The organism is Micromonospora sp. Mcm103, assembly GCF_024519755.1.
GTDB lineage: Bacteria > Actinomycetota > Actinomycetes > Mycobacteriales > Micromonosporaceae > Micromonospora > Micromonospora aurantiaca.
In genome coordinates this window covers 315552-370640 of record NZ_JALJRJ010000003.1, presented here as the reverse complement: position 1 = coordinate 370640, position 55089 = coordinate 315552, and the positions used below count along the sequence as shown (strand labels likewise).

At 73.2% G+C, this 55089-nt stretch carries 60 protein-coding genes and 1 tRNA gene (2 of these 61 running past the window's edge); 35 read left to right on the top strand and 26 right to left on the bottom strand.

What is annotated here, in order from left to right:
- On the top strand, nt 1-600 hold the 3' portion of the coding sequence (locus OC439_RS06695) for an SDR family NAD(P)-dependent oxidoreductase (protein WP_262012671.1). It extends 153 nt beyond the left edge of the window; 600 of the gene's 753 nt are visible here — the last part of the coding sequence; its start codon lies beyond the left edge, outside the window; its stop codon occupies nt 598-600.
- A gap of 28 nt (nt 601-628) precedes the next feature.
- Here OC439_RS06695 and OC439_RS06690 read toward each other — a convergent pair whose 3' ends face one another.
- Nucleotides 629-1420 (bottom strand): enoyl-CoA hydratase/isomerase family protein, encoded by a 792-nt coding sequence (locus tag OC439_RS06690; RefSeq protein WP_194798738.1) that lies wholly within the window; start codon nt 1418-1420, stop codon nt 629-631.
- 3 nt (nt 1421-1423) lie between these two features.
- Nucleotides 1424-2242, bottom strand: coding sequence for a PaaX family transcriptional regulator C-terminal domain-containing protein (locus OC439_RS06685; protein WP_135243178.1), 819 nt, complete (start codon nt 2240-2242; stop codon nt 1424-1426).
- Between the two features lie 190 nt (nt 2243-2432).
- On the opposite strand from OC439_RS06685, the gene OC439_RS06680 reads away from it, so the two are divergent.
- Nucleotides 2433-2600, top strand: coding sequence for a DUF3117 domain-containing protein (locus tag OC439_RS06680; RefSeq protein ID WP_013283866.1), 168 nt, complete (start codon nt 2433-2435; stop codon nt 2598-2600).
- Between the two features lie 145 nt (nt 2601-2745).
- Nucleotides 2746-4254, top strand: coding sequence for a leucyl aminopeptidase family protein (locus OC439_RS06675; protein ID WP_262012670.1), 1509 nt, complete (start codon nt 2746-2748; stop codon nt 4252-4254).
- A 65-nt stretch (nt 4255-4319) separates the two neighbouring features.
- On the opposite strand, the gene OC439_RS06670 is transcribed toward OC439_RS06675, so the two are convergent.
- Nucleotides 4320-4970, bottom strand: coding sequence for an O-methyltransferase (locus OC439_RS06670; RefSeq protein WP_082171245.1), 651 nt, complete (start codon nt 4968-4970; stop codon nt 4320-4322).
- A 212-nt stretch (nt 4971-5182) separates the two neighbouring features.
- On the opposite strand from OC439_RS06670, the gene OC439_RS06665 reads away from it, so the two are divergent.
- The gene (locus OC439_RS06665) at nt 5183-6487 is read left to right on the top strand and encodes a S1C family serine protease (protein WP_262012669.1); all 1305 of its coding nucleotides are present in this window, start codon (nt 5183-5185) and stop codon (nt 6485-6487) included.
- Between the two features lie 72 nt (nt 6488-6559).
- Nucleotides 6560-6976 (top strand): preprotein translocase subunit TatB, encoded by a 417-nt coding sequence (locus OC439_RS06660; RefSeq protein WP_135243181.1) that lies wholly within the window; start codon nt 6560-6562, stop codon nt 6974-6976.
- A 177-nt stretch (nt 6977-7153) separates the two neighbouring features.
- Here OC439_RS06660 and OC439_RS06655 read toward each other — a convergent pair whose 3' ends face one another.
- The 3 genes from OC439_RS06655 to OC439_RS06645 form a co-directional block, all read right to left on the bottom strand.
- A complete protein-coding gene (locus tag OC439_RS06655) occupies nt 7154-8302 on the bottom strand; it encodes an Mrp/NBP35 family ATP-binding protein (protein ID WP_013473894.1) in 1149 nt (382 codons plus the stop codon).
- Nucleotides 8303-8375: 73 nt separating this feature from the next.
- Nucleotides 8376-8984 carry a DUF1003 domain-containing protein gene (locus tag OC439_RS06650; RefSeq protein ID WP_262012668.1) on the bottom strand — a complete coding sequence of 203 codons (609 nt, stop codon included), beginning with the start codon at nt 8982-8984 and terminating at the stop codon, nt 8376-8378.
- Nucleotides 8977-10263, bottom strand: coding sequence for a magnesium transporter MgtE N-terminal domain-containing protein (locus tag OC439_RS06645; RefSeq protein ID WP_262012667.1), 1287 nt, complete (start codon nt 10261-10263; stop codon nt 8977-8979). The genes OC439_RS06650 and OC439_RS06645 overlap by 8 nt, the downstream gene beginning before the upstream one ends.
- A 33-nt stretch (nt 10264-10296) precedes the next feature.
- Between OC439_RS06645 and OC439_RS06640 the strand changes: the two genes are divergently transcribed.
- Together OC439_RS06640 and OC439_RS06635 are read left to right on the top strand one after the other, a co-directional pair.
- The gene (locus OC439_RS06640; protein WP_145823274.1) at nt 10297-11166 is read left to right on the top strand and encodes a PhzF family phenazine biosynthesis protein; all 870 of its coding nucleotides are present in this window, start codon (nt 10297-10299) and stop codon (nt 11164-11166) included.
- A 10-nt stretch (nt 11167-11176) separates the two neighbouring features.
- Nucleotides 11177-11710, top strand: a complete 534-nt coding sequence (locus OC439_RS06635; RefSeq protein WP_262012666.1) for a hypothetical protein — start codon at nt 11177-11179, stop codon at nt 11708-11710.
- Between the two features lie 21 nt (nt 11711-11731).
- Here the strand turns inward: OC439_RS06635 and OC439_RS06630 are convergent, their stop codons facing one another.
- Entirely contained in the window at nt 11732-12427 is a 696-nt protein-coding gene (locus tag OC439_RS06630) for an HAD family hydrolase (protein WP_262012665.1), read from the bottom strand.
- A 108-nt stretch (nt 12428-12535) separates the two neighbouring features.
- Here OC439_RS06630 and OC439_RS06625 point away from each other — a divergent pair, with 108 nt between their 5' ends.
- Nucleotides 12536-13528 carry a DMT family transporter gene (locus tag OC439_RS06625; protein WP_262012664.1) on the top strand — a complete coding sequence of 331 codons (993 nt, stop codon included), beginning with the start codon at nt 12536-12538 and terminating at the stop codon, nt 13526-13528.
- Between the two features lie 66 nt (nt 13529-13594).
- Nucleotides 13595-15727 (top strand): APC family permease, encoded by a 2133-nt coding sequence (locus tag OC439_RS06620; protein ID WP_262012663.1) that lies wholly within the window; start codon nt 13595-13597, stop codon nt 15725-15727.
- A 2-nt stretch (nt 15728-15729) separates the two neighbouring features.
- Here the strand turns inward: OC439_RS06620 and OC439_RS06615 are convergent, their stop codons facing one another.
- Nucleotides 15730-16017: a hypothetical protein gene (locus tag OC439_RS06615; protein WP_262012662.1), complete on the bottom strand. Its 288-nt coding sequence runs from the start codon at nt 16015-16017 to the stop codon at nt 15730-15732.
- A gap of 17 nt (nt 16018-16034) precedes the next feature.
- Nucleotides 16035-16859: an SDR family NAD(P)-dependent oxidoreductase gene (locus OC439_RS06610; protein WP_262012661.1), complete on the bottom strand. Its 825-nt coding sequence runs from the start codon at nt 16857-16859 to the stop codon at nt 16035-16037.
- Nucleotides 16860-16983: 124 nt separating this feature from the next.
- Here OC439_RS06610 and OC439_RS06605 point away from each other — a divergent pair, with 124 nt between their 5' ends.
- A complete protein-coding gene (locus OC439_RS06605; protein WP_135243191.1) occupies nt 16984-17940 on the top strand; it encodes an HpcH/HpaI aldolase/citrate lyase family protein in 957 nt (318 codons plus the stop codon).
- 43 nt (nt 17941-17983) lie between these two features.
- Here OC439_RS06605 and OC439_RS06600 read toward each other — a convergent pair whose 3' ends face one another.
- Complete coding sequence (locus tag OC439_RS06600) at nt 17984-18505, bottom strand: DUF4190 domain-containing protein (protein ID WP_262012660.1); 522 nt, start codon at nt 18503-18505, stop codon at nt 17984-17986.
- Nucleotides 18506-18621: 116 nt separating this feature from the next.
- Between OC439_RS06600 and OC439_RS06595 the strand changes: the two genes are divergently transcribed.
- Nucleotides 18622-19512: an SDR family NAD(P)-dependent oxidoreductase gene (locus OC439_RS06595; protein WP_184977396.1), complete on the top strand. Its 891-nt coding sequence runs from the start codon at nt 18622-18624 to the stop codon at nt 19510-19512.
- Between the two features lie 4 nt (nt 19513-19516).
- Here OC439_RS06595 and OC439_RS06590 read toward each other — a convergent pair whose 3' ends face one another.
- Complete coding sequence (locus OC439_RS06590; RefSeq protein ID WP_262012659.1) at nt 19517-19918, bottom strand: DUF4190 domain-containing protein; 402 nt, start codon at nt 19916-19918, stop codon at nt 19517-19519.
- Between the two features lie 173 nt (nt 19919-20091).
- Here OC439_RS06590 and OC439_RS06585 point away from each other — a divergent pair, with 173 nt between their 5' ends.
- Nucleotides 20092-21288, top strand: coding sequence for an acyl-CoA dehydrogenase family protein (locus OC439_RS06585; protein WP_030501098.1), 1197 nt, complete (start codon nt 20092-20094; stop codon nt 21286-21288).
- A 3-nt stretch (nt 21289-21291) separates the two neighbouring features.
- Here the strand turns inward: OC439_RS06585 and OC439_RS06580 are convergent, their stop codons facing one another.
- From OC439_RS06580 to trxA, 4 genes are all read right to left on the bottom strand, one after another.
- Nucleotides 21292-22038, bottom strand: a complete 747-nt coding sequence (locus OC439_RS06580; RefSeq protein WP_262012658.1) for a hypothetical protein — start codon at nt 22036-22038, stop codon at nt 21292-21294.
- Between the two features lie 31 nt (nt 22039-22069).
- Complete coding sequence (locus tag OC439_RS06575; protein WP_262012657.1) at nt 22070-22492, bottom strand: CoA-binding protein; 423 nt, start codon at nt 22490-22492, stop codon at nt 22070-22072.
- 37 nt (nt 22493-22529) lie between these two features.
- Nucleotides 22530-24575: an intein-containing Rv2578c family radical SAM protein gene (locus tag OC439_RS06570; protein WP_262012656.1), complete on the bottom strand. Its 2046-nt coding sequence runs from the start codon at nt 24573-24575 to the stop codon at nt 22530-22532.
- Between the two features lie 107 nt (nt 24576-24682).
- Nucleotides 24683-25045: a thioredoxin gene (gene trxA / locus OC439_RS06565; protein ID WP_135243197.1), complete on the bottom strand. Its 363-nt coding sequence runs from the start codon at nt 25043-25045 to the stop codon at nt 24683-24685.
- Between the two features lie 547 nt (nt 25046-25592).
- On the opposite strand from trxA, the gene OC439_RS06560 reads away from it, so the two are divergent.
- From OC439_RS06560 to OC439_RS06515, 10 genes are all read left to right on the top strand, one after another.
- The gene (locus tag OC439_RS06560) at nt 25593-26108 is read left to right on the top strand and encodes a MaoC family dehydratase (RefSeq protein ID WP_013283894.1); all 516 of its coding nucleotides are present in this window, start codon (nt 25593-25595) and stop codon (nt 26106-26108) included.
- 95 nt (nt 26109-26203) lie between these two features.
- On the top strand, nt 26204-26695 hold the full coding sequence (locus OC439_RS06555) for a hypothetical protein (RefSeq protein WP_262012655.1): 492 nt from the start codon (nt 26204-26206) through the stop codon (nt 26693-26695).
- A 34-nt stretch (nt 26696-26729) separates the two neighbouring features.
- Nucleotides 26730-27353 carry a TrmH family RNA methyltransferase gene (locus OC439_RS06550; RefSeq protein ID WP_194798715.1) on the top strand — a complete coding sequence of 208 codons (624 nt, stop codon included), beginning with the start codon at nt 26730-26732 and terminating at the stop codon, nt 27351-27353.
- Nucleotides 27354-27444: 91 nt separating this feature from the next.
- Nucleotides 27445-28143: a DUF6758 family protein gene (locus OC439_RS06545; RefSeq protein ID WP_315985913.1), complete on the top strand. Its 699-nt coding sequence runs from the start codon at nt 27445-27447 to the stop codon at nt 28141-28143.
- Nucleotides 28144-28426: 283 nt separating this feature from the next.
- Nucleotides 28427-29278: a PH domain-containing protein gene (locus tag OC439_RS06540; RefSeq protein ID WP_262012654.1), complete on the top strand. Its 852-nt coding sequence runs from the start codon at nt 28427-28429 to the stop codon at nt 29276-29278.
- A gap of 93 nt (nt 29279-29371) precedes the next feature.
- Nucleotides 29372-30085 carry a SigE family RNA polymerase sigma factor gene (locus OC439_RS06535; RefSeq protein ID WP_357207792.1) on the top strand — a complete coding sequence of 238 codons (714 nt, stop codon included), beginning with the start codon at nt 29372-29374 and terminating at the stop codon, nt 30083-30085.
- A gap of 56 nt (nt 30086-30141) precedes the next feature.
- Nucleotides 30142-31359, top strand: a complete 1218-nt coding sequence (locus tag OC439_RS06530) for a hypothetical protein (protein WP_262012652.1) — start codon at nt 30142-30144, stop codon at nt 31357-31359.
- 10 nt (nt 31360-31369) lie between these two features.
- Complete coding sequence (locus OC439_RS06525) at nt 31370-32236, top strand: PHP domain-containing protein (RefSeq protein WP_194798711.1); 867 nt, start codon at nt 31370-31372, stop codon at nt 32234-32236.
- 31 nt (nt 32237-32267) lie between these two features.
- The gene (locus tag OC439_RS06520; protein WP_013283903.1) at nt 32268-32882 is read left to right on the top strand and encodes a MarC family protein; all 615 of its coding nucleotides are present in this window, start codon (nt 32268-32270) and stop codon (nt 32880-32882) included.
- 124 nt (nt 32883-33006) lie between these two features.
- Entirely contained in the window at nt 33007-33840 is an 834-nt protein-coding gene (locus OC439_RS06515) for a RecB family exonuclease (RefSeq protein ID WP_262012763.1), read from the top strand.
- A 13-nt stretch (nt 33841-33853) separates the two neighbouring features.
- Here OC439_RS06515 and OC439_RS06510 read toward each other — a convergent pair whose 3' ends face one another.
- A complete protein-coding gene (locus OC439_RS06510; protein WP_135243205.1) occupies nt 33854-34705 on the bottom strand; it encodes an oxygenase MpaB family protein in 852 nt (283 codons plus the stop codon).
- A gap of 66 nt (nt 34706-34771) precedes the next feature.
- Nucleotides 34772-35200, bottom strand: coding sequence for a Fur family transcriptional regulator (locus OC439_RS06505; RefSeq protein ID WP_194798708.1), 429 nt, complete (start codon nt 35198-35200; stop codon nt 34772-34774).
- Between the two features lie 161 nt (nt 35201-35361).
- Here OC439_RS06505 and OC439_RS06500 point away from each other — a divergent pair, with 161 nt between their 5' ends.
- Nucleotides 35362-35844 carry a DUF2231 domain-containing protein gene (locus OC439_RS06500; protein WP_262012651.1) on the top strand — a complete coding sequence of 161 codons (483 nt, stop codon included), beginning with the start codon at nt 35362-35364 and terminating at the stop codon, nt 35842-35844.
- A gap of 10 nt (nt 35845-35854) precedes the next feature.
- On the opposite strand, the gene OC439_RS06495 is transcribed toward OC439_RS06500, so the two are convergent.
- Nucleotides 35855-36433, bottom strand: coding sequence for a hypothetical protein (locus OC439_RS06495; protein WP_262012650.1), 579 nt, complete (start codon nt 36431-36433; stop codon nt 35855-35857).
- Between the two features lie 186 nt (nt 36434-36619).
- Between OC439_RS06495 and OC439_RS06490 the strand changes: the two genes are divergently transcribed.
- A complete protein-coding gene (locus OC439_RS06490) occupies nt 36620-36796 on the top strand; it encodes a hypothetical protein (RefSeq protein WP_194798979.1) in 177 nt (58 codons plus the stop codon).
- A gap of 33 nt (nt 36797-36829) precedes the next feature.
- Here OC439_RS06490 and OC439_RS06485 read toward each other — a convergent pair whose 3' ends face one another.
- Complete coding sequence (locus OC439_RS06485; RefSeq protein ID WP_262012649.1) at nt 36830-37306, bottom strand: flagellar biosynthesis protein FlgA; 477 nt, start codon at nt 37304-37306, stop codon at nt 36830-36832.
- A gap of 356 nt (nt 37307-37662) precedes the next feature.
- Between OC439_RS06485 and OC439_RS06480 the strand changes: the two genes are divergently transcribed.
- The gene (locus OC439_RS06480; protein ID WP_262012762.1) at nt 37663-37881 is read left to right on the top strand and encodes a hypothetical protein; all 219 of its coding nucleotides are present in this window, start codon (nt 37663-37665) and stop codon (nt 37879-37881) included.
- 218 nt (nt 37882-38099) lie between these two features.
- Here the strand turns inward: OC439_RS06480 and OC439_RS06470 are convergent, their stop codons facing one another.
- Nucleotides 38100-38747, bottom strand: coding sequence for a 5-formyltetrahydrofolate cyclo-ligase (locus OC439_RS06470; protein WP_410054891.1), 648 nt, complete (start codon nt 38745-38747; stop codon nt 38100-38102).
- A gap of 82 nt (nt 38748-38829) precedes the next feature.
- Between OC439_RS06470 and OC439_RS06465 the strand changes: the two genes are divergently transcribed.
- The 7 genes from OC439_RS06465 to OC439_RS06435 all read left to right on the top strand — a co-directional run bounded on the left by OC439_RS06465 (nt 38830) and on the right by OC439_RS06435 (nt 45930).
- Nucleotides 38830-41019 (top strand): sensor domain-containing diguanylate cyclase, encoded by a 2190-nt coding sequence (locus OC439_RS06465; protein ID WP_262012647.1) that lies wholly within the window; start codon nt 38830-38832, stop codon nt 41017-41019.
- Nucleotides 41020-41028: 9 nt separating this feature from the next.
- Nucleotides 41029-42018, top strand: a complete 990-nt coding sequence (locus OC439_RS06460) for a UTP--glucose-1-phosphate uridylyltransferase (RefSeq protein WP_262012646.1) — start codon at nt 41029-41031, stop codon at nt 42016-42018.
- Nucleotides 42015-43328, top strand: coding sequence for a gephyrin-like molybdotransferase Glp (gene glp, locus OC439_RS06455; RefSeq protein ID WP_135243213.1), 1314 nt, complete (start codon nt 42015-42017; stop codon nt 43326-43328). Before OC439_RS06460 ends, glp begins: the two co-directional genes overlap by 4 nt.
- A gap of 52 nt (nt 43329-43380) precedes the next feature.
- Nucleotides 43381-44022 carry a GNAT family N-acetyltransferase gene (locus OC439_RS06450; RefSeq protein ID WP_262012645.1) on the top strand — a complete coding sequence of 214 codons (642 nt, stop codon included), beginning with the start codon at nt 43381-43383 and terminating at the stop codon, nt 44020-44022.
- 169 nt (nt 44023-44191) lie between these two features.
- A complete protein-coding gene (locus OC439_RS06445) occupies nt 44192-44974 on the top strand; it encodes a hypothetical protein (RefSeq protein WP_262012644.1) in 783 nt (260 codons plus the stop codon).
- 176 nt (nt 44975-45150) lie between these two features.
- Nucleotides 45151-45224 (top strand) — tRNA-Ala (locus tag OC439_RS06440).
- 118 nt (nt 45225-45342) lie between these two features.
- The gene (locus tag OC439_RS06435; protein WP_262012643.1) at nt 45343-45930 is read left to right on the top strand and encodes a nucleoside monophosphate kinase; all 588 of its coding nucleotides are present in this window, start codon (nt 45343-45345) and stop codon (nt 45928-45930) included.
- Nucleotides 45931-46086: 156 nt separating this feature from the next.
- Here OC439_RS06435 and OC439_RS06430 read toward each other — a convergent pair whose 3' ends face one another.
- The 6 genes from OC439_RS06430 to OC439_RS06405 all read right to left on the bottom strand — a co-directional run bounded on the left by OC439_RS06430 (nt 46087) and on the right by OC439_RS06405 (nt 50808).
- Nucleotides 46087-46782: a proteasome protein gene (locus OC439_RS06430; protein ID WP_262012642.1), complete on the bottom strand. Its 696-nt coding sequence runs from the start codon at nt 46780-46782 to the stop codon at nt 46087-46089.
- A 158-nt stretch (nt 46783-46940) separates the two neighbouring features.
- Nucleotides 46941-47723 carry a methyltransferase domain-containing protein gene (locus OC439_RS06425; RefSeq protein WP_262012641.1) on the bottom strand — a complete coding sequence of 261 codons (783 nt, stop codon included), beginning with the start codon at nt 47721-47723 and terminating at the stop codon, nt 46941-46943.
- Nucleotides 47724-47807: 84 nt separating this feature from the next.
- Nucleotides 47808-48191, bottom strand: a complete 384-nt coding sequence (locus tag OC439_RS06420; RefSeq protein ID WP_262012640.1) for a hypothetical protein — start codon at nt 48189-48191, stop codon at nt 47808-47810.
- Between the two features lie 33 nt (nt 48192-48224).
- Nucleotides 48225-49658, bottom strand: a complete 1434-nt coding sequence (gene rox, locus OC439_RS06415) for a rifampin monooxygenase (RefSeq protein ID WP_262012639.1) — start codon at nt 49656-49658, stop codon at nt 48225-48227.
- A gap of 20 nt (nt 49659-49678) precedes the next feature.
- Nucleotides 49679-49864, bottom strand: a complete 186-nt coding sequence (locus tag OC439_RS06410; RefSeq protein WP_262012638.1) for a hypothetical protein — start codon at nt 49862-49864, stop codon at nt 49679-49681.
- Nucleotides 49865-49869: 5 nt separating this feature from the next.
- Nucleotides 49870-50808, bottom strand: a complete 939-nt coding sequence (locus tag OC439_RS06405) for a helix-turn-helix domain-containing protein (RefSeq protein WP_262012637.1) — start codon at nt 50806-50808, stop codon at nt 49870-49872.
- Between the two features lie 94 nt (nt 50809-50902).
- On the opposite strand from OC439_RS06405, the gene OC439_RS06400 reads away from it, so the two are divergent.
- From OC439_RS06400 to OC439_RS06390, 3 genes are all read left to right on the top strand, one after another.
- Nucleotides 50903-51913, top strand: a complete 1011-nt coding sequence (locus OC439_RS06400; protein ID WP_262012636.1) for a saccharopine dehydrogenase family protein — start codon at nt 50903-50905, stop codon at nt 51911-51913.
- A gap of 125 nt (nt 51914-52038) precedes the next feature.
- Nucleotides 52039-54159: a cellulase family glycosylhydrolase gene (locus OC439_RS06395; RefSeq protein WP_262012635.1), complete on the top strand. Its 2121-nt coding sequence runs from the start codon at nt 52039-52041 to the stop codon at nt 54157-54159.
- A 110-nt stretch (nt 54160-54269) separates the two neighbouring features.
- On the top strand, nt 54270-55089 hold the 5' portion of the coding sequence (locus OC439_RS06390; RefSeq protein ID WP_262012634.1) for an alpha/beta fold hydrolase. The gene runs 44 nt beyond the window's last position; the window shows 820 of its 864 coding nt (coding positions 1-820); the start codon lies at nt 54270-54272; the stop codon falls past the right edge of the window.

The following is a 55089-nucleotide window of genomic DNA, read 5'->3' as shown; positions in this document are numbered from 1 at the left end:
GCGCTCGCGGTGACCATGGACACCGGCGACGCCGCCTCGGTCGAGCGCGGCATCGCCGAGGCGGTCGGCCGGTACGGCCGGCTCGACGTCGTCTTCAACAACGCCGGCATCGACGGGCAGCAGCAGGCGCTGCACGAGATGGACCTGGCGAACTGGGAGAAGGTCCGCCGGATCAACGGCGACGGGGTGTTCTACGTGCTGCGGTACGCCATCGACGCGATGCTGCGTACCGGCGGCGGCGCGATCGTCAACACCTCGTCGACTGCCGGGCTGACCGCGCAGGACAACATCTCGCCGTACACGTTCACCAAGGCCGGCATCGTCGGGCTGACCCGTTCCGCGGCGGTCGAGTACGCCGCCCGGGGGATCCGCGTGAACGCGGTCGCCCCGACCGTGGTGATGACCCCGCTCGTGGAGCACTTCATCGAGAACGCGCCGGACCCGGAGCAGATGCGCCGGCAGATGGAGTCGTTCAACCCGAAGCCCGGCATCCCCACCGCTGACGACGTGGCGGGCGTGGTCCTGTTCCTCGCCTCCGACGACGCGGCCTGGGTCACCGGGCACACCATCCCGATCGACGGCGGCTACGTGGCCCGCTGAGCGGGTGCACGACGCGTTCCCGGTGCGGTCAGCGCCCCTCGAAGACCGGCTTCTGCTTGGCGACGAACGCCGCCGTGGCGGCCCGGTGGTCGGCGGTGGCGCCGCAGATCGCCTGCGCCTGCGCCTCGGCGGCCAGCGCGTCGGCGAGCGTGCCCGCGTCGGCGATGGAGAGCTGACGCTTGATCGCCCCGTACGCCACGGTCGGCCCGGCGGCGAGCCGGGCGGCCAGCTCCTGCGCGGTCGGGAGCACCTGCTCGTCGTCGTCCACCAGCCTGGTCAGCAGGCCCAGCCGGCAGGCGTCGTCGGCGCCCACCGGCTCGGCGAGCATCAGCAGCTCGACGGCCTTGGCGTGACCGACCAGCCGGGGCAGCGTCCAGGAGGCGCCGGTGTCGGCCGCGAGGCCCACGCCGGCGAACGCCATCAGGAACCGGGTCTTCGGGCCGCCGATACGGAAGTCGGCCAGGAACGCCAGCGAGGCGCCGGCCCCGGCGGCCATCCCGCGTACCGCGGCGACGACCGGCTTGGGCAGGTTGGCCAGCCGGGCGGCGATCGGGTTGTAGTGCGCCCGGACCGTGGCCAGCGGGTCGGCGTCCGAGGTCTCCAGCGTCCGCACGTGCTCGCGGAGGTCCTGCCCGGCGCTGAACGAGCCGCCCGCGCCGGCGAGCACGACCGCCCGGCAGGACCTGTCGGTCTCCAGTTCGGCCAGCGTGTCCCGGAGCGCCTCCTTGAGCGCCACGTCGAGCGAGTTCATCGCCGTGGGGCGGTTCAGCGTCAGGGTGACGACGGCGTCGGTGCGGTCGACGAGCAGCGGCTCGGTCACGTTCTAACGACCCTTCTGTCGGGCGAGGCGGTTGCCGGCGTCGAGGCACTGCTCGACGTACCGGTCGGCGGCCGGCCGGAGCCGGGCCGCGTGCCGGTCGAAGAAACTGGCCGCGCTGGTGCCCGGCCAGCGCTCGGGCAGCAGTGCCGGGGGCAGTTGCGGATCCCGGAACAGGAACGTACGCCACGCGTGCACGAGCCGGAAACGGGCCGCGTACGCGTCCTCGTCGCTGCTGCGCACCGTGACGCCGGAGAGCAGCGGCTTCTGCTCGGCCACGAAGCGTTCGTACGCCCGCCCGATCTCGGTCAGGTCCCACGCGCGGCGGACCACGCCCATGGCGCCGGGTGTGCCGGCCGCGTGGGCGGCGGTGAACCGCTCGTAGCGCACGCCCGCCTCGTCGAGCAGCAGGTCGACGTCCTCACCCGGGCGGGTGGCCACCCAGGTGCAGTCGTCGAGCGTGCCGTAGCCGAGGAAGGCGAGGTTCGCGGCGAGCCGCTGCCGGTCCCGGCGGGAGGAGGGTGCGGTGAGCACCAGGAGATCGAACCGCCCGTCCCAGCTGTGCCGCCCGGTCCGGTAGATCCGGGACGCCGCCTCGTCGAGTCGACGAGCCGCCTTCGGGGTGATCGAATATCCCGGTCCGGACGCGAGCCGGAGTGGTTCCAGCCAGCCCTGGCGGACCATCCGGGAGACCGCGGTGCGTACCGCCGGTGGGGCGATCCCGAGCGGGGCGAGCAGCTTGACCAGGGCGGCGACCGGTGCGCGGCCACCCCGGGCCCGGAGGTGGTCGCCGTACAGGTCGAAGAGTGCCGACCGTGCCTGCATGACCGCACATTGTGACAGGCCTATCCAAGATAAGCTAGATGCTGTTACATCAATGCTGCTTCGGTTTGGGTCCGGCGGTGTTCATCAGGGAAAATCGTTGGTCGAGCCTTCCGCGATGGTTGCGGATGGCGATGGCGAAGTGGCTGTGGGGCAACTCACCGACCCTGGTGTAGGTCTGAGGGGAGACAACATGGCGGCGATGAAGCCGCGGACGGGCGACGGTCCGCTGGAAGTCACCAAGGAGGGCCGGGGCATCGTCATGCGAGTCCCGCTGGAGGGTGGTGGCCGGCTCGTCGTCGAGATGACTCCCGACGAGGCCACCGCGCTCGGTGACGCGCTGAAGGCGGCCGCGGGCTGATTCGAGGAGTGTCCCGCACGGCGTCCGCCGTGCGGGCGGTTCGTCCTACCCTGAGCCACCGGCGTGCCCGGTGGCTCAGGGTCTTTCCTCGGCAGGCGCGTGGTGAAATGTGCCTGTTCAACCCATTTCGGAGGTACGGTCCAGCGTGCTGGTCATTCGTCTGGTGAGCGGGCCCGCGGGGCCCGACGCTCTCGTCCTGCCCGTCCGTCCCGGAGGGCCGGACTCCCCGGACTCGCCGGGCTCCCTGACCTCGCCGGACTCCACCGCCTCGCCGGAACCCGGACTGGTCCCGACCGCCGTGCCGATCGGCGACGACGTCCGGGCCGAGGCCGCCGCCGTACTCCCCGCCACCCGGCTCACCGGCGCGGCCGGTGAGGTACGCGAGCACCTGCGCCCCGGTGGCTCCCCGGCACGGCTGTGGCTGCTCGGCGTCGGCGACGGCGACGAGCGCGACTGGCGTACCGCGGGTGCGGCGCTGGCCCGCGCGGCGAAGGATGAGACGCAGATCACCATCGCGCTTCCCGCCGACGCGACGGCGGCGTTGCGTGGCCTCGCCGAGGGGCTGCTGCTCGGCTCGTACCGCTTCCGCCTCACCGAGGCCGGCAAGCGGCCCGCCCTGGCCGAGGTGTCGGTGCTCGTCGACGACCCGGACGCGCTCGCCGGCACGCTCGACGCCGCCCGGGCGACCGCCGAGACGACCCGGCTCGCCCGGGACCTGACGAACATGCCCTCGTCCACCAAGAACCCGGAGTGGTTCGCCGCCCAGGTGGCCGAGGTCGCGTCCGGGCGTCCCGGCCTGCACCTGCGGGTACGCGGCCCGGAGGAGCTGGCGGCCGAGGGCTTCGGCGGTCTGCTGGCCGTCGGCGGCGGCTCCGCGAGCGGCCCGCGCCTGGTGGAGCTGGACTGGCGGCCCGACGGCGCGCGGACCCATGTGGTGCTCGTCGGCAAGGGCATCACGTTCGACACCGGCGGCATCTCGATCAAGCCGGTGCCGGCCATGAAGCTCATGCGCAAGGACATGGCCGGTGCCGCCGCGGTGATCGCCGCGACGCTCGGCGCCGCCGACCTGGGCCTGCCGGTCCGGGTCACCACGCTCGCCCCCCTCGCCGAGAACTCGGTCAGCGGCTCGGCGTTCCGCCCCGGTGACGTGATCCGGCACTACGGCGGGCTGACCAGCGAGAGCACCAACTCCGACGCCGAGGGCCGGCTGGTGCTCGCCGACGCGCTGGCGTACGCGGTCCGCGAGCTGAAGCCCGACCTGCTGATCGACCTGGCGACGCTGACCGGCGCGAACGCCGTGGCCCTGGGCAAGCGGCACGCCGCGCTCTACAGCGAGAACGACGCGCTCGCGACCGGCCTGCTCGACGCGATCACCGCGGCCGGCGAGCGGGCCTGGCGGATGCCGCTCGCCGACGACTACGTGGAATACCTGGCCAGCGAGATCGCGGACCTGCACAGCTCCCCGGCGCAGGGCGCCGGCTCGGTGGTCGCCGCGCTGTTCCTGCGGGAGTTCACCGGCGACCTGCGGGACCGGTGGGCGCACCTGGACATGTCCGCGCCGTCGTGGTCCGACGACACGCACGGCGAACTGGTCAAGGGCGCCACCGGCTGGGGTGTGCGCGGGCTGCTGCGCTGGCTGGCGACGCTGGGCTGAGTCAGGCGTGCAGGGCACGCTGGGCTGAGTCAGGCGTGCAGGGCACGCTGGGCTGATCAGCCTCGTCAGGCCTTCACGGCGGCGAGCAGGCCGTGGCCGACCGGCAGCAGCGCGGGCACCCAGTGCTCCGACTCGCGGATCGCCTTGATGGTCTCCCGCACGGTGACCGTCTCGGCGTCCCGCGCGGCCGGGTCACCGATCCGGCCGGCCGCCAGCGCGCCGTTGAGCGCGAGCACCCCGCCGGGGCGCAGCAGCCGCAGCGCCGCGTCCACGTACGCGGCGAAGCCGGTCGCCACCGCGTCCACGAAGACCAGGTCGTAGGCGCCGTCCGCGAGCCGCGGCAGCACGTCGAGGGCCCGGCCGGTGATGATCCGGGTACGCCCCGACGGAAAGCCCGCCTCCTGGAACAGCCGCCGGGCGATGCGCTGGTATTCGACCTCGACGTCGATCGTGGTGAGCACACCGTCGGGGCGCATGCCGCGCAGCAGCCACACGCCACTCACCCCGGTGCCGGTGCCGATCTCCACCACCGCCCGGGCGTTGCCGGCGGCGGCGAGCAGCCGCAGCGCGGCACCCGACCCGGGCGTGACCGCCTCCACCCCCACCTCGTGGGCGAGGGCGCGGGCCGTGCGCAGCACGAGATCCTCGGTGACGAAAGACTCGGCGAAGTGGAGCGCCTGGGCCGTCGAACTGCCGTGACCGGCGACCGTGGCGATGGGACACCTCCGAGGGGCGGACTGGTGCGAGGGGCGGTATGCACTGTGAGCGTAGAGGCGGGCCGGTAGCGGCGCAGCCGCGAGTCCGCCGTGGAGTGCTCACGGAGGGCAACCCCTGACCCCGTTCGCGTCATCCGTGTAATCCTGGATGGGTCCCGCGCGTCACTGTCGTCCGGCTCCGCCGGCCGCCGGCGCGGGGCCAGCGGGACGAAGTGGGAGGCACCGACGTGACCGACGGCTGGGACTGGCGGCGGCCCGGCGGATCGCCGGTGCCGGGTGGGCCGGCGTCCGGACGACCGCCGCAGGACGCGTCGGGTCAGGCGGCGTCGCCGTGGTGGTCCGACGCGCTGGCCGACCCCTGGCGCGACCCGTACGCGCCCGCCGCCGTGGTGGTCCCGGCGGCGCCGGCACCGGGGGCGGGGGAGCCGGAACCGGTCACCGACCCGGACCTGCCGGCCCGGCCGGGGATGCGCCAGGTGGTGCTGATCTCCCTGGTCACGGCCCTGCTGGCCGGTTCGCTGGGCAGCGCCCTGACGTACGCCTTCCTGCGCGGCGGTGACGTGCCGACGATCGGCGCGCAGTCCGGGCAGGCCCCGGCGCTGGCCCAGCGCAAGCCCGAGTCGCTGGCCGGGGTGGCCGAGCGGGTCCTGCCCAGCGTGGTCACCATCCGGGTGGTCAGCCTCGGCGGCACCAGCGAGGGCTCCGGCTTCGTGGTGACCAGCGAGGGCCACATCGTCACCAACGACCACGTGGTCGCCGACGGCCCCGGCAAGGCCACCGTCGTGTTCAACGACGGCAGCACCGCCGCCGGCACCGTGGTCGGGCAGGATCCGGAGTCGGACCTCGCCGTGATCAAGGTCTCGCGCAGCGGGCTGACCCCGGTGCAGTTCGGCGACTCCGACGCGCTCGCCGTCGGTGACCCGGTGCTCGCCATCGGGTCGCCGTTGTCGCTCGCCAACACCGTCACCGCGGGCATCGTGAGCGCGCTGGACCGGACCATGCAGGCCGGCGAGCCGGGCGGGCCGACCCGCTACTACGCGGCGATCCAGACCGACGCCGCCGTCAACCACGGCAACTCGGGCGGCCCGCTGGTGGACGGCGCCGGGCGGGTGGTCGGCGTGAACTCGACGATCAAGTCGCTGGTGGCCGACGGGCAGGAGGCGGGCAACATCGGCCTCGCCTTCGCCATCCCGATCAACCAGGCGAAGCGGATCACCGAGGACATCATCGGCACCGGCAAGGCCCGTCGTACGGTGATCGGCGCCCAGGTGGGCGGCACCGGCGCCACCGGCGGCGGGGTACGCCTCAACGCGGTCGAGCCGGCCGGTCCGGCGGCGGCGGCCGGACTGCGTACCGGGGACGTGGTGCTCCGGCTGGACGGCCATCCGATGACCGATCCGACCGACCTGGTGGCCCTGGTGCGCAAGTACGCGCCCGGTTCCGTGGTGACAGTCGAGTACCGGCGCGGGTCGGCGCGGCAGAACGCGTCGGTGACGCTCGCCGCGGATGCGAAGTGAGGACCCGTCACCCCCTCCCCGATGGTCACCTGACGTGCGTAGTCTGGCCCTGACACGGACGAGGAGGCCGCGGTGTTCGAGAACCTGAACTGGTGGGAGATCGGCGTCCTGCTGCTCCTGGCGCTGTTGATCTTCGGTGATCGGCTGCCCAACGTGATCAGCGACGGCCTCCGCATGGTCCGCAACCTGCGCAACATGGCGCGCAACGCGACCGGTGACCTGAGCCGCGAGCTGGGTACGGACATCCAGCTGGAGGATCTGCACCCCAAGGCGTTCATCCGCAAGCACCTGCTCAGCGAGGACGACGAGCAGGCGATCCGCAAGCCGCTGCAGAGCATGTACGACAACCTGCGCTCGGACGTCACAGGCGTGCACGACGAGCTGAAGGACGTCGCCAAGGCCGCCGACCTGCGTACCCCGAGGGTGGCGACCAGCACCCCCACCCCCGCGCCGCCGGCCCCCCGCCCGTCCTACGACGACGCCACCTGACCGCGCGCCTCCCGCCGATCGTCCCGCTGATCGCACCGTCGATCATGAAGTTGACGGCGCGACACGCCGCCCCGGCGACCGTCAACCTCATGATCGACCCCGGGAACGGGGACGGGACCGCCCCCTCCCGCGTGCGGCGGGAAGGGGCGGTGGGGAGCGGTGGGAGCGGAGGTGGGGTCAGCGGCCGGCCGGCTTGAGGCCCAGGGGCTTGCCGAGCAGCGACTCGCGGCGTACGGCCAGGCGGTCGGCGACCTCGAACAGGGCCTTCGCGGCCGGGGCGTCCGGCTGCGCCAGCACGATCGGCTGACCGGCGTCGCCGCCCTCGCGGACCCGGGTGTCCAGCGGGATCTGCCCCAGCACCGGCACCTGCGCGCCGATCGTGCGGGTCAGCGACTCGGCCACCGCCGCGCCGCCACCGGCCCCGAAGACCTCCATCCGGGAACCGTCCGGCATCTCCAGCCAGGACATGTTCTCGATCACGCCGACCACCCGCTGGTGGGTCTGCAGCGAGATCGCGCCCGCCCGCTCGGCCACCTCGGCGGCGGCCGCCTGCGGCGTGGTGACGACGAGGATCTCCGCGTTCGGCAGCAACTGGGCCACCGAGATCGCGATGTCGCCGGTGCCCGGCGGCAGGTCGAGCAGCAGGACGTCCAGGTCACCCCAGTAGACGTCGGCGAGGAACTGCTGAAGCGCCCGGTGCAGCATCGGCCCGCGCCAGACCACTGCGGCGTTGCCGGGGGTGAACATGCCGATCGAGATGACCTTCACGCCGTGCGACTGCGGCGGCATGATCATGTCCTCGACGCGGGTCGGCGCGCCGTCGGCGCCGAGCATCCGCGGCACCGAGTGGCCGTAGATGTCCGCGTCCACCACGCCCACCGACAGGCCGCGCGAGGCCAGTGCGGCGGCCAGGTTGACGGTGACGCTGGACTTGCCGACACCGCCCTTGCCGCTGGCGACCGCGTAGACCCGGGTCCGCGAGCCCGGCTGGGCGAACGGGATCACCGGCTCGGCGGTGGCGCCGCCACCGCGCAGCTTCGACTGGAGCTCCTGGCGCTGCTCCGGGCTCATCACACCGAAGATGATCTCGACACCGCTCACGCCGGGTACCGCGCCCACGGCGGCGGTGATGTCACTGCGCAGCTTGTCCTTCAGCGGGCAGCCGGCCACGGTGAGCAGCAGCTCCACCCGGACCACGCCGTCCTCGCCACGCTCGGCGGACTGGACCATGCCGAGTTCGGTGATCGGCCGGCGGATCTCCGGGTCGTTGACGGTGGCCAGGGCGGCCTGGATCGCGTCGGAGACGGTGCTGACGGGTGCTGACATGCCCGCAATGCTACGTCGCGGGTCATCGGCCACCGCCGCTGGCGGGGGCGGGGTGAGCGATTCGATGACCGGGTCAGCCCTCGTAGCGGCGGTCCCGCGCGTAGTCGCCGTCCAGCTCGTCCCGGGGCTCGTCCAGCGGCTCGCCGCCGCCCGTCCGGCGGCCCTCCCGCTCCTGCTGCCGCCGCTCCAGCTTGCGCCGCCGCTCGGCCGCCTCGTCCAGCTCCTCACCCAGCCGGGTCAGCTCCGAGCGCAGGAAGTCCCGCGTCGCCACCTCACCCATCGCGATCCGCAGCGCGGCTATCTCCCGGGCCAGGTACTCCGTGTCGGCCTTCTGGAGGGTGGCCCGCCGCCGGTCCTCGTCCAGCGCGATCCGGTCCCGGTCCGCCTGCCGGTTCTGCGCGAGCAGGATCAGCGGCGCCGCGTACGACGCCTGCAGGGAGAGGATCAAGGTCAGGAACGTGAAGGTGTACGGGTCGAAGCGCAGATTCGCCGGCGCCAGCGTGTTCCACAGGAACCAGGCCACCAGGATCAGCGTCATGTAGACGAGGAAGTTCGCCGTACCCATGCCCCGGGCGATGCCCTCGGCCCAGCGGCCGAAGGTCTCCGCGTCGACCCGGCGCAGGCGCAGGTTCCGCGGGGTGCGCGGCTGGTCCAGCCGCTCGCCCCGTCGCTGATCACTCATCGTCGCCGTCCCGGGTGCCGTCGTCGGTGGCGGACGAGGGGAAGGCCGCGTCCCGGTCCCGCCAGTCCCGCGGCAGGGAGTGGTCGAGCACGTCGTCCACTGTCACCGCGCCGACCAGGCGGTTGTTCCGGTCCACCACCGGCATGCTCACCATGTCGTACGTCGCCATCCGGCGGGTGATCTCGGGCAGCGGCGTCGACGTCCGCAACGGGTCGATGTCGTTGACCACGATGCCGCCGAGCAGGTCGGCCGGAGGTTCCCGGAGCAACCGCTGGAAATGCACCATACCCAGGTAGCGGCCGGTGGGCGTGGTCAGTGGGGCACGGGTCACGAAGACCTGGGCGGCCACCGCGGGCGAGAGCTGCGGCTCCCGGATCCGGGCCAGCGCCTCGGCCACCGTGGCGTCCGGCGGCAGGATCACCGGCTCCGAGGTCATCACGCTGCCGGCGGTGCCGGAGGCGTAGCGCAGCAGTTGGCGTACCGGGTCGGCCTCGTCCGGCTCCATCAGGTCCAGCAGCACGTCCTGCTCCGGCGGGGGCAGCTCGTTCAGCAGGTCGGCCGCGTCGTCCGGCTCCATCTCCTCCAGCACGTCGGCGGCGCGCTGCCGGTCCAGCGCGGCCAGGATCTCCACCTGGTCGCGCTCGGGCAGCTCACTCAGCACGTCGGCGAGGCGTTCGTCGTCGAGCGCGGCGGCCACCTCGTTGCGCCGGGCGTCGGGCAGATCCTGGAGCGCGTTCGCCAGGTCCGCCGGACGCATGTCCTCCAGGACGGCGAGCAGGTTCGCCGTACCCCGGTTGTCGCCGACCGCGCCCAGCCCGCGGACCCGGTCCCAGTCGACCTGGTGGAGGTGGCCGCGGCGGGTGAGCCGGCCGGTGTGCTCGCGCACGGCGACGCGGCTCAGCGCCCACTCGCCGCCGCGGCTGGACTCCATCGCCACGTCCACCACCGAGCCGGCCTGCCCGCTGTCGAGCTGGACCCGGCGGTCCAGGAGTTCCTGGAGCACCAGCAGCTCGTTCGGGCGCTTCTCGAACCGGCGCAGGTTGAGCGTGCCGCTGCCGAGCACCACCGCGTCCGTGTCGATGGAGGTGATCCGGTTGATGGACAGGAAGATGCGCCGCCGCATCGGCATCTCGGCGACCAGACCGACCACCTCCGGCGGCCGCTGGGTCGCCCGCATCCGGGCCACCGCGTCGCGGACGCGGCCGACCTGGTCGCCGTTCGGGTCGAAAACGGCGACTCCGGCGAGTCGAGCGAGGTAGACCCGGTTCGGCGTGCTCACGGCCACCAGCCTAAGGGCCTAGTCTCTAACAACATGTCGACCTTGGGCTACGAGATCGTGGACGTCTTCACCGACCGCCCGTTCGCCGGCAACCCGCTGGCCGTGGTGTTCGGCGCGGAAGGGCTGGCCACCGAGCAGATGCAGGCGCTCGCGCTGGAGTTCAACCTGTCCGAGACGGTCTTCGTGCTGCCGCCGACGCAGGTGGGCGCCACCTACCGGGCCCGGATCTTCACCCCGGCCGACGAGCTGCCCTTCGCCGGGCACCCGAGCGTCGGTGCCGCGGTGACCGCGAGCCGGCGCGGCGTCTTCGGCGCGGGCCGGATCACCCAGGAGTGCGGCGCCGGCGTCCTGCCGATCGAGGTGACCGCCACCGGCGCGACGCTCACCGGCGGCACGCCCACGCTCGGCCCGGAACTCGACCCGGAGCCGCTGCTGGAGATGGTCGGCCTCACCGGCCCCGACCACGTCGGCCCGCCACCGCGGGTCGCCGGGTGCGGCCTCGAATTCCCCTACCTTCCGGTACGCCCGGACGCGGTGGCCCGGGCACGGTTGAACACGACGGCGGCGCAGCGGTACGGAGTGGAGCACGTCAGCCTCTTCTCCTGGGAGCCCGGTTCGCAAACCGCGCACGCCCGGGTCTTCGTGCCGGGGCTCGGCGTACCGGAGGACCCGGCGACCGGCTCGGCCGCCCTGGGACTGGGCGTGTGGCTGGTCGCCAGCGGCCTGCTGCCCGGCGAGGGCCGCGCGGAGTACACCGTCCGGCAGGGCATCGAGATCAACCGCCCGTCGACGCTCGCCTGCACGGTGACCGCGTCCGGCGGGCTGGCGGTGGGCGCGACCGTCTCCGGCCAGGTCATGCCGGTGGCCCGAGGCGAGATCACCGTCCCCCCGTTCATCGGCTGACCCGCGGGGGATGGGGCAGGATGGCGGGGTGAGTGACGAGGTGGACGAGCGGGTGACGCCGCCGCTCGTGGACGAGGCGGTGAAGAAGGCCGCGGTCTGCTGGGTGAGCACCGCCGGCGGCCCGGCGTACGCGCTGTGGTGCCTGCCGGTGGAGGGCACCCTGCTCGTGGTCACCGGTCCCGGCGAGCAGACCGCGCCCGGGCTGGCCGACAGCGACACGGCCGACGTGACGCTGCGCGGCGACCACGGCGGGCGGATCGTCACCTGGCCGGCGCGGGTGACCCGGCTGCGACCCGGCACCGAGGAGTGGGACACCGTCGCGCCGCTGGTCGCGGCGAAGCGGCTCAACGCCTCCGGCTCCGCCGCCGAGCTGGTGGAGCGGTGGGCGGCGCAGGGGTGCGCGCTCAACCGGCTCGCGCCCGCCGGCACCCCGGTGACCGGCGCCGACCTGCCGGACGGCTCGCTGAGTGAGCAGCCCCGACCGGCCCCTGTGGTGCGGGCCGTCCGCAAGCCGTTCCGCCTGCACCGCGTCCGCCGCCGCTGACGCCGCGTCCGATGGGCCGGGTCAGGCGACGGGGACCGGGGCGAGCAGGTCGAGCACGTCCGTCAGTGAGGTCAGCGACGGCCCGTCGAAGCCGTGGTCGGCGCTCAGGACCACGTGGTCGGCGAGATCCGGCGCGGCCAGCCGGACCGCGCTCAGCCCCGCCCGCTCCGCGCCGGTCAGCTCCTCGCTGTCGCCGTCCCCGACGTAGAGGCAGTCGGCCGGGGACTGGCCGAGCCGGTAACACGCGGCCAGGTAGAGCGCCGGGTCCGGTTTGCAGCGTCCGAGGCGTACCGAGAAGACCTGCGCGTCGAGCAGCGGCGCGACGGCGAGCTGCGGCAGGAACGCCGGCAGTTCGTGCGTGCAGTCGCTGACCAGCCCGGTGCGGACGCCCCGGTGGCGCAACGCGGCGAGCACCGGCACGGCCTCTGCGCGCAGCCGGGTGTCGGCGCGTACGGCCCGGTGCCGGGTGGCGACGGCGGCGCGCACGGTCTCGTCGGACGGGTGGACGCCGAGCCGGGCGCACACCCAGCGCATCGTCGACTCGGCGTTCCCGAAGGAGCCGCTGGCCCGTTCGTAGAAGCTGCTGTCCAGCACCTCCACCAGGGCCTCGGTGGAGCAGCCGAGCATGTCGGCGGTGGCGCGGTGGGCGGCTCCGCGCCGTACGCCGTGAGTCAGGGTGCCGAAGAAGTCGAACAGCACCGCCTGGAATCGGAGCATGAGGGAACGCCTCCGGACGTCGAGGGGGAGGATCACCGGGACGCGCATGATCGTAACGGAGTGCTGACGTTCCGTGTCGGTCGGGTGCCCGTGTGAGGATTACCGTTCGTGCCCACCGTTCCGCATCGCCCGCCGCTCGACGCGCTGACGGTCGGCGCGCTCGCCCTGGCCGTCGCCTCGGTCTCGTCCTCGGCGCCGCTCGTGGCGTTCGCCGCCGCGTCGGCGCTGGCGGTGGCGTTCTGGCGTACCGCGTTGTCGGCGGCGGTCCTCGGCCCGGTCGCGTTGATCCGAAAACGCGCCGAACTCCGCGCGCTGACCGTCGGGCCGGGCCGGCGCGAGGGGCTCTACTGCGTACTCTCCGGGGTCGCCCTTGCCGCCCACTTCGCCACCTGGATGCCGAGCGCGCAGCTCACCTCGGTGGCGGCCGCGACCGCGCTCGGCGCGACGCAGCCGGTGTGGCAGGGGTTGATCGCCCGCGGGCAGGGGCGGCGGCTGCCGAGGGCGGTGTGGGCCGGCATCGGGGTGGCGGTGCTCGGCGCGGTGCTCGCCACCGGCGCCGATTTCGGCGTCTCCGGCCGGGCGTTCGCCGGTGACCTGCTCGCCGTGGTCGGCGGCCTGTTCGCGGCCGTCTACACCGCGTTCGGCGAGCGGGCCCGGGCCAGCATCAGCACCACCACCTACACCACCGTCTGCTACGGCGTCTGCGCGGCGATCCTGCTCGTGGTGTGCCTGGTCGGAGGGGTACGCCTGCACGGCTTCGACGGCCCGACCTGGCTGGCGATCCTCGGCCTGGTGGCGGGCGCCCAACTGCTCGGCCACTCGATGTTCAACTACGCCCTGCACCGGGTCTCGGCGACCACTGTGAGCGTGCTGATCCTGCTGGAGGCGCCCGGCGCGGCGCTGATCGGCTGGGTGTGGCTGGGGCAGTTGCCCCGGCCGCTGGCGCTGCCGGGCCTGGCGCTCCTGCTGGCCGGCGTGGCGGTGGTGGTGCTCGGCGGGGCGCGGGCCGGTCGCCGTGCCGCGCCGGTCGCGGCCCCCGCCGACCCGACCCCGCTCGGCGACGCAGCGCCGGCGCGGCGACCCGGCATCCCGCTCGACTGAGCCGGTCGGGGCGAAGTCGCGCCGTTCCGGCCACCGGGCCGTCCGGTTTGCACGAAAGTGCTCAGAGTGGGGGCGGACCGGGACGACGCGGCGGAGACGGGCACCGTCGTCACGCCCTCGGCCGAGTTCCCGCCGCTCGGCGACGAGGAACGCGCGGCGCTCGGCCGGATCGGCGAGCGCTGGCGCGGCCCGCGCCGCGCCGACGACCTGCCGGTCGACCCGACGCTGGGACGGCACGACCACCACCCGGCGCCGACCCGGTTCGGGCGGCTGGCGCCGATCGACATGTTCACCGTGGCGCAGCCGGACGAGCTGGTCGCCACCGGTGCGGCCGACCTGCCCGGCGACCGGACCGGCCGGGCCGCCGCCCGGGCCCGCCGGGCGCTGCTCGGGCCGCCGCTGTCCAGCGCGTCGGTGCTGTACGAGCGGATGCGCAAACTCGTAGCGCTGCCGGTGCTCTCGTCGGACCTGCTCAGTTCCGTGGCGTACGGGCCGGAGGCGATGCTCGCGGTGCTGGTGCTGGCCGGGAGCGCCGCGCTCGGATTGGCCCTGCCGCTCGCCGCCGTACTGGTGCTGCTGATGATCGCCGTCGGCCTCTCCTACCGGCAGACCATCCCGGCCTACCCGCACGGTGCCGGCTCGTACATCGTCGCGGGGGACAACCTCGGGCGTACGCCGGGCCTCGCCGCCGCGGCCGGGCTGATGCTCGACTACGTGCTGACCGTGTCCGTGTCGGTGGCGGCCGGGGTGCACGCGGTCACCTCGGCGCTACCAGGGCTCGATCCGTGGGCGGTGCCGCTCGGGGTGCTGGTGATCGTCGTGCTGCTCGCCGGGAACCTGCGCGGCGTCCGCACCGCGGGGAACATCTTCGTGCTGCCCACGTACGCGTTCGTGGTGGTGCTTGTCGCGGTGCTGGCGATCGGGTACGCGAAGGCCGCCTCGCGGGGTTTCGCGCCGCTGCCGCCGCCCTCGGTGCCCGCCGCCGAGGGCCTGGGCCTGCTGCTGGTGCTGCGGGCCTTCTCCTCCGGCGCGGTGTCGATGACCGGCATCGAGGCGGTCTCCAACGCGGTGCCCGCGTTCCGCCCGACCGAGTGGCGCAACGCCCGCACCACGCTCGGCTGGATGGTCGCCATGCTGGTGACGCTGTTCGCGGGCCTGATCGGGCTGATCCACCTCGACGGACTGGTGCCCCGGGCGGACGAGACGCTGCTGTCCCAGCTCGGCCGGGTCACGTTCCCGAGCGGACCCGGGTACGCGATCCTCCAGGCCACCACCGCGCTGATCCTGCTGCTCGCCGCGAACACGGCGTTCAACGACTTCCCCCGGCTGCTGTTCTTCATGGCCCGGGACGGGCACGCGCCGCGCCGTTTCCTGCACATGGGCGACCGGCTGGCGTTCAGCAACGGGCTGGTGGCGCTGGCGCTGACCGCAGCGGTCGTGTTCGTCGCGTTCGGCGGGCACACCGAGCGGCTGATCCCGCTCTACGCGGTGGGCGTCTTCCTCGCCTTCACGCTGTCCCAGACCGGGATGGTGGTGCACTGGCGCCGCCGCCGGGGAGCGGGGTGGCGGCGCCGCCTCGCGCTCAACGCGGTCGGCGCGGCGCTGTCCGGGCTTGTGCTGCTGACCGCGGCGGTCGCCAAGTTCACCGAGGGCGCCTGGGTGGTGGTGCTCGCCGTGCCGCTGCTGGTGCTGCTGTTCCGCCGGATCCACAGGCACTACGACCGGCTGCACCGCGCGCTGGCGCTGCATCCGCCGCCGTCCGCGCCACCCGCCGAGTGCGACGAACTGCCCCAGCAGGTACGCCACCTGGTGATCGTGCCGGTGGCCCGGCTGAACCGGGCGTCGCTGCGCGCGCTGGCGTACGCGACGTCACTCGGGCGGCCGACGCTCGCCGTGCACCTCGCTCCCGAGGAGGCCGAGGCGGACCGGTTCCGGGAACAGTGGCGGGCCTGGGGAGACCACCTGCGGCTGGAGACGATCGTGTCGCCGTACCGGTCGGTGATCGGGCCGCTGGCGCACTACCTGGAGGCGCTGCACGCCGCGAACCCGGACCTGACGCTCACCGTGATCGTGCCGGAGGTGGTGCTGCGCCGGCGGCGGTACCGGCTGCTGCACAGCCGCGCCGAGCAGCGGCTACGGGCGGCGTTGCGCGCGCTGCCCGGCGTGGTGGTCACGAGCGTCCCGGTGCACGTGTCGTGACCTCAGACGTCGCGTACCTCAAGCACCCGGGTGGCGGGCGCGGCGTCGCCCAGCTCGGTGCGCAACGCGACGCGCTCCGGGTCGACAAGGAACGCGTCCAGCCCGGCGCGGGCGGCGAACCGGATGACGTGCACCTCGGTCTCCCCGTCGCCGGTACGCAGCCGCCGTTCCAACTCGCCGCCGTGCCGGCCGAGCAGCGCCAGCACCGCGTCCTCGTAGCGCCGCCCGGCGTCCACGTCGGCGCTCAGGTCGACGAGCGCGACCAGCAGGACCTCTTGCTCCGTGGTCATGTGTCCCCTCGGTGTCGTCAGGCGTCGAGCCCGACCGCCTTCGCGCTGGCCGTCCAGAGCCGGGCGGCCAGCGCCGGATCGGCCGCCTTGGGTCGGGGCCGGTGCGGCTTGCGGTCGGCGTAGTAGCCGCCGTCGGTCAGCCGGGACGGATCCTGGCAGGCCAGCCACACCAGCGTCTCCGCACCCTTCTCCGGGCTGCGGAACGGCAGCAGCCGCATGCCGAGCGCCACGATCCGGCTCTCGTTGCCGAAGCGGGTCCGCACCACGCCGGGGTGGAACGCGTGCGCCGGCACCTCCGGCCAGCGCCGCGCGGCCTCGGCGGTGAACAGGATGTTCGCCTGCTTGCTGGTGCCGTACGCGCGGAACGGCCGGTACGAGCGCAGCGCGGAATTGAGGTCGTCCGGGTCCAGCACGCCGCTGCGGTGCGCGTCCGAGGCGGTGACCACCATCCGCCCGATCCGGTCGGCCAGCAGATTGCTGAGCAGGAACGGAGCGAGGTGGTTGGCCTGCATGCTCAGCTCGAACCCGTCGACCGTGGTGATCGGCTCCAGCACGATCGCGCCCGCGTTGTTCGCGAGCACGTCGATCCGGTCGTACCGCTCGCGCAGCCGTTCGGCGAGACCGCGTACGTCGTCGAGCACCGCGAAGTCGGCGCGGAACAGCTCCGGCTGCTCGCCGCAGCACTCGCGGACCCGCTCGCCCGCGGCGCGCAGCCGGGCCGGGTCGCGGCCGACCAGCACCACCTGGTCACCGCGGCGCGCCAGCTCCTCGGCGGCGGCCAGGCCGATGCCGGAGCTGGCCCCGGTCAGCACCACGATCCGACGCTCAGTGAGATCTTCCACAGGTCCATTCACCCCGGTCACGGCACGAGGTTACCGTGGCGTCACCACGCCCTTTGGGATCGTTAAGTTCTCGAAATCCACCGCTGCGCCGGCACCCGCGCCGGACGCTGGAAGGAGCGCATCCATGACCGCTGTCGGTCGTCCCCGCCGATCCTGCCTGGCGGTGCCCGGCTCCAGCGTCAAAATGCTCGGCAAGGCCCAGGGCCTTCCCGCCGACCAGGTCTTCCTGGACCTGGAGGACGCGGTCGCCCCGCTCGCCAAGCCGGACGCGCGCAAGAACATCGTGGCCGCGCTGAACGAGGGCGACTGGACGGGCAAGACCCGCGTGGTCCGGGTGAACGACCTGACCACGCCGTGGACCTACCGGGACGTCATCGAGGTGGTCGAGGGCGCCGGGGCGAACCTGGACTGCATCATGCTGCCGAAGGTGCAGAACGCCGAGCAGGTGCACTGGCTGGACCTGCTGCTCACCCAGATCGAGAAGACGCTCGGCCTGGAGGTGGGCCGGATCGGCATCGAGGCGCAGATCGAGAACGCGGCCGGGCTGGTGAACGTGGACGCCATCGCCGGCGCCTCGCCCCGGGTCGAGACGATCATCTTCGGCCCGGCCGACTTCATGGCCTCGATCAACATGAAGTCGCTCGTGGTCGGCGCGCTGATCCCGGACTACCCGGGCGACCCGTACCACTACATCCTGATGCGCATCCTGATGGCCGCGCGGATGCACGACAAGCAGGCCATCGACGGCCCGTTCCTGCAGATCCGGGACGTGGACGCGTTCCGCGAGGTGGCGAAGCGCTCGGCGGCGCTGGGCTTCGACGGCAAGTGGGTGCTGCACCCCGGCCAGATCGACGCCGCGAACGAGGTCTACTCCCCGGCGCAGGCCGACTACGACCACGCCGAGCTGATCCTCGACGCGTACGACTACTACACCTCGGAGGCCGGCGGGAAGCTCGGCGCGGTGATGCTCGGCGACGAGATGATCGACGAGGCGTCCCGCAAGATGGCGCTGGTGATCGCCGCGAAGGGCCGCGCCGCCGGCATGTCCCGCACGTCCACGTTCACGCCGCCCGCGTCCTGACCGCGCGCCGGGCCGCCTCCCTGCCGGGGGCGGCCCGATCGCGTCAGTAGCTGCTGGTGCTGCTGGCGCCGACCGCGATCACGATCATCACGATGTAGAAGATGATGAAGGCGATCAGCAGGGCGGTCAGGATCCAGCCGACGATGATTGCGGCCTTCGCCATGCCCTCGCCCTGCTCACCGGTCTCCCGGATCTGCTTGCGGGCGACGTGGCCCATGATCGCGCCGATCGGCGCGGTGATGCACGAGGTGAAGCCGACGAGCGACAGCACCAGCGCCACGATGGCGAGCGTGTTCGTGCGGGACGCCGGCATCGCATAACCGGGATAGGCGCCGGGCGGGGGATAGGCACCCGGATAGCCGGGCATCGGCGCCGCGTACTGCTCGCCGCCGGGCGGGGCGTAGGGCGACTTCGCGCCCGCGTACGGGTCCGCGACCGGCGCGTACGGGTCGGCCTGCGCGTACGGGTCGGCCGGGCCCGGCTGACTCGGCACGCCCGGCGGGCTCGACTGCTGCCCGGCCGCCAAGGGATCCTGCCAGCCACCGGACGGTGGGGGATAGGTCATCTGATCATCTCCAGGTACGTGGTCGCGCTCAGGGTAGCCATCCCATGCGCGACACGGACGCCCCCTTTCCGGCCACCGCGTTGCCCGTGGGGTCGGCACCGGGCAGGATCCTCGGCATGGCACTTGACGCGCGTGGGGGTCGGTCGCGACGGGACATGAGCCGGCCGGGGTCGGTGCGGCGCCCGCGCGCCGGCGAGCCGGTCGGCGCCGCCGACTCCGAACGGCCGGCGCCGCTGCCGGAACCGGCCACCATGCGCCTGGACGGCCGGGTCGCGCTGGTGACCGGCGCGGGCAGCCCGGACGGCATCGGGTACGCGACCGCGCGCCGGCTGTCCGACCTGGGCGCCCGGGTGGCGATCGTGTCCACCACGAGGCGCATCCACGAACGCGCGGGCGAGCTGGGCGTCACCGGTTTCGTCGCGGACCTCACCGACGAGTCGGAGGTGGGCGCGCTCGCCGACGCGGTGGCCGAGCAGCTCGGCGACGTCGAGGTGCTGGTGAACAACGCGGGCCTGGCGAGCCGGGCCAGCCCGGAGGTGCTGCGGCCGGTGGCGCAGCTGACGTACGACGAGTGGCGCGGCGAGATCGACCGCAACCTGACCACCGCGTTCCTGTGCAGCCGCGCGTTCATCGGCGGCATGGCCGAGCGGGGCTGGGGCCGGATCGTCAACCTGGCCGCCACCGCCGGGCCGGTGAACGCGCTGCCCACCGAGGCGGCCTACGCGGCGGCCAAGGCCGGCGTGGTCGGGCTGACCCGGGCGCTGGCGATGGAGATGATCGCCGACGGGGTGACTGTGAACGCGGTCGCGCCGGGCATCATCCACACCGCGGCGTCCACCATGGCCGAGATCAAGCAGGGCCTCGGTACGCCGGTCGGTCGTCCCGGCACGCCGGACGAGGTGGCCGCGGCGATCGCGTTCCTCTGCTCGCCGGCCGCGTCGTACATCACCGGGCAGATGCTTGTGGTCGACGGTGGCAACAGCGTCCGGGAGGCGCAGTTCCGCTGAGGCGTCAGTAGGTGCTGTTGTCGGAGTTGGCCCAGATCGCCAGCCCGATCCAGCCGCAGCAGACCAGCAGGCCGATCGCGGTGAAGATGTAGCTGAGAACCAGGCCCCAGGTGGCGAGCTGGTCGCCGTCCTCGCCGGTCTGCCGGATCTGCCGCTTGGCCAGGTGGCCGCAGACGATGCCGGCGGGCGCGAAGACGAACGCGAAGACGAGCGACAGGATGGCGAGCACGTTCGTGCCACGGGGTCCCGGCCCCTGGCCGGGTGGCCCGTACTGGCCGTAGGGCGGCTGCGGGGCGTACGGGGGCTGGTGGCCGTACTGCGGGTGCTGCTGGCCGTACTGCGGCTGCCCGTACGGCTGGCCGTGCGACGGCGGCTCGTACGGCGACGGTGGCTGCTCGTCTGTCACAAGCGCCCCTTCCCCCCAGGTCAACGGCCCTCTTACTTGCGGACGCTACCCGTAGCGGTGAACCTTTTCACAGCGGTTGTGTGGACTGGTCACCTTGGCGCGGCCGGTCCCGGGGCCGATACTGACCGAGCGTTCAGTTACCCATGAGTAAGGCGCCGACCCCGGAGGCTGAGATGGCCCGACTCGCCCAGACACCCGGACTGACCGACGTGCAGCGGTCGATCCTGGAAACCGTCCGGGAGTTCGCCGACAAGGAGATCATCCCGCACGCGCAGCGGCTGGAGCACGCCGACGAGTACCCGAGCGACATCCTCGACGGCATGCGCGAGATGGGGCTGTTCGGCCTCACCATCGACGAGGAGTACGGCGGCCTGGGCGAGTCCCTGCTGACCTACGCGCTGGTGGTCGAGGAGCTGTCCCGGGGCTGGATGTCGATCTCCGGCATCGTCAACACCCACTTCATCGTGGCGTACCTGATCTCGCAGCACGGCTCCGCCGAGCAGAAGGCCCGGCTGCTGCCCCGCATGGCCACCGGCGAGGTGCGCGGCGCGTTCTCGATGTCGGAGCCCGAGTGCGGCTCCGACGTCTCGGCGATCAAGTCGAAGGCCGTGCGCGACGGCGACAACTACGTCCTCAACGGCCAGAAGATGTGGCTCACCAACGGGGCGTACTCCTCGGTGGTCGCCACCCTGGTCAAGACCGACACCGGAGCCGACTCGGTCTACGGCAACATGAGCACCTTCCTGCTGGAGAAGGAGCCCGGCTTCGGCGAGACCGCGCCCGGCCTCACCATCCCCGGCAAGATCGACAAAATGGGCTACAAGGGCGTCGAGACCACCGAGATGGTGCTCGACGGCGTCACGGTGCCCGCCTCCGCCGTCCTCGGCGGCGAGGAGAAGGTCGGCCGCGGCTTCTACCAGATGATGGACGGCATCGAGGTCGGCCGGGTCAACGTCGCCGCCCGCGCCTGCGGCATCTCGATCCGGGCGTTCGAACTGGCCGTCGCGTACGCCCAGCAGCGCCACACCTTCGGCCAGCCGCTCGCCAAGCACCAGGCCGTCGCGTTCAAGCTCGCCGAGATGGGTACGAAGATCGAGGCCGCGCACGCGCTCATGGTCAACGCGGCCCGGCTCAAGGACGCCGGCCAGCGCAACGACGTCGAGGCGGGCATGGCGAAGCTGCTCGCGTCCGAGTACTGCGCCGAGGTGGTCCAGGAGGCGTTCCGGATCCACGGCGGCTACGGCTACTCCAAGGAGTACGAGATCGAGCGCCTGATGCGCGAGGCGCCGTTCCTGCTGATCGGCGAGGGCACCTCGGAGATCCAGAAGACGATCATCTCGCGCGGCCTGCTCAAGCAGTACAAGCAGTAAGGATCACCGTTCCGCCACGCCGGAGGCCGGTTCCGGGGGAGCCACCGGCAACCCCACCGCCAGCGTCTCCGGCGTGGTCCGGAACCGCTCGATCGCGGCGATCAGCCGCTCGTCCGGCACGGCCAGGTCGCGCCCGCCGATCAGCGGCCGGGGCAGCCGTTCCGGTTCCAGGCGGAGGTGCACACCGCCGCCACGCTCGCCGGACCGCTGCGCGCCACGGATCCCGGACCACGGATACCAGTCCCCGTCGTACCGGAGTCCGCCGCCGGTCAACGCCAGCCGGCCGGTGAACCGCACCTCGCTGTGGACGACCCAGCCCAGGCCGAGGGCCACGGCGCCCAGCACCAGCGGTCGCCACGGCTCGACCTGCGGCCAGCGCTCGGTCAGGAACGAGAACCCGCCGAGCACCACCACGAGGCCGAGCGCCACGTCCGCGGTCAGCCCCAGCCATCCCGCCGCCGACCGCCGGGCCATCAGCCCCGGTTCGGCGCCGTGCGGCCCGGCTACCCGGGGTCGCCAGACCAGCCGGCCGGTCCGCCGTGGCCGCCAGTACCGCTGCGCCAGGTGCACCAGGCCCACCAGCCACACCGTGCCACGAATCGCGCTGAGGTCCGACGGGTCCAGCGCGAGGAGAACCCGGCCGCTCACCGCGGCCGCCGCCGCACCGGCCAGGAGCGCGAGCAGCCTGCGGGACCAGAGCCCGTCGCGGCCGGGCACCGCCGCAGCCGCCATCGGGCCGGGACCGGACATGCCCGAAGGGTACGCGCCGCGTGCCGCGTCGTCAGGCTGACGTGCCGCCGGATGTACGGGTCAGGCCGGCGGCGGCCCGCTCGACGATGAGGCACTTGTCCTCGACGTAGTCGAGGCCGGCCTCCTCGGCGATCCAGCGCGCCTCGTCCGAGTAGATCCCGAGCTGCAACCACACCGCCGGGGCACCGATCGCCACCGCCTGCCGGACCACGTCGACCGCGTCGCGGGCCGGGCGGAACACGTCGACCAGGTCGACCGGGTGCGGGATGTCGGCGAGCGTCGGGTACGCCTTCTCGCCGAACAACTCGTCCACTGTCGGGTTGACCGGGATGATCCGCCAGCCGTGCCGTTGCATCTCCAGCGGTACGCGGTGCGCGGCCTTGCCCGGGTCACGGGAGGCGCCCACGACGGCGATCACGGCGGAGTCGGCGAGGATCTGCTGAGCGGAACGCATCCCCCGAGACTAGCCCCGCCGGTGCGGGTTCTCCCCGCTAGAGCAGGGAGAGCTGTTCGGCGGCCGGTGCGGGCGGCGGGGTCTCGGGCAGCCGCCTGTTGTCACCGGTCTCGCCGCGATGCAGCCCGTGCCGGCGTGCCGCCATCCGCACCCGCGCTGTCACCTCCCGCTGGTACGCCTGCGGCGCGTACGAGCCGGCCTGGTAGAGCTGCCGGTAGCGGGGCACCAGGTGGGGGAACTCCCGGGCCAGCCAGCGGGCGTACCACTCCCGGGCGCCGGGCCGCAGGTGCAGCGGCAGCGGCGTCACGCCTGCCGCGCCGGAGGCGGCGATTGCCGCGACCGTGGCGTCGATGGACTCCTCGTCGTCGCTGAGGCCGGGCAGGATCGGCGCCATCAGTACGCCGACGGAGAAGCCGGCGTCGGTGAGGGTGCGGACCGCGTCGAGGCGGCGGCGCGGGCTCGGCGTACCGGGCTCGGCCGCCCGCCAGAGCGCCTCGTCGACGAACCCCACCGAGTACGACACCCCCACCCGGGTCACCTCGGCGGCCTGGCGCAGCAGCGGCAGGTCGCGCAGCAGCAGCGTGCCCTTGGTCAGGATGGAGAACGGGTTCGCGAAGTCCCGCAGCGCCTCGATGATCGGCGGCATCAGGCGGTAGCGGCCCTCGGCCCGCTGGTAACAGTCCACGTTGGTGCCCATGGCGACGTGCGCGCCGCGCCAGCGTGGGGCGGCCAGCTCGCGGCGGACCAGCTCGCCCGCGTTGACCTTGACGATCACCTTGCGGTCGAAGTCGGCGCCCGGGTCCAGGTCGAGGTAGGTGTGGGTGTTGCGGGCGAAGCAGTTGTGGCTGACCACGCCGTTGGCGATGAAGTCGCCGGTGCCGGTGGTGATGTCCCACAGCGGAAGCTCCAGGCCGAGGTCTTCGACGGCGGTCACCTGGAGTCGCGCCGCGCACTTGAGCGCCATGCCCTCGATCGAGCGCCGGGCGGTGACGGCCGGGTCGGTGAGGTGGAAGAAGCGCAGCCGCTCCGGCAGCCCGCCGGTCAGCCGGAGCTGACGCGCCGCACCCGGTGCACCCGGCACGTCGAGCGCCCACCGGAAGCCGAACCGGTCCAGCGCGCCGGCCGCGCGGGCCCGGCTCTCGTCGTCGGCGACGCTGATCCGGAACACGCCCCGATGGCAGGTGCCGACGGCGTCGAACATGCCGGCCAGGTAGCCCAGTGCCCAGTCGTCCGTCGCTTCGTCGGGTGGCGTGAACAGCCCGGTGACGACGTCGGCCGGGCCGGCTGTGCGTACCACTGTGGTCGTCGCCCGGCGGCCCACCCGGGCGACGGTGGCCCGCTCGACGGTGACGCCCGCGTCGGTCAGGTAGTGCTCGGCCCGGTCCAGCGCCTCCGCCTCGGCGGTGGCCAGCCGGAACCGGGTGTCGCGCCGGTGACCGGCGGGGTCGTCGTCGCGGACCAGGGCGTGCAGGTAGCCCCGGCGGTAGTCGGCCGAGCGCTTCGGCGCCACCACGAACCCGCCGGTGCCGAGCAGACGGTTGCGGGTGGTCAGGTGCGGACGGCGTCCGCCGCCGCGCATGGTCCCGGTGACGTGCTTCCAGCCGCGTTCGGTGAGGAACCGGTGGTCGCCGCTGGCGACGAGCGTGGTGCCGTCGGCCAGGGTGATCCGGTAGGCCCGCTTCACCGTCGACCACTTGTCGAGCACCGTGGTGACGACGTAGTGGCGGTAGGCGCCGCTGCGCCGGGTGCCGTAGATCCGGTCGCCGGGCTCCAGCTCGCTGATCGCCCTGGTGCGGCCGTCGGCCATCAGGATCGGTGTGTCGCCGCCCAGGCAGTAGACGCAGGCGTGCGAGCAGCCCCGGTAGGGGTTGATCGTCCACTCGAACGGCACGCGTGACTGGCCGGGCACCCGGTTGATGATCGACTTGGCGTGGACCTCGTAGAAGGTCATGCCGGCGAAGTCGGGGGTGTCGAACGTGCGGGTTACGGCGCCGGGCAGCGCCAGCGGCAGGGGTGGAGCCGCCGGCGCCGCCCGATCGGGAGTCCCCTCGTCCGGGGGAGCGGAGAGGTTGTCCCAGCGCATGGAGTCATTCGAACACGTGTTCGAACATTGCGCAAGCGAGCCGTGCCGGCACGGGGCACGCCGCCGGCCGGCACCCTGTAGGGCGCCGGCCGGCGGCGTGCGGAACGTCAGTGGTTGTGCTCGGCCAGCTTCTTGCGGACGTCGTCCATGTCCAGCGCCTGGACCTGCTCGATGAGGTTCTCCAGCGCCGACTCCGGCAGCGCGCCCGGCTGGGCGAAGACGATCACACCGTCACGGATCGCCATGATCGTCGGGATGGAGCTGATGTTGAACTTGGCCGCCAGCTCCTGCTGCGCCTCGGTGTCGACCTTGCCGAAGGCGATCTCCGGGTGCTTCTCCGAGGAGCGCTCGTAGACCGGGGCGAAGCGCTTGCACGGGCCGCACCAGTCCGCCCAGAAGTCGAGCAGGACGATCCCGTCGCGCCCGGTCACCTCGTCAAAGTTGGCCGTGGTCAGCTCAACCGTTGCCATTTGCTCTCTCCGATCACCGCGGATTGTCGTACGTCCGGTGGAACCAGGGTCAGTCCGTCCGAATTCCCGTCGCGCGGGTGACGAAACGCTGAGCGCCCGGACGGTGACCCTGGGCACATCGAACACCATCTGTTCGCTCCGTTCGTGCGGAACGCAAATGCACGCCGCACTTGCGTGACGGGACGTGATGGGAGCGTTTCCAAGGAGATCACGCTCAGTTGCGGCTACGTATCAGTAACTTTGGGCTTGACGAGCATCTATCCGGCCTGCGGAGATCGCTTACCGACCTCGTGTCGGTTACTTTGAGTAGTGTTACGAAAAGATAAATGTGACCTCCGTCTCTGTCGGCGACGGGTGGTCGTACGCCAGAATTCTTCGCATCAGAGCGTGGGCGGCGGGTGCCGGGGAGGGCCCCGCCGCTCATTGCGTCCGGACCTCGGTGGCCCCCGGTGTGACATTTCCGCCGGGCGAGCGCCCCGCCCCTCGCCTTAACAAGCGATAAGGCATGCTGTGCCGAACTCCATCGCCGCCCGTGAAGGGGACAAGGATGCAGTTCGGCCGCTACTACGAGGAGTTCGAGGTCGGCGCGGTCTACCGGCACTGGCCGGGCAAGACGGTCACCGAGTACGACGACCACCTCTTCTGCCTGCTCACCATGAACCACCATCCGCTGCACATGGACGCGCACTACGCCGAGTCCGCCTCGCAGTTCAAGCGCAACGTGGTGGTCGGCAACTACATCTACTCGCTGCTGCTGGGCATGTCCGTACCGGACGTCAGCGGCAAGGCGATCGCCAACCTGGAGATCGAGTCGCTGCGGCACGTCGCGCCGACGTTCCACGGCGACACCATCTACGGCGAGACGACGGTGCTGGACAAGCGGGAGTCGGCCTCGAAGCCCGACCGCGGCGTGGTCGCGGTCGAGACCCGCGGCTACAACCAGGACGGCACGCTCGTCTGCGTGTTCCGCCGCAAGGTCATGGTCCCCAAGAAGGAGTACGCGGCAGCCGCCGTCCCGGACGGCGTCGACCCGGAGCGTCCCAGCTTCCCCGAGCCGCGCTGACCTCGCGTTCCGTCCGGCACCGGGCCTCGTTCTCCGTTCGGCGGGGACGGGGCCCGGACCTCGTCCGGGGGCTTATGCTCGGGCTGGAGGTGCCCATGAGCCACTCCGTAGCCGGAGAGCCGCCTTCCGCCGGTCGCCGCGCCGCACCGCTCACCACCGCCGCCTACTCCGCGGCGGAGTGGGACCTGCTGACCGACCTGCCGGGCCGCGTCCTCGTCGCCGCCGCCGCACCCGGCCCCGGCTGGCCGCCGCGCGGCGTCGCCGCCGGCCTGGCCGGCCTGGACGCGGTGGCCGCCGGCCGGGCCTTCGACAGCGATCTCGTCCGCGCCGTGGTGGCCGCCATCTACGCCCGCCACGACGGCGTCACCGAGCGGGACGAGCGCCTGACCGACATGGTCGACCTGCTGGCCGCCGCCCGGGCGACGGTACGGGTGCTGCGCCGCCGGGCGGATCCGGCCGACTCGGCGGCGTACCGGCAGTGGGTGGAGTCGGTCGCCGCCCGGGTGTGCCGGGCCGGGCAGACCACGCCGAGCCCCGCCGACACGCGCTTCCTCGACCGGCTGGGCGGCGCGCTCGACCTGCGCTGACCGGGGACGCCGCCGGGCCGTACCCTCGGCAACCGTGACCGACGACCAGCTCGACGTGGGTGTGGGGCCGTGGCCCGGTGACCCGCCGGACGACCCGCGCTACGACCCGGAGCTGCTCACCGCCGGGGACCGGCGCAACGTGGTGGACCGCTACCGCTACTGGCGGCGCGAGGCCGTGGTGGCCGACCTGGACCGGCGCCGGCACGACTTCCACGTGGCGATCGAGAACTGGCAGCACGACTTCAACATCGGCACCGTGGTCCGCAACGCCAACGCCTTCCTCGCCGCCGAGGTGCACATCGTCGGGCGGCGGCGGTGGAACCGGCGGGGCGCCATGGTGACCGACCGCTACCAGCACGTCCGGCACCACGCGACGATCGAGGAGTTCGTCGCGTGGGCGCGCGACGAGCGGTTGCCGGTGGTCGGGATCGACAACCTGCCCGGCTCCCGGCCGATGGAGACCGCGGTGCTGCCGCGTCGCTGCGTGCTCCTGTTCGGCCAGGAGGGGCCGGGACTGTCGGCGGTGGCCCGATCGGCCTGCGACGCGCTGTTCTCCATCGCCCAGTACGGCTCGACCCGGTCCATCAACGCGGGGGTGGCCAGCGGCATCGCCATGCACGCCTGGATCCGGTCGTACGCCGGGCCGCCGCCGGACTGAACCCGCGCGTGGGTCCACCGCCGGACGGAAATCCCACGCTCGTCGGCCCGCCCCGCTTGACGCCCCGCGGGTCCGGGGTGACGGTGAGGGTGTGACTGTCGTGGTGAGTTGTCCGAAGTGCGCGGGCCCGGTGCGCGAGCCGGATCTGATGCACGCCGAGCACCGGTGCGTGCGCTGCGGCCCGGTCGCGCCGCTGCACGTACCGGAGCACATCAGCGCCGAGATCATGGCCAGCGTGGTGGAGCGGATGGCCGCCGACCCCGACCCGACGGGCCGGCTGCGGATGCCGCTGTGGTGCCCGTGGCCGCTCCCGCCGGGCTGGACGCTCACCGGCGTGGCCTGGGCGGGCGACGACCGGGCGGGCGTACGGGCCACGCTCGTCGCCTGCGCCGGACCGGCCCCCCTGGACGGTGGACCGGCCGACCTGATCTTCGTCGCCGAGGAACCCGGCGTAGGTCTCGGATCCCGCTTCGCGGGACTGCCCGGACCCGACCCCGGTCCACAGGTGGAGGAGGCGCTCACCGATCCCGGCCCTGGTCATCCCGAGCGGCTGCCGCACGCGAAGATCCGGGTGGGCGGCCATCCGACTCCACTGTGGCTCGTCCGCTCCGAAACGGATCGAAGCGCGTACGCCGGCGAGGCTCGGGGAATGTGGCTCCATGCGATAGCCTGGCCGGCGAGTGCGGGTCACCTCCTCGCGGAAGAAGTCGTGCTGCACGACCTCACCGAGTGGACACCGCCCGAACTCGTGTACGGCGCACCGTCTCCGTACCTGCACGGGCGGGCCTGACCGGCTCGCCACGGCGAGTCGGAGAGCGGACGCAGATATTCACGGTAAGACACCATGCTGATACTCTGGGTGCCGCTGCGGTAAACGGACCCGGCTCCGCGCGAGAGGATGGCCCGCTATGGTCAAGAAGGTCCTCACCTGGGCCGGAATCGCATTCTTGATCTTCTTTGTTGCGTACCGGCCCAACTCCGCCGCCGACGTCTTCAAGTCCCTCGGCGGCGGCATCATGGACATCGCGCAGGGCTTCGGCGACTTCTTCACCAACCTCGTCGCCTAGCCGCCCATGGGAAGCCCCTCCGGTCCACCCTTCGACCCGGACGACCCCGACCGGGCACGCCGGGAACGCGACACCGAGCCGATCCCCCGGATCGACCCGGACGACCCGGCCGGTTACGGCCCCGGCCCGTACGCGGACCCGGACGACGCCGGCTACGGCAGCGCGTACACCGGCGAGGGGCGGTCCGGCCGGGCCTGGGCACGTGACCCGGACGGCTTCCCGGACCAGCCGATCTCCGAGGACGAGCTGGCCGGGCTGCGGTCCGATGCCACCGGCATGGCACCCCGCCGGGTGCTGCCGCTGGAGGACGAGCCCAGCTCGCTCGTGGCCCGTTACCTCTTCCCCACCGAGCGCTACCGGGGCGAGTGGAAGCGGCACTGGATCCACCTCACCACCCCGATCATCGTCGGCGTGGCGGCCACGTTCGTGCTCGGCTACCTCTCCGGCTTCCTCGCCGGGCGGGACGTCGGCGCGTTGACCACAGTCGCCGTGCTGCTCTGGTTCGCCGTGATGGGCTGGGTCGCGTGGAAGGTCGCCGACTGGTGGTACGACCGGTTCATCCTGACCAACAAGCGGGTGATGGTCGTCAACGGCATCATCACCCGGCAGGTCGCGATGATGCCGCTCACCCGGGTCACCGACATGAAGTACGAGCAGAGCCCGACCGGCCGTGCCCTCAACTACGGCACGTTCGTGCTGGAGTCCGCCGGTCAGGAACAGGCACTCCGGGTGATCAAGAACCTGCCCAACCCGAACGAGCTCTACCTGCGTGTGGTCGAGGAGATGTACGAGCCGCAGGCGGTCGAGGCGCGGCTGGGCAAGGAGGCCGACGAGGCCAAGGCCGACGACGGAGCCTGAAACTTTTCGTCCGAACATCGGATGAACTGCACACCTTCCGCCATCGACCCGGGCGACCCGGCCGTGGCATCCTGCCAGGCAGGGCGGGGGGAGATGAGTGTGGTGGTGAGCAGAGATCCGCTGGAGGAGGAGTTCCGCGAATTCGTCGCGGCCCGGTCCGGCGCACTGCTGCGCACCGCCTACCTGCTCGCCGGTGACTGGGCCACCGCCGAGGATCTGCTCCAGACCGCGCTGACGAAGACCTACCTGGCCTGGAAGCGGCTCGGCGGGATCGAGGCCATCGAGCCGTACGCCCGCCGGGTCATGGTCAACACGTCCACCAGCTGGTGGCGGCGCCGCTGGCACGGCGAGCGCCCCACCGAGGTGCTGCCGGAGCGCGCCGGTGTCGACGAGATCGAGCAGCAACTCGACCGGGACGCGCTCTGGCGGCACCTCCAGGCGCTGCCGGCCCGGCAGCGGGCGGTGCTGGTGCTGCGCTTCTACGAGGACATGTCCGAGGCGCAGACCGCCGCGCTGCTGGAGATCTCCCCGGGCACCGTCAAGAGCCAGACCTCCCGGGCGCTCAACACGCTGCGCCGCCGGCTCGGCTCCCAGGCGGCCCTGGGCCTGCCCGCGCCCGCCGACGTGCCCGCGGCGAAACCGTCGGCCCCGGCCGCGCCCGCCGCGGGCGGCCGGTCCGTTCCGCCGGCCCAGGGCACCGAGCCGGCCCGTACCCCGGCGCGGCAGCCCGCCGCCCGGGTGCCGCGACCGGCCCCACCCGCGGCTCCGGTCCGCCCCGCCGTCCCGATCCCGGCGAAGAGCCGATGAGCGGCACCCGGCAGCACGGTGACAACCGGACGGGCAGCCCGGAGCGTCCATTCCCCGTGAGCGACGACGAGCTGGAGCGGGCGCTGCGGGAGACCCTGTCCCGCCGCGTCGAGACGTCCCGCCCGCTGCCCGCCGACCCGGCCGGGGAGATCCTGCGCCGGGCGCGGCGCACGGGCCGGCGGCGTACGCTCACCGGTCTGGCCCTGGCCGGCGTCGCCACCGTGTTCGTCACCACCGGGGTGGCCCAGTTCAGCGCGTCGGGCGGCGACGGCGGCACGCCCACAGTGGTGCTCGGCGACCCGCCCGTCCTCTTCCCGTCCCCGGAGCCCTCCGGGCCGTCCTCGATCACCCGCTTCGGGCCGGTCCGCGCCGAACTCGACCTGCTCGTCGGTGACCGGCTGGACACCAGCGGCGGTGAACGGCGGCAGCTGACCGGCGTGAGCGGCGTCGAACGGGCGCAGCGGATCCACGAGCAGGGGGGCTGGCTGCTCACCTCGGCGGCCACCGTCGCCGGCCGTACCCTCTGGTGGGTGCCGGTCGGTGGCGCCGCGCCGCAGGTCATGCTCGCCGCCGCGGACGCGGTGGCGGTCTCCCCGGACGGCCGCCAGGTCGCCTGGCGGGACGGCACGGACCTGATCGCCGCCGGTGTGGTCGCCGGCCAGCTCATCGCGCCGGTCCGGATCGCCGCGCCGGAAGGTGCCGTGCCGGTCGGCTTCACCGGCGACGCGGTGCTGATCCAGCAGCCCGGCGACGGCGGGATGAGCGTCTGGAACCGCGCGCTGGGCGGGCAGCCGGGCCCGGTGAACCCGGACGTCCGCACCGTCTACGGCACCCGGCCCGACGGCCGGGTGGTCGGCCTGGTCGCCGCCGGGCGGGACGAGGAGCACTGCCTGGCCCTGCTCGACCCGGCCCGCGACCTCGCCCCGGTGCGTACCGGATGCGGTCTGAAGCTTGCCACCGACGGACTCGGCGCCGTCTCCTTCGACGGCCGGTGGCTGCTCGCCAACGGCACGTCGCGCACCGCCCTCCTGGTCGACCTGCGCGACCCGGCCAGCCCGGTCACCCACCCGGCCGGCCCGCTGCTGGCCGGCGGCGTGTCCTGGACGCGGGCCGGGGTGGCGCTGCACGTGGACGCGACCGGCGGGCTGGTCCGGGTCAAGCCCGAGCGGGTGCTGGCCGGTGACCGGCCCACTGCCTCGAAGGTCGAGGGGCTGACGCCGGAGGACCGCCCGGTGGTGGTGGCCGACGTCCCCACGGTGCCGGACGGGGCGTAGCGTCGGGCGGGTGAGCGTCCCCGCCCGCATCGACCTGCACACCCACTCCACCGCCAGCGACGGCACCCTGACCCCCGCCGAGTTGGTCCGGGCCGCCGCCGACGCCGGGCTCGACGTGGTGGCACTCACCGACCACGACACCACCGCCGGCTGGGCTCCCGCCGTCGCCGCGCTGCCGCCCGGGCTCACCCTGATCCGCGGCGCGGAGATCTCCTGCCGGTGGTTCGGCGCCGAACCGGCGATCCCGCTGCACCTGCTCGCGTACCTGTTCGACCCGGCCGAGCCGCACCTGGCCGCGGAACTGGCCCGGGTTCGCCGGGCCCGCGAGGAACGCGGGGAGCGCATCGTCCGGCTGCTCCAGGCCGACGGCATCCCGGTGAGCTGGACGGAGATCCTGACCGGCGCGGGCGGCGGCACCGTCGGCCGCCCGCACATCGCGCAGGCGCTGATCCGGGCCGGTCTGGTCGCCACCACCACCGAGGCGTTCGGGCCGGACTGGCTCGGCGAGCGGTACCGGCTGCCCAAGGACGACATCGAGGTGTTCCAGGCGGTGGCGCTGGTGCGGGCGGCCGGCGGCGTGCCCGTCTTCGCCCACCCCAAGGCCAGCCGGCGCGGCCGGATCGTGCCGGACGAGCTGATCGCGGACCTGGCCGCGGCCGGCCTGGCCGGGCTGGAGGCCGACCACGAGGACCACGACCGGGCCGAGCGGGAGCACGTCCGCGGGCTCGCCGCCGACCTGGGACTGCTGGTCACCGGATCGTCCGACTTCCACGGCACGCACAAGACCGTGCGGCTCGGCGCGCACACCACAGGGCCCGAGGCGTACGAGCGGATCGTCGCGCTGGCCCGCGGGGTGACCCCTGTCGCTTCGAGCTGAAGCGATCCGACGGCACGGCTACCGTGTCCGCGTGGATCTCAAGCTCTTCGGCGAGGTCTTCGTGACCCTGCTGGTGATCGTCGACCCGCCCGGAATGATGCCCATCTTCCTCGCGCTGACCGGGCCGCTGCCCGCGCGCGACCGGAACCGGGCCGCCTGGCAGGCCGTGGCGCTGGCGCTCGGGGTCATCGTGATCTTCGCGGTGGCGGGGCAGACGATCCTGGCGTACCTGCACGTCGACCTGCCCGCCCTCCAGGCGGCGGGCGGCCTGCTGCTGATCCTGGTCGCGCTGGAGCTGCTGACCGGCAAGGCGGACGACCCGAGCAACCAGGTCACCTCCAACATCGCGCTGGTGCCCCTCGGCACCCCGCTGCTGGCCGGGCCGGGCGCCATCGTGGCGACCATGCTGTTCGTGCAGCAGGCCGGCGGCGCCGTCGACTACCTCGCCATCGGGCTCGCCATCGTCGCGGTGATGGTGACCGTGTGGGTGGTGCTGCGCTTCTCCGGCGGGATCGTCAAGGTGCTGCGCCCCGGCGGCATCGAGGTGCTGACCCGGATCGCCGGCCTGCTGCTGGCCGCCATCGCCGTGCAGCTCATCGCCGACGCGATCGCCGCGTTCGTGACCCAGTACCTCAACAACGCCTGAGCGGGCTCGTCCGGTGTCGTACCCGGATGGCAGGATTCTCCGGGTGCGACGACAGTCAGCAGCCAGTGGCTCCCGGGCTCCCCGACCCCGCGCCGAGCAGTCCGAGCAGCTCGGCTTCGAGGGCATGCCGGAGCGCCTGTTCGTCTGCACACCGAGCAAACTCGGCGCGTACGCGGACTGTCCCCGCCGCTACCGCTACGCCTACGTGGACCGGCCCGCGCCGCCCAAGGGCCCGCCGTGGGCGCACAACTCGCTCGGAGCGAGCGTCCACACCGCGCTGAAGAACTGGTACGCGCTGGCCCCCGACCGCCGCCGCCCCGAGGTGCTGGGCACGCTGCTCAAGGGCACCTGGGTCCGCGAGGGCTACCGCGACGACGAGCAGGAGCGCGACGCCTTCCGGCGGGCGCTGACGTGGCTGGAGAGCTACGTGGCGGGCCTCGACCCGGCCGACGAGCCGGTCGGCGTGGAACGGGTGGTCGCGGTCAAGACCGCGGTGCTCGCGTTCAACGGCCGCACCGACCGGATCGACTCGCGTCCCGGTCCGGACGGGCGGCCCGAGCTGGTCATCGTCGACTACAAGACCGGCCGCACCGGCCTCGACACCGACGACGCGCGCGGCTCGCAGGCGCTCGCGCTCTACGCGTACGCGGCCGAGCGGGTGTTCCGCAAGCCGTGCCGCCGGGTCGAGCTGCACCACCTGCCCACCGGCACCGTCGCCGCCCACGAGCACACGCCGGAGTCCCTGCACCGGCAGCTCACCCGCGCCGAGGACACCGCCCGCGACATCATGGCCGCCGAGCGCGCGGTGGCCGACGGCACCGACCCCGACGCGGCGTTCCCGGCCGAGCCGGGTCCGCGGTGCGGCTGGTGCGACTACCGGCGTACGTGCCCGACCGGCGCGCAGACCCCCGGCAAGGAGCCCTGGTCGGCGGTCGAGCGGTTCGCCGACCCGGAGTGAGCGTGGGGCGCCGTCAGGCCGCGGTCAGGCGGGCGGCGCGTTCCTTGGCGGCCTGCTGCAACGGGCCCTCCCGGTAGCGCCGGGGCACCGCGGCCAGCGCCAGTCGCAGCGCCCGCGCGCTCAGGTCCGCCGACAGGGCGGTGGTGGGCAGGCCCAGCCCGCCGTAGAGCCGCAACGCCCACGGCGGCAGCATCCCCAGCGCGGTGGCGGCGATGCCGAAGTACGCCCAGCGCGGCGGCCCCAGGTTCAGGCCCACCCGCGCCGGCAGGCTGAGCTTCCACGGGATCGGGGGCGCGGTCAGGAACACCGCCGTCTCGGCCGCCTCCCGGGTCATCCGCAACTGCGGGCGTACGTCCCGGTAGTAGTCCGCCACCTCGGCGGCGGTACCCGGCACGTCGTCCGGGTCCAGCCCGACCAGGGCCGCCGACCGGCGCTGCTCGGTGTAGTAGCCGTCCACCTCGTCGTCGGTGAGCGCCAGCCCCGCCCGTCGGGCGGTGCTCACGAACGACTCCACCTCGGTGACGTGCACCCAGCGCAGCAGGTCCGGATCGTCGACGCGGAACTCCTCACCGGTGAACGGGTCGGTGGCGCGCATCCGGGCGTGCCGCGTCCGCAGCCGTCGCCCGGCCGCCTCCGCCTCGGCGGTGGTGCCGTAGATCGTCGTCCCCACGTACGTCGCCGTGCGGACCAGCCGCCCCCAGGCGTCGGTGCGGTAGTTGCTGTTCTGCGCGACGCCGGCCATCGCGCGGGGATGCAGCGCCTGGAGGTAGAGGGAGCGCAGGCCGGCGACGATCAGGATCGGTTCCTCGTGCACCTTCCACGTGACCGATCCCGGACCGAAGAGGCCGAGGTCTTCGGTGTCCATCGATCAAGAGTGCCACGCCTCGTCGCCGGCCGTCCTCGGTGCGGCGGGCCGTCCTCGGCGCTCCGGTCAGTCGTCGGCGGAGCGGCGGGACTGGCAGGCCGGGCAGAGGCCCCAGAAGGTCACTTCCGCCTCGTCCAGCTCGAAGCCGTGCGCCACGTTCGGGTCCAGGCAGGGGGCGCTGCCGACCGCGCAGTCCACGTCGGCGATCTCCCCGCAGCCCCGGCACACCACGTGGTGGTGGTTGTCGCCGACCCGGGCCTCGTACCGCGCGGGACTGCCGGCCGGCTCGATCCGACGGGACAGGCCGGCCCGGGACAGGGCGCCGAGCACGTCGTAGACGGCCTGGGTGGAGACCGAGTCGATCCGCCGGCGGACCCGCCGGGTGATCTCGTCCACCTCCAGGTGACCGCCGGCGGAGAGCACGTCCAGCACGGCGAGACGCGGCCGGGTGACCCGTAGGCCCCTCGACCGGAGCAGCTCCTCACCTGTGGACATGGATCCATGACAGCACGGGGCAGGCGGGCCGACAAGCGAGCGTTGTTCACCCGTGGCCGGGGCCACAGGTGAACCGGAGCCGCCACGCGTGCGTGTATCGAGGAAGGCGGCGTCACGCCGTACGCTGAGCGCGCCAAACCACCCACTCGCCGGAGGTGTCGGTGTTCAGGGAAATCAACGGTCTGCCGGTCCACGTGCTCGTCATCCACGCGGCGGTGGTGCTGGTGCCGCTGCTGGCACTGCTCGCCGTCGCGTACGGGGTGCTGCCCCGCTGGCGGCCCCGCCTCGGCTGGGCGGTCGCGGCGCTCGCCGTGGTCACCCCGATCGTCGCCTGGGTGGCGACCGAGTCCGGCGAGGAGCTGGAGGAGGCCCTTCGCGCGAAGGGCTACCCGCCGGACCGGCTGCAGCAGATCCACGAGCACGCCGAGTACGGCGACACGCTGTTCTGGTTCGCGCTCGGGCTCGGCGTGGTGGCGCTGCTGCTCGTGCTGTCGACGAGCCGCTTCGTCGCGGGCCGGAACCTGCCCCGCTGGCTCCCGATCGTGCTCACCGTCGTGGTGGCGGTGCTCGCGGTCTTCGCGCTCGTGTACGTCTACCTGACCGGGGACAGCGGCGCCAAGATGGTCTGGGACGGCGTCGTCTGACCGCTGCGGGTCAGAACAGCACCCGCGAGCAGAGCAGGCAGGTGAGCAGCACCAGCACCACCGCCACGGCCGCCCCGATGCCGTAGGTGAGCCGCTGCGCGCGCTGCTCCGCCTGGTCCATCGCGGCCATGTCCTGCGGCGGGAGCCGGCGGGGCGGTGACGGCTGCACGTGTACCGGCGGCCGCCAGCCGGGCGGCGGAGGCGTGCTCGGCGGCGGTCCCGCGTATCCCGAAGGCGGCGGGCTGCCGGCGGGCGCGCCCCCGAACTGCGGGCCACCGGCGGGCGGGCCGGCACCGGGCGTGCCCGGCCACGCGCCGCCGGCCACCGTCCAGCCGCCTGCCGCCTCCGGCCGGGCCCACGGGCTCTCGGTGGCCGCCTCGCGCGACCACGGGCTGGCGTTCCCGGCCGTCTCCGGGGTGCCGGCGGTTGGCCCGGTTGTCTCGACGCCCTCGGCGACGGCGGGCTCTGCCGTGGGGGCGGCGGGCTCTGCTGGGAGGGCGGCCGGCTCGGGCTGCCCGGCGGTCCCGGCCGGTTGGTCCGGGCGTCGCCAGGTCTCGTCGTCGGGGCTGCCACCGCTCGGCGTCGTCACGCCGTCCGACGCTACCAACGCCCCGGGCCGGTCGGCCGCCCGACGCGTCGATCACCGCCACCCCGGCCCGTGGCGCCCGGTGTGTGGCGTTCCGACGGCTCCCGGCCCGGTACGGCCGGGCTCGGGACGATCCGGCCGGTCCCGGGGATCGAGCCGGCGGCCCGTTCGGCGGTATCGTTGCTGATCGTGACCGAACCCGCCATCCGGACACCGCGCGACGACGACGACCGCGTGGTCGACCTCAGCGACGACTTCGTGGTGCTGCCCGAGCAGACCAGCGACGACACCGACCGTGGCTGGGGCGAGCGCCCCGGCGGCAACGACGACTGGCTGCTCGCCGAGCGTCCCCCGCACTGGGGCTGATCGCGCCGCGGCGGGCTGCTCGCCGGGCTCGCGTCAGCCGCGTACCACCACGGCGAAGCGGCTGCCTTCCGGCAACCCGACCGCCCGCCGGGCCTGCTCCGGCGGCAGCGCCAGGTAGAGCGCCGAGGAGCCGTCGACCGCTCCGGTGGCGCCGACCACGTCGAGCACCAGGGCGCGTGGAGCCAGCAGCGTGGGGTCGGGCGTACCGCCGGCCGGCACGACGAGCAGGTCGACCCGGGCACCCGGGCGCAGCACCGCGAGGGCGGCCGGCTCGGCCAGCCGGATCGGTACGCCGACCGCACCGGCCGGCAGGGCGGGGGTGCCGCCGGACGGCGACGCCGTCGCCGAGGCGGCCGGCAGGACACGGGGTGGTGGGCAGGACGGCGGCGTCTGGAGCACCGCGGCGGCCAGCCCCAGCAGCACCGCGACGAGCGTCACCCGCAGCAGCGTCCGGCGCCGGGGCAGCCCGCGCCAGCGGACCGGACGCAACGTCGCCTCGCCATCCGTCACCGCTGCCTCCCACCGCCGGCCGACCATCCGACCGCAGGCTAGGCCCGGCCGCCCGGCTCCCGCCGCCCCACCGCCCGCCCCTGTGGATAACCCGCCCGCTTGTGGAAAACCGTTCCCCGGGACCAGCGCGGAGGCCCGGTGCGGCCGGGACCGCCAGCTCGGGGAGCTTGCTGCTTCCGGACCGGCGGATGCAGCAACCTCCCCGAGGTGGCGACCATTCGCCACCTTCCGACGCAGCAACCTCGCCGAGGTGGCGAGCATCCGCCACCGGCCGATGCGGCAACCTCGCCGAGCCCGGCGAGCATCCGCCGCGAACGGAACGTGGCCGCCCCCGAGCGGGAACGGCCACGTGTCGCGTGCGAGCAGCGGGTCAGGACGAGCTGGACGCCGCCGGTGCCTTGCTCGCCGTCGACCCGGAACCGGACGAAGAAGACGACCCGGACGAGGAAGACGAGCCGGACGACGAGGACGAGGAGTCCGACGACGACGAGGACGAGGACGACTCGGACTTGGCCGGCTTGCTCGTGGTCGAGGAGCCGTTGTCGGAACCGGACGAACGGGAGTCCGTACGGTAGAAGCCGGAGCCCTTGAACACGATGCCCACCGAGTTGAAGAGCTTTCGCAGCCGCCCCTCACACGCCGGGCACTCGGTCAGCGGCTCGTCCGAGAAGGACTGCACCGCCTCGAGCTGGTGGCCGCACGCGGTGCAGGCGTACTGGTACGTGGGCACGTTCTCCTCCGGATCTTCGGCACGGCCTTCTGGCACTCGTGGTCTTCGAGTGCCAATGGTGCGTCATGACCCCCGCATTCGTCCAGCGGAAGCGCCCGGCCCCACACCCGGGACCGCCACCAGCCCGTCCGCCGGAGTGATCACACAGTGCACCGGGCGGTCGTGCGGCAGGGCGGGCACCGCCTCCACCAGCTCGCCGTCGTGCAGCAGCGCCACCGTCGGCACCGTGGCGGGCACCCGGGCCAGCGCGCGGTCGTACGAGCCGCCGCCGCGGCCCAGCCGGATACCCCGGCGGTCCACCGCCACCGCCGGCACCACGACCAGGGCGGCTCCGGCCACCGCGGTCCGCCCCCGGGGCGGTGCGGTCGGCTCGCGCAGACCCCGGCCGGCGGCGCGCAACGACTCCGGGCCGGTGTAACGGGCCCAGTCCAGGTCCAGGTCCTCGCGCAGCACCGGCAGCAGCAGTTCGGCGTCGGGCGGCAGCGCGGCGAGCAGCACGTCCGGCAGGTCGTGCCCGCCGGGCTCGGAGGCGACCGGCACGTACGCGCTCATCCTGGCCGGGCGCAGGCGGCGTACCAACGTCACCAGCTCGGCCTGGACGGCGGCGGCCGCCACCGCGCGGTCGGCCGCGGACAGCGACCGGCGCGCGGCGAGTAGCGCGATGCGCATCTCCCGCTTCGCATCGTGCGCTTCATCCGAAAATTCCGGCACGCAACACTCCTGACGCAACGCTTGCCTAATGGTCGCTCTGTGTCAGCATCGCACCAAGGGAGCGGAACTTCCGGGGGGAAGATTGACGCTACGCGGGCGGTTGACGGCGGCTTTCCTCGCGGTGGTCCTCGGCCCCGTCCTGCTCGGCGCGTTCTTCGTCGGGACCACGCTCAGCGCCGTCGACCGCAGCCGTGCCACCGAACGGCTGGGCCTGGCCGCGGCCGGTGTGCGTACCTCGATCGACGCGCTCTGCCAGCAACTCCGCGCGGCGGCCGACGCGGTCGCGCTGGTCGGCGACCCGGTCGTCCGGTCGCGCGCGGCCGACCAGGTGGTCGCCCGAGGGCTGGCCGCCGCCGTGCTGATCGCCGACGCCGCCGGCCGCACCACCTACACCACGCCGGACGGACCGGCCGGGCGCTGGCAGGACTGCGCCGGCGCACCAGCCACCGGCGTCGCGGCGCTCTCCGCCCAGGTCCGGCTCCGCGACCCGGCCGGCACCGACCTGGGCGCGGTCGCCGCCGCCCAGCCCGTCGACCGGGCCTTCGTGGCGCGGCTCGCCGCCGTGACCGGCGTCGGGGTCACCCTCCTCGACGACCCCGGCGGCATCACCCACACGACCGAGGACCAGGGGGTACGCGCAGCGGTGCTGGCCGCCGCCGGCAAGGCGGACGGGAACCGGGTGACAGGCACCGGCGACGGCCGGTACGTGCGGCGGGTCGGTCCGTCTCCCGGTCAGCCGCTCCCACTGGTGCTGTCGGTGCCGGGGGAGCGCGCGCCCGGCCTGTACGGGGCGCTGATCGCCGCCGTCGCGCTCGCCGCCCTGCTCGCCGTGCTGGCGGCCTGGCGGCTGGCCCGGGTGACCACCCGGCCGCTCGGTGAGCTGGCCGGCGCGGTGGACCGGGTGGCACGCGGCGACCTGAGCGCCCGGGTGCCGGTGCGCAGCCGTGACGAGATCGGGCGGCTCGCAAGCGCGTTCAACCGGATGACCCGGGAGACCGGCACCTACGTGACGGCGCTGACCAGCAGCCGCGACCAGCTCCGCAACCACCTCGCGGTGCTCGGTGACACGCTCGCCAGCACGCACGACCTGCAACGCATCCTGCGGGTGATCCTGGACAGCGCGATCGCCGCCACCGGCGCCCGGGCCGGCGCGGTGCTGCTCGTCGACGGCGACGGCGTCCTCGTCGGCCGGTGCGTGGAAGGGCTGACCGGGCGCTGGCCGACGAGCGACCCGGCCGACCCGGCGACGCTGCGGGTCGCGGTCGGCGCCGGGGTGCTCGGCGCGGTGGCCGCCACCGGCGAACCGCTGCGCGGACGGTGGGCGCCGCCGGACACGCCGACCGGGGAGCCGACCTGCGAGACGTACGTGGCCGTGCCGTTCGCCACCCCCGGCGGCACCGAGCCGCGCGGCCCGGACCGGCCCGGCCACCCGCCCGCCGACGGCGACCCGCCCGGCTCGGCCTGCGCGGCGCTCGGCGTACTCGTGCTCTACGACCGGCTCGGCGGGCACGGGTTCCACGACGACGACGTGGTGACGCTGCGGACGTTCGCCGGGCACGCGGCGGTCGCGGTGGAGAACGTCCGGGTGCACGAGGAGGCCCAGCGGCTCTCGCTCACCGACCCGCTGACCGGGCTGTGGAACTACCGCTACCTGCGTGAGTCGATCCGCCGCGAGGTGGAGCGGGCGAACCGGTTCGGCCGGATGCTCAGCGTCCTCGCGCTCGACCTGGACCGGTTCAAGAACGTCAACGACACCTGGGGCCACGCCGCCGGGGACGCCGTGCTGGTCGAGTTCGCCCGCCGGGTACGCGGCGTGATCCGCGAGGTGGACCTGGCGTTCCGGCAGGGCGGCGAGGAGTTCGTGGTGCTGCTGCCGGAGACCGACGCCCGGGGCGCCACGATCGTCGCCGAGCGGCTCGGCGCGGTGGTACGCGACCAGCCGGTGACAGTCGAGGGGAGCGGCGACGAGCCGGTGCGGGTGCCGGTGACCGTCTCCATCGGCATCGCCGTCTACCCGGACCACGCCGCCGGCGGCCAGCAGGTGCTCGACGCCGCCGACGACGCGTTGTACGCGGCGAAGGCCGCCGGACGCGACGGCTACCGGCTCGCCCCGGCGCCCGATCCGGTGCCCACCCAGGAGATCCCGGTGGTGGCCGCCGGTGTCAGCCCGCCGGACGGGCTGCCCCGGGCCGGCGCGGCGGACCCGGCGGGCACCGTCCAGGGCGGCGCGTCTTCCGGTCCTCACCCGCCGCGGCAGAGCCGTGGCCGATAGTCTCGCGACATGTCGGAGCACTCAGCGAACCCCTCAGCGACCCCCGGTCGCTCCCGCGCGGTCAAGGCCGTGATCCCGGCCGCCGGCCTGGCCACCCGGTTCCTGCCGGCCACCAAGGCGGTTCCCAAGGAACTGCTGCCGGTCGTCGACCGCCCGGTCCTGCAGTACATCGTCGAGGAGGCCGCGCAGGCCGGCATCGACGACATCCTGCTGATCACCGGTCGCGGCAAGACCTCGATGGTGGACCACTTCGACCGCCGGCCGGACCTGGAGGAACGGCTCGCCAAGAAGCCCGAGCTGCTGGCCGAGGTCAAGCGCACCGAGGAACTCGCCGCGATCTACACGGTCCGCCAGCCGGAACAGCTCGGTCTCGGCCACGCCGTCGGGTACGCCGAGTCGCACGTCGGCGACGCGCCCTTCGCGGTGCTGCTCGGCGACGAGTTCGTCAAGCCGTCCGAGCCGCTGCTGCCGGCCATGCTGGAGCTTCAGGCCCGCACCGGCGGCGTGGTGCTCGCGTTCTTCGAGGTCGACCCGGCCGAGACCAGCCGGTACGGCATCGCGTCGGTCGAGCCGGCCGAGTCGGAGTACGCCGACATCGCCGAGGTCGTCAAGGTCACCGGCATGGTGGAGAAGCCCAGCCCGGCCGACGCCCCCAGCAACCTCGCCGTCCTCGGCCGGTACGTGCTCCCCGGGAGGATCTTCGACGCGATCCGGCGTACCCAGCCGGGCAGCGGCGGCGAGATCCAGCTGACCGACGCGATGGAGCTGCTGCGTACCGAGGGGGTGCCGGTGCACGCCATCGTCTACCGGGGCACCCGCTACGACACCGGCATGCCGCTCGGCTACCTCCAGACCGTGGTGCAGATCGCCGCCGAGCGGGACGACCTGGGCGCCGAGTTCCGCAAGTGGCTGACCGAGTTCGTCAACAACGGTGACGAGACAGTCACCGCAGCCGTCCTCAACGGCATCCGCGACGCGTCCGGCGGTGCCGATACATGACCGCGACGGCCGACGCCGAGGCGGCCGCGAACGAGTTGACGCCGCTCGCCGACTACCTGGGCAGTGTGCTGCGCAGGTTACGCGCGCTGCCTCCACTCGACCTCGACCTGACCCAGGCGTACGGCAACGTGCTCGCCGAGGACGTGGTCGCCCCGCACTCGTACCCCGCCTTCGACCAGGCGGCGGTGGACGGGTACGCCGCGCGCTGGGAGGACATCTCCGGTGGGAGTCGGGGGCCGGGCTACGTCCCGGCCCCCTCCGGTATGCCCGGCGGCCGCAGCATCCGCCTCAACGTGGTGGGTGACCTGGGCGCGGCGAGCTGGCGGCCGGTCCGGCTCACCCCCGGCTCCTGCTTCTCGGTGGCGGCGGGCGCGCCGCTGCCGATCGGCGCGGACGTGGTCGTCCCGGTGGAGTGGACCGACCAGGGCATGGCCGCCGTCGAGATCTTCCGCGCCCCCAAACGGGGGTACGGCCTGCGCCGCGCCGGGGAGGAACTGGTCGCGGGCACGCTGCTCGCCCGCGCCGGCGCGTACGTCTCACCGGCCCTGGTCGCGGTGTTCGCCGCCACCGGCATCGGGCACGTGGTGGTGCGGCCCAGCCCGCGCGTGGTCATCGTGGCCACCGGCGACGAACTGGTGGACGTGGGCCGGGGCAGCCAGCCCGGGCAGGTGGTGGACACCAACTCCCACGCGCTGACCGCGGCGGCGGCCGAGGCGGGCGCGCTCGCGTACCGGGTGGGGATCTGCGACGACGACCCGGAGGCGCTGCGCGGCCTGCTGGAGGACCAGACGCTGCGCGCCGACCTGATCATCACGACCGGCGGCACCGGCACCGGCCCCGGCGACATGGTCCGCCGCATCCTGTCCCGTCGCGACGGCGGCCGGGCCGGGCCGGTCACCTTCACAGAGGTGGCCCTCTATCCCGGAACGGCCCTCGGGTTCGGTACGGTCGGCGCCGAGGAGGTGCCGGTGGTGTGTCTTCCCGGTGAGCCCGGCGCGGCGCTGATCGGCTTCGAGGTGCTGGCCCGGCCGGCCATCCAGCTGCTGGCCGGGGCCGAGCCGGTGTTCCGGCCGAGCGTCCGCGCCCACCTGCTGGAGACGGTCTCGTCCCCGGTGGGCCTGCGCGAGTTCCGGCCCGCGCACGTGGCCGAGCGGCGCGGCGGCGGGTACACGGTGCAGCCGCTCGCCGGTGGCCCGTACACGCTGTCCGGCCTGTCCGACGCGAACGGCCTGCTGGTGCTCGGCGAGCGGGTCACCACCGCCGCCGCCGGGTCTACGGTGGATGTTCTCCTGCTGGACCGGCGCCGGTGAGCGCGAGGAGTGAGCTTGCGAGCCCCGCAGTCGCGAGCGAAAGGCCGGCTCCGTGAGGTTCCGGCGGGCGCCGGGATGGCCGGCGGTGCTGGTGGACGGTCCGGTGGTGTTACGGCCGTACCGGCGTTCGGACGCCGCCGCCTGGTCGGAGATCCGGCGCGCGAACCGGGAGTGGCTGGCGCCGTGGGAGTCCCATGTGCCCGGCGGCTGGTACGAGACGAACTCGCCCGCCGCGTTCCGCCTGGTGCACGCCGACCAGCGCAAGTCCGCGCGTACCGGTGAGGGCATGCCGTTCGCCGTCTGCCTGCGCGAGAACGGGCAGGAGCGGCTGGTCGGCCACGTGAACGTGGGCAGCATCGTGCGGCGCGCGTTCTGCTCCGGGTACGTGGGCTACTGGGTGGACTCCCGGGTGGCCGGTCGCGGCGTGATCCCGACTGCTGTGGCGCTCGCCGTGGACCACGCGTTCGGGCCGGGCGGTCTGCACCGGATCGAGGTGAACATCCGGCCGGAGAACACGCCGTCCCGGCGGGTGGTGGAGAAACTCGGCTTCCGCGAGGAGGCCTATCACGTGCGCTACATGCACATCGACGGCGCGTGGCGCGACCACATCGGATACGCGATGACGGGCGAGGAAGTAGTAGCCGAGGGCGGCTTGCTGGCGCGGTGGCACCGCGTACGTGACAACCGCCGCTGAGGCGAACGCCCGGCGCGGCGCACTGTGAACCGGGTCGGCGGCCCGTAACCTCAAGTAACTGCAAGCTGTGGCAAGCGCTGCCCGCCCGCACGAAGTGCGCCGTAAACGACGGTCGACGGAAGAAGTTGCGGCGGTCGGCGCTCGCCGGAGAACTTTGGTGACGGGAGGGGTGAGGGTGCCCACGTCGGTGCTCCTCGCCGTCCTCGCCGCCGCCGGTCTGCTCGCCCTCGCTCCGGCGCTGGTCCGCCGGTACGACGCCACCGAGCGGCTGGTGGCGGAGCGGGCGCAGTCGACGGCGCGGGTGCTCCAGCGCCAGCGTCGACGGCGCACCGTGCCCGGGCGGCGACCGCTGCACCCGCCGCGCTCCCTCGTTGTGACCCTCAGTGAAGACTTCGACACGGGTAGTCTTGCCCGTCCGGTCTCCGCGCCGCCGCTGCGCCGGCGCTCCGGGCGACTCCGGCCCGTCTCCGCGGTGCCGGCCCAGTCCCGCCGACGGCACCCGCCCCGCCGACGGCACACCCCGGCGATCTACCGCCGGCGCCGGGTGCTGGCCGCGCTGCTGCTGCTCAACCTGGTCGAGCTGGGCGGCGTGGTGCTCGTCGGACCCGGGTTCTGGATCAGCGTCTCGGTCACCGGCACGCTGCTCGTCGCGTACGTCGTACACCTGCGGCAGCGTGCCCTGGCCGAGCGCCGGCGGCGGCGTGCGGACGCCCGCGAGGCGGCCTGGCTGGCCGCCCGCCAGGCCGAGGTACGCCGCGAGCAGGCCCGGCGCGCGGCGGCCCGGCGGGAGGCGCAGCGCCGGCTGGCCGCCCAGCGCGAGGCGGTCCGGCGTACGGCGATGGGGCTGGACCGTCCCGCGGACCTGCCACCGGCGGCGAGCGGCGGCTCGGTGTCCTACCGGCGGGCGGGCGGCCTGCGCGGACGCCCCTACCAGTCCGGCCGAGGCGCCTGACCCGCCGCGCGCGGTTCCTTGGCGATCTTGGAAGGTTTGGGCCCCTCCGAGGGCCTTTTCCTTCCAAGATCTACGGGGCGGCAGGGCGGTTCGCGTCGTGGGGGCGCGACCTGTTAGCCTTGTCGTCGGCCCGCCCGGTGAAAGCCGGGTGGGACCGACGCCGGTTCGCCGGCGGAGGGGCTGTGGCGCAGACCGGTAGCGCACCTCGTTCGCATCGAGGGGGTCAGGGGTTCAAATCCCCTCAGCTCCACCCAGTTCAAAGGCCGTTTCCGCCAGGCGGAGACGGCCTTTTCGATCTTGTGCGGGGCGGCTCACCGGAACCACGTGCACTGCTAGCTTGGCTCTTTGCGGAAAAAATGGGAGTACACATGGCCAACGTGGCCCTCATCGCCGGGCCGCTCGTCGACCTGGCTTCCGCTGCGTCGGCTCTGGCAGACGCCTGCGGCCTGCAGGTCGTCAGCGCAGGCAATGTCTTCCGCGAGCATGTGCTGCAGCAGACTCCGCTGGGCGAAGAGGCGATCGGTTATATGCAGGCCGGACAGCTTGTCACCGATGAACTGATGGTCAGAGCCGTCGCCGACGCACTAGCCGACGTCGACGATGGCTGGGTGCTGTACGGCTTCCCTCGCACGATCCGTCAGGCCGAGTTGCTGACGCGGAGCGGCCATGTTCCCGACACAGTGATCGAACTCGTCCTGACTGAGGACCAACTCCACCTCGCCGTTCAGCGCCGGGTGGAACGACGGATGGAACTTGATCCCCAGGTCGCCGTGCGGCGCCAGGAACTCCTGCTCACATACGCGTACGCACAGGAGAACCACCAGGCACAGATCGAGTCGTTGCGCGCCTACTACCGAGCCCGTGGCCCGCTGCAAACCGTCAGCGGCTTCGGCGATTTCGAAGAGGTAGCAGCCAGATTGATCCCTATCGCCTCCCAAGGTCGATGCCGTCCGTGAGGTCGAGCAGGTAGGCCGGCTGCCGGTCGACGGGCGAGGGCTTTCCTCCGCTCCCGTCGGTCAAGGCGGCTCTGAACGGGCCGCACGCGCCACCACCTGGGCACGGGCGGCCGTTGCTCCGCCGGCGTTCCGAGCCCGGCCGCCCGACACGCTCTGTCAGCCGAACAGGCCGTCGAGCGCCTTCTGTTCGAGATTGCGCCAGCGCTCGGCGTCCTTCAGCGCCTTGGCGATCTCCTTCTCGTCGAGGTGGTGGGCGCCCTCCTCGCGGATGCACGCGACGCTGAACGGCCCGCCGACCGACGGCGAGGTCCGCTCCAGCGCCTCCAGGACCCGTACCACGCCCACCACGCCGTACTCGACGGTGCGCGTGGTCATCCGGAAGTGGGACAGCAGCGCGCCGGCCTGCTGGGCCATGGGCGCGCCCGAGCCGATGGCGTGGAAGCCCACGTCCTCGTAGCGGCCGATCAGCCCGTTGGGGTTGATCTCCACGATCCACGGGCCGCCCTGGCTGTAGCCGGCCGCGAGCAGGTACGCCGACACCCCACCGCCGGCGCCCTCGCCGGGTACGTCCGGGATGTAGTTCTCGTAGTGCTTCTTGAAGACGGGCAGGACGCGCTCCTGCAACTCGTCGCCGATGTCGGGTGCTTCGAGGATGGCGGTGGCCGAGTCCTGGAGCAGGGGGCGCAGGTCGTTGAGGACTCCCCGCGCGCCGCTGCCGCCCCAGGCGGCGCAGTCGCCCAGCGGATGCAGCTTCTGGGCGGGGAAGCTCAGACCGCGGTCGCTCTCGGTGATCTGGGAGTCGGCGCCGATCACCACCCCGTCTTTGCAGACAACGGCGAGTACGACGGTCATGGGAATCCTCCTGGGCAGGGGTACGGGGTAAGGCGCGAGGTACCCGGCATCCCGTCCGCCTACACCCCGGCAGGTGTCGGCCCGCTCACTGCCCCGCGCAGAGCCGGGTCAGTGTTTCCGAGGTATCGGGGCGGTCGCTGCCGTAGCCGGCGTCCGTCTCAGGTGACGGTGGCCGCGGTGAGGAAGAACGTGACCGCGTACGTGAACCGGCCTGCCTCGACGGCCTCGTCGAACTGGTCTTCGAACGCGCGAGCCTCGGCGGGTTCGAGTACGCCGCGCCGAGCCGCTGTGGCAGCCCAGCTGCGCAGGCCCAGCACGTTGTCGGCGGCGGCCGGGTTCCGAACCAGCAGCGTCCGGGGCTCGACGGTGACGTCGGCCAGGCCGAGCGTGGCGAGAATGCCGGCGTGCTGATGAGCCAGGGTGCCGTTGCGGAGGAGGACGTCGGCCCGGAACCGCAGTACGCGCCGCGCCAGAGCCTGGTCGGTGATGTCGAGCACCTGGGTGTCGTAGTCGGGGTCCGCGAGGACGATGCGGCCACCCGGGCGGACGACCCGGACGAGTTCCGCGATGGCGGTGCGGGGGTGAGCGAGGTGTTGCACGGTGCGGTCGGCCCAGGCGCCGTCAAAGGAGTCGTCGCGGAACGGTAGCCGATTTGCGTCGGCGACGGTGCATCGACTCAGGCCCCGCACCTGCATGGCGGCAGCCATTGTCAGGGCGCGGTCCACCGTCACCACATCGGCGTCGTGTTCGTCTCGAAGGCGGACCGCGCTCGCCCCGGTGCCCGCACCGACGTCGAGGTAGCGCAGGCCGGGCGCCGGGTGGAGCAACTCCCGGACCCGATGCTGATATGCCTGGTAGAAGGGCTCGTCGGTCAGGCGGTCGAGTACGCCGACCCACGAGTCCGGGTCTGGCTGCCGGTCGACATCGGTGAACCCGTGCACGGTCCGGAGCCTAGTGCGCCGCCGCCGGCTGATCCGGCAACCGCGTGGGGTGCATCGTGGGGTGGATCAGCCCCTGTCGCGAGGTCACCGAGGCCGTTTGTCCTCGACGTGCACGACGTTCAGCTCCCGGCCGTCCCGATCCCGCTTGCTGCGCCCGTGGAGACCGACCGCCAGATCGCTGTCGTCCGAGACCTCGTCCGGGCCGACATAGGTCAGCACGTCGTTGTGGTGACCGTAGACCGCCCATCCGGGGCCGGGATCGAGCGTGAGGGTGCCGAAGTCCGCGGAGGGTGAACCGACGTGGACGGGACCGTACTCGCGCAGGATGTCGACGGCCCGAGCGGCGAGGTCGATGCCCGGCTCGGGGTCCGGCAGGACGACGACGGTGCCGTTCGCGAACACGACCCAGGACTTGCCGTCGCCCTGGATGACCCGACGCCAGGAGTCGGCCAGATTCTCGTGGGACATGAAGCCGATCATTGTCGAGTCGGCGCACGGTCGCTACCCGCGAACCGTCCCGCCGCCGAACCACCGGGCCAGAGCGTCGTCCAGCGTCCGCTGGTCGTCACCGGTCCAGACCACGTGCCCGTCCGGCCGCAGCAGCACCGCCGGCACGTCCAGCTCGTCGCCGGTGCCGGCGACGTGCCCGACCCGGTCGGCCCAGCCGTCGACCGACAGCTTCCCGGTCCCGTCGAGCAACAACCCACCGCCGGTACGCATCAGCTCGTACAGGCGTCCCTCCCGCAGCGGTACGTCGCGCAGCCGCCGCCCGAGCAGGGCGTGCCCCTCGCCGACGTCGTACCGGACGCTGATCGCGGTGACCTTCTCGATCAGGAAGCGGTTGACCTCGTCGAAGTCCATGAGCTGCGTCAGCACCTGCCGTACCGCCTGCGGTCCGGGCTCGTTCGTGGTCAGCAGCATCTGCGCGCGGGTGTTCGTCAGCACGTCGGCCGCGACCGGGCGCCGCTCGGTCTCGTAGGTGTCGAGCAGGCCGTCCGGCGCCCAGCCGTTCACCGTCGCCGCCAGCTTCCAGCCCAGGTTGAACGCGTCCTGGATGCCCAGGTTGAGCCCCTGCCCGCCGAGCGGCGGGGGGACGTGCGCGGCGTCGCCGGCCAGGAAGACCCGCCCGACCCGGTAGTGCTCGGCCAGGCGGGTCGCGTCGCCGAACCGGGACAGCCAGCGGGGGGAGTGCACGCCGAAGTCGGTGCCCGCGTACGCGGTCAGTTGCCGTTTGAAGTCGTCGAGTGTCGGCGGCACCGACGTGACGTCGGCCGCCGGTACGACCACCCGGAACACGTTGGGCCTGCCGGACGGCCCGAGCCCGAACCGCTTCTCGGTGCGGCGTACCTCGGTCATGATCCGGGTGATCTCGTCCGGCGGCGCTGTCACCTCCATCTCGCCGAGCAGCGTGTCGACTCTCGACGGCTCGCCGGGGAATCCGACGCCGAGCAGCTTGCGGACGGTGCTGCGCCCGCCGTCGCAGCCGACGACGAACCGCGCCCGCAGCGGCGGCACGCTCGCGTCGTCGAGGTGGACCGTCACGCCGTCGTCGTCCTGCTCCAGCCCGGTCACCGCAGTGCCGCGCCGGATCTCGGCGCCGACCTCGGCGGCGTGGTCGGCGAGCAGCCGGTCGGTGAGCGTCTGCGGGATGCCGAGGACGTACGGGTGGGCGGTGTCCAGATCGGCGGGCGCGGGCTTGTCGATGCCGGCGAAGAATCCCCGGATCGGGTGCGTGCCGCCGTGTTCCCGGAACCGCTCCAGCAGCCCGCGCTGGTCCATCACCTCGATGCTGCGGACGTGCAGCCCGAGCGAGCGCACGTACGGCGGCGGCTCGGCGTCGCGCTCCAGCACGAGCACGCCGACGCCCTGAAGGCGCAGCTCGCTCGCCAGCATCATGCCGGTCGGCCCACCGCCGACCACGATCACGTCGAACACATCTTCCCCCGTGCCGAGAGTCAGGCGACCGTCCCCTTCGGTGGCACGAAGCCGCCGGAGAGGGAGCGGATGCGTGCCACGAGCGCGGCGACGATCGGCTGGTGGTCGAATCGACCATAGCCGCCGTGCCGGAAAGCGCGGGCCTCGAAGAACAGGCAGGCGCGCAACCCGGTGGTCGGGTGGCCGACGCTACAACCGCCGGGCAACCCGGTCAGCCGCGGCGGAACGTGCGGCGGTAGGTGTCCGGCGGTACGCCGACGGTGCGCTGAAAGTGGCGGCGCAGTGTCGTCGCCGTACCCATGCCTGATGCCTCGGCGACGGCGTCGATGCCGTCGTCGGTGTTCTCCAGCAGTTCCTGCGCCCGGCGGATGCGCTGCGTGGCCAGCCACTGCGACGGCGTGGCGCCGGTCGCGGCGGTGAAGTGCCGGACCAGGTTGCGGGTGCTCATGGTCGCCTGGCGGGCCAGGTCGGCGACTGTGAGCGGGCGGTCCAGCCGCGCCATCGCCCAGGGGAGCAGTGCGGCGAGCGGGTGGTCCTCGCGGGCCGGGACCGGGGTGGTGACGTACTGGGCCTGGCCGCCCGCGCGGTGCGGCGGCACCACCAGGCGGCGGGCGACGGCGTTGGCGACGGTCGAGCCGTGGTCGCGGCGGATCAGGTGCAGGCACAGGTCGATCGCGGCGGCCTTGCCGGCGGAGGCGAGTACGTCGCCGTTGTCCACGTAGAGCACGTCCGGGTCGACCTGCACGCGCGGGTAGCGGGCGGCGAGCGCGCCGGTGTGCGCCCAGTGGGTGGTGGCGCGCAGCCCGTCGAGGATGCCGGCGGCGGCGAGCACGAACGCGCCGGTGCAGAACGAGACCATCCGTGCGCCCGCCTCGTGCGCGGCGCGGACCGCGTCGACCAGGTCGGACGGCGGCTCGGCGTCGGTGTCCTCGATCGCCGGGACGATCACCGTGTGGGCGCGGGCGAGGTGGTCCAGCCCGTGGTCGGGCGTGACCGCGAACCGGCCGACGCCGACCGGGCCGGGACCGCAGACCACCAGGTCGTACCAGGGGTCGGCCAGGCCGGTCGGGTCGCGCACGAAGATCTCGCAGGCCGCCGCCAGCTCGAAGTGCAGCATCCCGTCGGTGGCGGCGAGCGCGAGCAGGGTCATGTCCGAAACTGTACGGGCATTGGCGTTTGAGCCACTGTCCCGGCTCTCGGTTCCCGGCGAGGATCAATCCAGTCGATCTTCGAGGGGGAACGTCATGCAGGTGGCGGTGTTCGGGGCGTACGGGCACACCGGACGGTTCGTGGTGGCGGAGCTGCGGGAGCGGGGATACGAGCCGCTGCCGGTGGGACGCGACCTCGGGAAGCTTGCGGCCGCGTTCCCGGGGATGGCGCAGCGGGTGGCGTCGGTCGACGACCCGGGCTCGCTGGACCGGGCGCTGGCCGGGGTGGCGGCTGTGGTCAACTGCGCCGGGCCGTTCGCCTCGACCGCCGGGCCGTTGATCGAGGCCGCGTTGCGGGCCGGGATCCCCTACGTCGACGTGGCGGCCGAGATCGAGGCGAACCGGGACACGTTCGCCCACTACGCCGAGCGCGCCGAGGCCGCGGGAGTCGCTGTGGTGCCCGCCATGGCGTTCTTCGGCGGGCTGGGCGACCTGCTGGTCACCGCCGCGATGGGGGACTGGACGGCGGCCGGCGAGGCGCACGTCGCGTACGGGCTGAGCAGCTGGCACCCGACGGCCGGGACGGTCGCCTCCGGCGTCGTCTCGCGCGAGCGCCGCGACGGCCGGCGGGTCCGCTTCACCGACGGGCGCCTGGTGTACGCCGACGGCGACCTGCCCCGGCGGGACTGGGAGTTCCCGGCGCCGCTCGGCGTCCGGCCCGTGCTGGGCGAGTTCACCATGGCCGACGTGGTGACGGTGCCGAGCCACCTGGACATTCCGGAGGTGTGCACGTACATGACCGTAAACGCGGCGGGGGACCTGGCCGCCGGGGACGCTCCGGCCGCTGTGGACGAGCGCGGCCGGTCGGCACAGACGTTCACCGTCGACGTGGTGGTGCGGTCGGGTGACGTCCGTCGGCGGGTGGTGGCCCACGGGCAGGACATCTACGCGGTCAGCGCGCCGCTGGCGGTCGAGGCGGTTCACCGGATCCTGACCAGGCGGACGCGGGCGGCCGGTGTCGCCTCGGCCGGGCGGATCTTCGACGCGCCGGACTTCCTGCGCGCGCTGTCGGCGCACCTCACCGTCGAGACGCTGCCGGCCGCCTGACGCGCTTCCCCGCATCCACGTCTGCCGATTGACAATGTTTAGATTACAAACTTACTCTCGCGCTGGGCGGGTGCGCGCCCCGCCTTCCCCGTCCACGCGCCCCACCCCACCACGAAGGAACCACCATGTTCCGCTCTCCCCGTACCGCCCGATTGCGGGTCGGCCTGGTCGCCGCGACCGCCGCCACGCTCGTGACCGGCACCGCCGTGATGGCGACGAACGCCCAGGCGGCGGCCGGCTGCCGCGTCACCTACACCACCGCCAGCCAGTGGCCCGGCGGGTTCACCGCGAACGTCGACGTGACGAACCTCGGTGATCCGATAAACGGCTGGAACCTGCGCTGGACGTTCCCGTCCGGCCAGCGGGTCACCCAGGCGTGGAGCGCCAGCGTCACGTCCTCCGGCGCCGACGTCACCGCCACGAACGTCGGCTACAACGGCGCCATCGCCACGAACGGCAGCGTCTCGTTCGGCTTCAACGGCTCCTGGACCGGCACCAACACCGCGCCGACAGCGTTCTCGCTCAACGGCGTGGCCTGCACCGGCGGCGTCGGCGGGACCACCCCGCCGCCGACCACCACGCCACCGCCGACGACTCCGCCCCCGACCACCCCGCCGCCCACCACGCCACCGCCCACGACCCCGCCGCCGGCCGGCAACGCCATGGCCGCTGTCGCCGCCATGCAGCCCGGCTGGAACCTCGGCAACTCCTTCGACGCGGTCGGCGCGGACGAGACCGCGTGGGGCAACCCGCGGGTCACCGAGGCGCTGCTCGACAACATCCGGGCGCAGGGCTTCAACAGCATCCGCATCCCGGTGACCTGGAGCAACCACCACGGCGCCGCGCCGAACTACACGATCGACGCGGCCTGGCTGAACCGGGTACGCGAGGTGGTCGGCTGGGCGCTCGCCGACGGCTTCTACGTGGTGCTCAACATCCACCACGACTCGTGGCAGTGGATCAACACGATGCCCACCGACCGCACAGGCGTGCTGAACCGTTACAACGCGCTCTGGACCCAGATCGCCGCCGCGTTCAAGGACTCCTCGCCGAAGCTGACCTTCGAGAGCGTCAACGAGCCGCAGTTCACCGGCAGCTCCGGCGACGCGCAGAACGCCACGCTGCTCAACGAGCTGAACACCTCGTTCCACCGCATCGTCCGCCAGTCCGGCGGCGGCAACGCCACCCGGCTGCTGGTCCTGCCGACCCTGCACACCTCCGCCGAGCAGGCCCGGGTGGACGAGCTGGTCAGCACGTTCAACACGCTCAACGACCCGAACCTGATCGCCACCGTGCACTTCTACGGGTACTGGCCGTTCAGCGTGAACGTCGCCGGGGGCACCCGGTTCGACGCGACGGTCCAGCAGGACCTGACCGACCAGTTCGACCGCGTCTACAACGCATTCGTCACCCGCAACATCCCGGTGATCATCGGTGAGTACGGGCTGCTCGGCTTCGACCGGCACACCGGCACCATCGAGCAGGGCGAGAAGCTGAAGTTCTTCGAGTTCCTCGGCCACTACGCGCGCAGCCGCAAGCTGACCACCCAGCTCTGGGACAACGGCCAGCACTTCGACCGGACGTCCTTCGTGTGGAAGGACCCCGAGCTGTTCGCGCAGATCAAGTCGAGCTGGACCACCCGCTCCGGCACCGCGTCCAGCGACCAGGTGTACGTGCCGCGGACCGGCTCGATCACCGCCAAGAGCCTGACGCTCAACCTGAACGGCACCACGTTCCAGGGGCTGCGCCAGGGCACCACCGACCTGGTGAACGGCACCGACTACACGGTCTCCGGCAGCACCCTGACGCTCACCGCGTCGGCGCTGACCCGGCTGGTCGGCTCCCGCGCGTACGGGGTGAACGCCAACCTGACGGCCCGCTTCTCCGCGGGCGTGCCGTGGCGGATCAGCATCATCACGTACGACCCGCCGGTGCTCTCCAACGCGACCGGCACCACCGCCGCGTTCACGCTCCCGGCGCAGTTCCGCGGCGACCAGCTCGCCACGATGGAGGCGAAGTACGCCGACGGCAGCAACGCCGGACCGCACAACTGGACCTCGTACAAGGAGTTCGACGTGACGTTCGCGCCGAACTACACCGGCAACACGATCGCGCTGAAGCCGGAGTTCTTCGCCGAGGTGAACGACGGGCAGCGGGTGACGCTGACGTTCCACTTCTGGAGCGGCACGAAGCTGACCTACTACGTGACGAAGTCCGGCAGCACCGTCACCGGCACGGTGAGCTGACCGCGACGGCACGGCTCGCGGCGGTGGGCGTCGACGCCGCCGCGAGCCGCGCCCGGCACGGGTTTGCGCCGGACCGATGATTTCCGGGGCCGGCGCCGGTCGACACAGGCATGAAGACGCTCACTCTCCAGACACCAGAGGTCGACCTGGTCTACGACGTCCACGCCCCCGAGGCGGCCGAGGCCGGGCACCGCCCTCTGTTCATGATCGGCCAGCCCATGTGCGCCGACGGCTTCACCACGCTCGCGTCGTACTTCCCGGACCGCACCGTCATCACGTACGACCCGCGCGGGCTCGGCCGCAGCGTCCGCAAGGACGGCCGGAACGACTCGCTGCCCGAGGTGCAGGCCCGGGACGTACGCGACATCGTCGACGCCCTCGGCGTGGGCCCGGTCGACATGTTCGCCAGCAGCGGCGGCGCGGTGACCGCGCTCGCCCTGGTGGCCGCGTACCCGGACGTGGTGACCACGCTGGTGGCGCACGAGCCGCCGCTGACCACGCTGCTCCCCGACGCCGAAGCGGCCGGCCGGGCCATGGCCGCCTGCCAGGAGGCGTACCGGAAGAACGGCTGGGGCGCCGGCATGGCGGCGTTCATCGGCCTGACCTCGTGGCGGGGCGAGTTCACAGACGACTACTTCGCGCAGCCCGCGCCGGACCCGGCCGCGTTCGGGCTGCCGGCCGAGGACGACGGCAGCCGGGACGACCCGCTGCTCTCCGACCGGTCCGCGGCGGTCACCGTCTTCCGGCCGGACGCCGACGCGCTGCGCGCCGCGCCCACCCGCGTGGTGATCGCGGTGGGCGAGGAGTCGGCGGAGACGCTCACCGCGCGGACGTCGGTGGCCACCGCCGAGCTGCTCGGCGGACAACCCGCGGTCTTCCCGAGCCACCACGGCGGGTTCCTCGGCGAGGGGATGGGCCAGGCCGGGCAGC

Bases quoted from the DNA above. Each gene is read 5' to 3' on its own strand.
- OC439_RS06580 (WP_262012658.1), bottom strand. From the start codon at position 22,038: ATGTCCGGTCCCGGCCCGATGGCGGCTGCGGCGGTGCCCGGCCGCGAC.
- OC439_RS06600 (WP_262012660.1), bottom strand. From the start codon at position 18,505: ATGACCTATCCCCCACCGTCCGGTGGCTGGCAGGATCCCTTGGCGGCC.
- OC439_RS06460 (WP_262012646.1), top strand. From the start codon at position 41,029: ATGTCGGAGCACTCAGCGAACCCCTCAGCGACCCCCGGTCGCTCCCGC.
- OC439_RS06575 (WP_262012657.1), bottom strand. From the start codon at position 22,492: ATGCGTTCCGCTCAGCAGATCCTCGCCGACTCCGCCGTGATCGCCGTC.
- OC439_RS06395 (WP_262012635.1), top strand. From the start codon at position 52,039: ATGTTCCGCTCTCCCCGTACCGCCCGATTGCGGGTCGGCCTGGTCGCC.
- OC439_RS06430 (WP_262012642.1), bottom strand. From the start codon at position 46,782: ATGACCGTCGTACTCGCCGTTGTCTGCAAAGACGGGGTGGTGATCGGC.
- OC439_RS06540 (WP_262012654.1), top strand. From the start codon at position 28,427: ATGGGAAGCCCCTCCGGTCCACCCTTCGACCCGGACGACCCCGACCGG.
- OC439_RS06505 (WP_194798708.1), bottom strand. From the start codon at position 35,200: ATGTCCACAGGTGAGGAGCTGCTCCGGTCGAGGGGCCTACGGGTCACC.
- OC439_RS06595 (WP_184977396.1), top strand. From the start codon at position 18,622: ATGGCACTTGACGCGCGTGGGGGTCGGTCGCGACGGGACATGAGCCGG.
- OC439_RS06635 (WP_262012666.1), top strand. From the start codon at position 11,177: ATGGGGCAGGATGGCGGGGTGAGTGACGAGGTGGACGAGCGGGTGACG.
- trxA (WP_135243197.1), bottom strand. From the start codon at position 25,045: ATGGCAACGGTTGAGCTGACCACGGCCAACTTTGACGAGGTGACCGGG.
- OC439_RS06655 (WP_013473894.1), bottom strand. From the start codon at position 8,302: ATGTCAGCACCCGTCAGCACCGTCTCCGACGCGATCCAGGCCGCCCTG.
- OC439_RS06615 (WP_262012662.1), bottom strand. From the start codon at position 16,017: ATGACCACGGAGCAAGAGGTCCTGCTGGTCGCGCTCGTCGACCTGAGC.
- OC439_RS06640 (WP_145823274.1), top strand. From the start codon at position 10,297: ATGTCGACCTTGGGCTACGAGATCGTGGACGTCTTCACCGACCGCCCG.
- OC439_RS06535 (WP_357207792.1), top strand. From the start codon at position 29,372: ATGAGTGTGGTGGTGAGCAGAGATCCGCTGGAGGAGGAGTTCCGCGAA.
- OC439_RS06630 (WP_262012665.1), bottom strand. From the start codon at position 12,427: ATGCTCCGATTCCAGGCGGTGCTGTTCGACTTCTTCGGCACCCTGACT.
- OC439_RS06515 (WP_262012763.1), top strand. From the start codon at position 33,007: ATGCCGGAGCGCCTGTTCGTCTGCACACCGAGCAAACTCGGCGCGTAC.
- OC439_RS06400 (WP_262012636.1), top strand. From the start codon at position 50,903: ATGCAGGTGGCGGTGTTCGGGGCGTACGGGCACACCGGACGGTTCGTG.
- OC439_RS06405 (WP_262012637.1), bottom strand. From the start codon at position 50,808: ATGACCCTGCTCGCGCTCGCCGCCACCGACGGGATGCTGCACTTCGAG.
- OC439_RS06605 (WP_135243191.1), top strand. From the start codon at position 16,984: ATGACCGCTGTCGGTCGTCCCCGCCGATCCTGCCTGGCGGTGCCCGGC.
- OC439_RS06650 (WP_262012668.1), bottom strand. From the start codon at position 8,984: ATGAGTGATCAGCGACGGGGCGAGCGGCTGGACCAGCCGCGCACCCCG.
- glp (WP_135243213.1), top strand. From the start codon at position 42,015: ATGACCGCGACGGCCGACGCCGAGGCGGCCGCGAACGAGTTGACGCCG.
- OC439_RS06570 (WP_262012656.1), bottom strand. From the start codon at position 24,575: ATGCGCTGGGACAACCTCTCCGCTCCCCCGGACGAGGGGACTCCCGAT.
- OC439_RS06510 (WP_135243205.1), bottom strand. From the start codon at position 34,705: ATGGACACCGAAGACCTCGGCCTCTTCGGTCCGGGATCGGTCACGTGG.
- OC439_RS06685 (WP_135243178.1), bottom strand. From the start codon at position 2,242: ATGCAGGCACGGTCGGCACTCTTCGACCTGTACGGCGACCACCTCCGG.
- OC439_RS06420 (WP_262012640.1), bottom strand. From the start codon at position 48,191: ATGTCCCACGAGAATCTGGCCGACTCCTGGCGTCGGGTCATCCAGGGC.
- OC439_RS06560 (WP_013283894.1), top strand. From the start codon at position 25,593: ATGCAGTTCGGCCGCTACTACGAGGAGTTCGAGGTCGGCGCGGTCTAC.
- OC439_RS06585 (WP_030501098.1), top strand. From the start codon at position 20,092: ATGGCCCGACTCGCCCAGACACCCGGACTGACCGACGTGCAGCGGTCG.
- OC439_RS06555 (WP_262012655.1), top strand. From the start codon at position 26,204: ATGAGCCACTCCGTAGCCGGAGAGCCGCCTTCCGCCGGTCGCCGCGCC.
- OC439_RS06435 (WP_262012643.1), top strand. From the start codon at position 45,343: ATGGCCAACGTGGCCCTCATCGCCGGGCCGCTCGTCGACCTGGCTTCC.
- OC439_RS06680 (WP_013283866.1), top strand. From the start codon at position 2,433: ATGGCGGCGATGAAGCCGCGGACGGGCGACGGTCCGCTGGAAGTCACC.